This window comes from Streptomyces bullii, assembly GCF_042657145.1.
Taxonomy (GTDB): Bacteria; Actinomycetota; Actinomycetes; order Streptomycetales; family Streptomycetaceae; genus Streptomyces; species Streptomyces bullii.
This window is the reverse complement of record NZ_JBHSNY010000022.1, coordinates 1-45,087: the sequence shown is the minus strand read 5'-3', so window position 1 is coordinate 45,087 and position 45,087 is coordinate 1. Positions and strand designations below refer to the sequence as shown.

Genomic DNA, 45,087 nt, shown 5'->3' with positions numbered 1-45,087 from the left:
ACCGCTTGCTCGCCCTCGTCACGGCCCGGCCGTGCCCGTAACACCATCGTCCAGCACCCGCCCCCGAGCACCCGCAACCACCCCGCTACCAACAGCTATACCCACCGAAAGCGGAATCGAGCACTAGTAGTGCTTGGTCAGGTCGGCTGTGCTGAACACTGACCTGGCTTCGTCGCCACCTTCAGCCGTGGCGACGGTAGGCCAGTGAGCGGGCTACCAGACAATCCGCTCGGGGGCAGAGCTTTGAACGCTCCATCCAGCGGACGCTGGAATCCGGCCCGGGGCCCCGCGACCAAGGCCGACAGCATCTACGCCGTGCATTACCTTGGCCGTCACCCTCTCTACCGCCCGTTTTCCGGTTTCGTGGCCGGCCAGAGCTGATGGACAGGCAGCGCGTGCCGGTCCACGAACTTGACCATGCGGCATGAAAGGTCAGTCGAGCCAGTGCACCATGCGCGCCTTGTCGTGCACGGCCAGGGCTCGTGCCTCAAGGCCGAGTGCGTAGTGCTTCGCCGCCTCGCTGCCGCGGTCCAGCAGCAGGGAGGACAGAGCCAGGAGCCGGGCGCTTCCCAGGCAGGCCACATCGAGGGCCAGGGCCAGCATCTCGGGGGAGATGTCATGAGCCCTCAGCGTGCCGTCGACATAGCGAGCCATGTGCATCAGGCCGGTAGGGGTGCTGTGGGTGACCTGGCTCAGCAGCGAGTACGCCACCGGAAGCCAGCCAGGCTCCGGGAAGGGCGCGCCCATGGCCAGGAGCAGATCGTCGATCGGCGGCAAGGGCTGGCGCCCCTTGGAAATGTCCTGCGGACCCTCGATCACGTTGTCAGGCAGCTGCAGCAGCCGCATGGCGGCAGCGAGGGACACACCGTTGCTGGCGAACAGATCGACGGTCTTCTTCCTCCGGGCCCGGAACTCGTCGAAGTAGCGGGTGGAACGCTGAACATAGGCATCGTCGTCCGCCTGCTCCTGTGCCAGCCAGGTGAAGCGGGCCGCCTCTTCCAAGAGCATGCGTGCCGCGAACACGGTGGTGACGGCGGCGTGTTGGTCGTAGGTGGCCATGACCGTGGCGAACGTGGAATGGGCACCGGCATAGGCGAGCACACCGGCCAGCTTGGGGTTGCCGTGAGCCCAGGGGCTGATGTACCAGCTGTTGAGGAAGGCGTCGTATTCCTTCACCGCGGCGATGACCGGGCCGGCGTCGGCGATGTCCGGGAGCAGACTGCCAGGCGGCACGATAACCTCCGGGCGAAGCTGCGGCTGTCGCCCCCGGGTGCGGACCTTGGTCGACGCTGTCGGCGCGGGCTTGGGATCTCCCAGACCGTGTACCGCGCTTGCCGCGGAGACGACCTCCTGGGTCAGCCGCATCGTCGTGGTCAGGTATTCGGCCTGGTCGACTTCCTCAGGCCAGCACTCAGGCACCGCCGCACACACACCCAGCAGCGTCACGGTGACACCGACAGCCGCAACATGCATGAACAGCGCCTCATGATCGGCACGCAGGTCATGGCCCGGGACACCGTCGGCAGCCACGCTACTTTGCAGACCCAGCAAGTTGCCATGACCGGCGTGCCCCAGAATGGTCACCGCCCCACGCAGGCCGGATAGGGCCAGCATGCCGCGTGCAGCAGCCAGAAAATCTTCGGGGCGGCCGCCCGATACCGCCGATGGAGCCGCAGCTGGGGAGGAGGCCAGGAACAAATCCAACAGTTCCTGCTCATCCGGCAGGGACGGCGCCGAAAGCCATGACAGCGAGCCTCCCGTGAGGTCGGTAACGTCACTCAACGGCACGAACCACCGGGCAAGATTCGGACAGCTGGCCTCGTGCTCCTCCAAGTAGCCAAAGATTCGATTGCGTTCCTCCAGCATGGTGCCAAGCAATGCTGACCGTCGCTCGGCCGGCGCCTGCCCGATCCACTGCCAGCGTAGGCCGTCGTCGAACAGGCTTCGGGCCAGAGCACCCACCACCGTTCCTCCCATGCCCGAACCGAGGAGGGAATCCGCGCACGCGTACCGCCACCGGGCAAAGGGCAACGCCGATTCGGCGAGGAACTGATCGCCGGGCCCATCGAAGTGGAACACCGTCGGCAGCGCATCCAAGTGTTCCCGCAGAGTCCGAGTGGTAGCCCGCAGGTGAATGGTTGCCGCATCCGGCTCTCGGCCGTCTGGACGTTGGTCGTGCCCGTCCTCAATCAACTGCTCGCTCATCCGCCGCCTCCCCGACTCGACTTGTGCGTCTATTGTGAAGGCGAGCGGCATCTCCCCGCACTGCTCCAGCAGCAGGATCAGGACTCGGCCGCGTCCCTCACGCCGGAAAGAGGACTTGGAGGGAGGCCAACCACTACCACCGACAAACCACGAACCGACGCATGCCTTCACGGCCTACGACGGAGTACTAGCGGTCCGGGCCCGTCCACCAGTCCGGATAGGTCTCGGTCGGTTCGGTGCTCCAGTCGTCCTGGTCGAGGGCTCGCTGCCACTTGCTCATGATCATTGTTCCGTCGCTGAACCGGTTGGGGCCGGAAGCGGGAAGATGAGTATCGAGAATGCCGATGACGTCTTGATAGAGGTTGTCCAGACGACCTTGCCGGACCCGCCGGACCAGCGGAGCCAGGACCCCGACGTTGACGTTGAAGGGGCCGAAGGATGCGAGTGCATACCCGTCGAGGACCGGTTCCTCTTTGCCGGCATCCAGCGCGGCCAGGAAGGGCTCCTAGTAGGCCAGGATGAATCGGTCTGGGTCTGCCGGAAGGTCGACGGCCTCCGGCTCTTCCTCTACCGGATCCACCGCGTGCAGCTTGAGGTGGTCCGGGACGCCTTTGTACTGCGGAAAATGGGCAGCGCACCCGAATGCCAGGGCGGGGCGGGTCCCGCCGACAGACCTGACCGTCCGCTTCTGCGCCCGCATCGTGTCCTTGAGTTCATCATCGATGTTCCCGGAGCGGCCCTTGGCTTCGGCGACGACCCAACCGCCTGACTGTCTCTCGCCGAAGAGGTCGGCACGTCGTCCGGTTCCGGGAGCGAAGCGGATGCCGTAGCGGGCGGCGTACCGGTCCACATGCATCAGGAAGCGGACAGAGACCACTTGTCGGCTGAACACACCGGTCATGGCCTGTCCCAGGGCATAAGAAAGTGCCACCTTCTCCGACCGGTCCAGCGAGCGCGCGAGGTCCGACCGAGCAAGGCGGCCTGTGGGGGCACGGCGAACATAGGCCGGGATCAGCGCGACGCGGTGAAGCCACTCGTAGACGGAGGTCCAGCCGTAGGCCGCCTGGTCCTGCGGTGCCCTGCCGGTGACGAACAAGGCGTGCGCCAGAGCATCGGCGGTGAAGACCATCCGTCCGGTCTGGTAGAAAGTGTCCGGAAAGTCTTCCGCTGTATACCAGACTTCGAATTCGTCATGCTTCACCACTGCCCGATGCTCCCCGGTCTCCTTACGCAGTAGGCAGGTTAGCGTTGTGGATGGACAGGCTGGTATGACCTTGGACAGGGCAGTCGGGCCGCTCGGGATGCAGGGGCTGCGCCTCTTCACCCCCTCCTCGCTTTGATCAACGCGTCGAGAACTGGGAGGGTACGCGGCTACGGCAGCCAGGTCAGAAGCATTCACCTGGAGCGTTCCGCTCGATCATCTCCTGGCCTCTGCGCGCGAAGTCCTCCTCTGGGACATTTCGGCACATGGGAGCGAGGAGGCTTTGAGGAAGCTGGGGTCTGGTCCTGTTGAGCGGCAGACTCAAGCGTTCCTTCAAACCGTTCAGGGCGCGATCGCGGCGCCTTCCGGAGCGTGGCGCTAGATGCCGGCCGAAGTGGCACTTTGTCGGGGATTTCTACGAAGAGCCGGCGTGGGCCTGTCCCCACCGCCGTCCGACGGGCGACGGGCGAACCTTGCCACGGTCATGGATGAGCGCAAGGAGTCCGCAGCGCATCAGCGGACTGCCTGTTGCTCCACCTGAGTGCTCGGTGTGCCGCGACACGGCCCCGCGGCACACCGGCAACTTGGTCAGTCCAGCAGGTCGAACAGCGACTGTTGGCCGGCCGGTGCGGAGCGCGGCCGGGGTACCTGGCGTTCCGGGTCTTCGGCCGGCAGCGGCTTGCCCCGCGCGCCTTCGTTCAGAGCGTGACAGCACGCATCCCGCAGGGCCGGCAGCTCATGCCGTGCGCCGAGCAGGCCTAAAAACTCCTCGACGCTCCAGTCGATGAGCGCACCCTGGCGGGAGAGGTAGAGCGCAACGGTGGAGATGGAATGCGTGTCGCTGTAGTCGAGCAGCAGGTATCCGGCCAGCTGGTAGATCTCTGCGTGGCTGATGCGTTCCGGGCGGATGGTGGCCTTGCAGTCGATGAGTGCGCCATCGAGGATGAAGTCGGCGTCTGCTCCGCCGACCTGCAGGCTGCCGTCGAAGACTGGACCGCAGATTCGGGCACTGGCAGGCAGGAGCCGCATGTCCTCGAAGGGGCCGGGTGTGCGGCGAGTTGCATCTGCTGGCGGATGTCGTCGACGACGTAGTCCGGCACAGCATCGACCAGGTCTTCCAGGGTCGCGTTGGCGGTGCAGAGGCCGAGAGTGTTCCCGCGCAGCCAGCCGCAGTGGCGGAAGATTGCCTCGAAGCTGGAGGCGACGTGGCATAGCCGGATGAGCCTCTCCTCCTGTGCTGGCGCAAGACTCAAGGGCTGTCCTGCGTCGCTCTCGTAGCCGGCCAGCTCTTCGAGCATGGTGTCGCCTGCCTTCTGTACGGCACGGATCACCTCCCGGCTGGGCCAGCCGTTGTCGTCGATGACGGCCCGGACGACGCCTTCCTTGATGGGGGAGCCAGTCGGCGCTCCCAGGGAGATGCGCAGGCGGTGATCGATGGTGTGGCCGAGCATCCGGTACTCGGGCTTGAGCCCGGCTCCTACCTGCGGGTGTAGTGGGGCGGCGAAACGGGCCAAGCGCTTGCGGTGGTCGGTCAGGACTGCCCTGGTGTCAGGAAGTTGTTCTGCCAGAAAGCGCGAGATGGGGGAGCGGGGGTCTTTGAGGTGGGAGGTGAGGCTCATGCGGGCATCTTGGAGGACGGCTATGACAACGCCTCCTCGCCGAAACCTTCCTGCGATCTCCGCCAGAAAACTCATCAAGCCATGCCAGGCTTCCATAGTTCGCACGCCTGCTTCCCTGACCAGCAGGAACTAGAAAGCTGGACGCTGGGCGGCATCTAAAGCAAAAGGATCAAGCCAATTCTTCCTCTCCCGCCGCGAGTTACTGGGGGACATCGGCAATTCATTGTCAGACCCGAACGCTAGTGTTCCCGTTGTCCTGCATCGGCTCTCACCCCATTTCTGAGGTGCACATGCCTAAACCGGGGAGTGCTGCGATTAGTACTCAAGAGTAGGCAAGGGTGGGGGGTGTGGCCTGTTGGTTCTTCGTGGCCGAAAGCGGCTCCTGCGGGATAAGCGGCGGCCTGCGTGTTTGTTCCCTCGGCATCGACGGAACGGTTTTGTGATGGCTGAACATCTACGCTACTTCCCGGGCCGCGCCAGCTAACCAGATCACCAAACGACGCCTCGGCGTCGCTCGGTTCGACACCTGGCAAGCCGACGACCGGAGGCGGGCGAAGCGCCCGAAATGTACCGCCATCCCGGTATCGACCTGAACTAGTTCCGTCGGACACCCGCTCTCCTAGGGTGCCGTGCAACGGAGCCCACCCGGCTCAGGCCACCCAACTCACCCGTACAGCAGCGACGTTGGAGGGCCGACCGCGCGCAGAGCACAGCGATGTGGTGCTTCTCCAAACGAGATGGTGCCCCGTCACAGCCCGCAGCGCATCACCCCGTGATCACGTGAGCCCTCGGAGAAGACTCTAATGGGATTCGGACGGTTAGGCGCCCAGGGCGTACCCGGGGCCGTAGCCCTCAGCACCACACTTGATGAGATCGCGCAGGTCACCGACCCCTACATGACGCCGTCAGAACGGCTCAGACGTAACCTGCTCTACCTCACCCGCTCCCGCACCGGTTAACCTACATGCAGGACTGCGGCATCCGCATGGACCGGCGGATGATCACTGCCTGGCTCGCCGAGGAACGCTGCCCACGGCCCGAGCAGCAGCAGCGCCTGGAGAACGCCTTCCGTCTGCTGCGCCGCCGCAACATGGCACCCAGCATGACCCGCCGGCTCAACGCCGGGGGTGGGACCCGGGTGGAGATCTACCCCGTCGACCAGAGCGAAGTCGACGACAAGCACCGGCGCACCGCCCGCTGGCGTCACAAGAACATCTACCGCTGGGACCCCATCGTCACGGCCTGGTCGCGCAGCGACCTGCACGCGCTGACGTATCGGTGGCGCGACGTGATCACCGACTTCGATTCCGACTGACGCATGTATGAGCACGTCACCCACCTCGGCTTCTGGGCCTGACCCCGTCGCCCACCACGGCACGGGACCCCGAACCGTTGATCGACCTGCACCGAAGGAACGCCTCCATGGAGTGCCCGGACCTCGAGGTCCTCACCGACGATGACCTGGCCCGACGGCAGCGAGCACGCCGCGAACTCATGTGCCCGGCCGTACGTGCCCTGCTGGAGTTGTCGCAGCGCGGGGAGCTGACCACCGCCCACGTCGAACTGTCCGCCCACACTCTCGGCGTCCACGTCCGGACCGTGTGGCGCAACCTGGCCCGCGCCCGGCTCGGTGAACCCCTGCGACGCGGCCGGGGCCGCTTCGAGATCACCGACGACATCCGCACGCTGCTCGCCTACCACCGAGGCAACGTCAAGCCGTCCACAGAGAACTCGTCCAGGACGCCGAGAAGGCCGGCGCCACCCCGGTGAGCCTGTCCACACTGCACCGCGCCGTCAAACGCGACCTGACACCCGGTGACCGGGCCGGCTTCAAGAGTGGCATCCCTGCCTCCCGCGGCCACGACCCGCACCTGCGCCGCCCGCCCACCGCCCGCAACGAGGAATGGGAAGGCGACCACAAGCAGGCCCCCGTCTGGGTCTGGGCCGACGGACGGCTGGTCAAACCATGGGTGACCTGGTTCTGCGACTGCCACACCGGCATGATCATGGGCTGGGCCGTCACCCCGCACTTCCCGCACCGCGGGTCCATCCTGGCCGCCCTCAGATCCTGCATCCTCCATGGCGAGGGCTACGGCCCGGCAGGCGGCCTGCCCACCCGGATCCGCATCGACCGCGGCAAGGACTTTCTCTCCTGCGCCGTCCAGAACGCACTCGGCGCCTTCGCCGTCCAGGTCGACGTCCTGCCCCCATACACCCCCCACCTCAAAGGCAGCATCGAAAACCTCAACCGCGCTGCCACCAGCATGTTCTTCTCCACCCTGCCCCGCTACACCCACGCCCAGAAACTCGATTCGCGCCGCCGCTCGGGGGAGAAGGACCCAGCCCTGACCTTCGAAGGCTTCGTCGAGCTCCTCGCGCAGTGGGTTAAGACCCGCAACGCCGAACACCCGATGGCTGGCTACGGCGACCTCACCCCGTTGCAGTGGTGGAACAGCGACCCCAGCCCGCTGCGCGAGGTCAGCGCCGAAGACCTGCACGCCTTCCTCCTGGAAGGCGACCGCTCCACCCGCGTCATCAACGGCCATGGCATCCGCTTCAAGGGACGCGACTACATGGCCGGCTGGATGACCGGCCGCTCCGGCACCCGCGTCCACGTCCGCTTCCAGCCCCACCACCTCGACCAGATCGAAATCTTCGATGCCGACAACCGCCGGCACCTGGGCACCGCCTACCTGGCCGACCAGGCCAGCGACGAGCAGATCGAGCAGGTCTATCAGGCCCGCACCGAGCGTGTCCGCCGCGTGCGCCGCGACCTGCGCCGCGCCGAGACGCTGCGCCGCCGGCGCTTCAAAGCCCACACCAGCGCCGGACCGGCCCAGGCGGACACTGCGATGACCCGCAAAGAGGCCGCCGAGGAACTGCGCACCTGGCGTTCCAGCCGGGCCGACGACGACCTGCCCACCGACTACATGCCCCGCCGGATCACCCCACCCGGCCGCTGGGCCGTCCCCGGCCCATCCGCCCCCTCCGAGGAAGACACGTGACCACCGCGCTCACCGCCCCGACCCGCCACGCGGCCGCTCCACCCGCATCATCCGCGGCCAGGAGGTGCGCTGGCGAGGCCGCCCCTACACGGCCGCCTGGATGACCGGCTACGCCCAGCGCACCGTCCGCATCCACCCTCGCGACCCGGACAGCGTCGACGTCTACGACGCTGCCACCGGCCAGCCCTTGGGCACCGCCCACGCCCGGCCGCCCCACCTTGCACCCGACCACACCCACACCGCCCGGACGAGCTCGAAGGACACCGACGTGACCGACACCGACACCACCCAGACGACGCCCCGCCCCGACCAGGACGAGGTCGTCGGCGAACCCGACTTCTACCTCAACCTCGCCGACGCCCGCATCGTCGCCACCGAAGCCCTCCTCGAGGCCAGCGAGAACATCGCCGACACCATCGAAGCCCGGGCCATGTCCTGCATCTACGGTGACGCCGGCCTCGGCAAAACCTTCTCCGTCCTGGCCGCCCTGAAAGAAATCTCCGCCGAACGCGTCCTGCTCCTGCAGTTCCGCTCCCGCCCCACCCCCCGCGACATCCGCCAGGAACTGTTCACCGAACTGCGCCTCGAAGGCGAACCGCCGTCCCACCCCAGCGAGTTCGACCGGCTGCTGAAGCGGACCCTGGCCCGCAAGCCCTACGTCCTGGTCTGCGACGAAGCCCAGCAGTTCAGCCGCGAATGCTTCGAGTTCGTCCGCCACCTGTGGGACACCGGCAAGGGCAAGAACCGTCCCGCCGTCCTCTTTGTCGGCGGCGAAGAAGCCTACAAAACCCTCTACAGCGAACCCGCCCTCGCGTCCCGCATCTACATCTGGCAGGAATTCGCCCCCATGGAAGCCGACGAAGTCCAGCGCAACATCCCCCTGTTCCATCCCGTCTGGGCCAGCGCCTCACCCGAACTCATCGACTACGTCTACGAAGAAGGCGCCGGCGGCACCTTCCGCGTCTGGTCCAAGATCACCTACCACGTCCTGGAAGGCATGAAGCGCCGCGGCCTGGAACAGGTCGACGAATCCATCGCTCGCTGGGCTATCCGCCGCGCCCTGCCCCACCGACGCCGCTCCCGCCGCCCCCAGCAGGACGCCGGATGACCCCCACCGAGCACGCGCCCCACTACCTCAGCCTGCCCGACGCCCGCACCGTCACTACCCAGGCCGTGCGGGCCGCAGGTCACGCCCTCGACAACGCACTGCGCGAGCAGACCATGATGTGCCTGACCGCGGACCCCGGCGTCGGCAAGACCTTCACCCTGCACACCCTGTGCCAGCAGCGCCCCACCCTGTCCGCACTACGGCTGCTCCCGCGCCCCCAAGCACGCCCCGACGACCTGCGCCACAGCCTGCACCATGCCCTCGACCTGCCCGGCGACCCACCCCAGGACGCCGGCATCTGCGACGACTACCTACGCCACGCACTGGCACAGCCGCCCCGACTCCTCGCCGTCGACGAAGCCCACCAGCTCTCCGCCTCCTGCATCGAATACCTGCGCTATCTCCACGACGACCCCGTCCCACAGGTCACCATCCTGCTGCTCGCCAGCAGGCCCCGTCTCAAAGCCCTGCGCTCACAGCCCGCCCTGCTCAGCAGGGTCACTACCTGGCACCACATGGAACCCCTCGCCGCGGACGAAGTCTTCACCGTGCTGCCCCGCTTCCACCCGCTGTGGCAGAACACCCACCACAACACCCTCGCCCGCCTGGACGACATGTGGGCCCACGGCAACCTCCGCCGCTGGGCCGCCCTGACCCACCAGCTCCAGGCGCACCTGCGCCGCCGCCCCGACCAGTCGCCCGACCCGACCGCCCTCCTGCGCCGCCTGCACCCGACTCTGGCCCCCTCCGCATGACCTCAACGCCCACGTCCGCCGCAACGGCCGCCACCGTCACCAGGTGGACCCCCAGTTGGTCGCCGGACCACACCGACTCCAGCCTGCCGCCCATCACCTTGATCAACGACCCCCACGACCTGCCCGACTACACCATCACCGCACTCGCCTCCCACCACCCCGCGACCGGACGCGTCGCCGTCCACCCCACACCCCTGGCCACCGCACCCGCCTACCTCGCCCACGACCTCATCAGAGCCCTGGGCAAACACCTTCCACCCCCGCACCGTGAAGCGCCCTGGTGGACCCTCAACGCCGAATCCTCCTGGCGCGTGACGCTCGCATGGACCCAGGCCCTCCACATCGACCACTACGTCATCTGCCGTGCCCACCGCATCACCGAACGCCACCTCGAGTACCTCATGGCCCTGCGCGAACGCACCCGCACCCGCTTGACCCTTGTCATCAGTGGCCCACCACCGGCCGCACTGGCCATCATCCTCAGCGCCGTCCGCCACCATGAGATCGACTCCCTCAAAGCCGCCCGCCAGCACCTCAACACCGGCGCGCAGTCCCGCTCACACGCCTCCAACTACCCTGGCTTGCACCACGCCGCCCCCTTCCCCGCCCCAGACGACGAACCCTGGTACGCGCTGCCCCCACGCTCCCGGCGACCCGGCAGAAGACCCGCCACCACCACCCCCACCTCCCGCGGCACCGTCAACCTGCTGCCCGGCCGCGCCACGGTGCCGCCCCCCGTCGCGCTACCGGCGCTCACCGACCTTGCTGCCCCCAGCCCTCACCACGAGGCCGTGGCTCAGCGCATCCACACCCGCATCGCCCACCCCGTCCACGCTGCAGCCGTCGCCGCCCGCGCACTGACCGGCTACGGCATTGACCAGCTGGCCCACCTCACACGCCCCACACCGCAACGCCCACAGGCCGACCTTCCCGCCGATCTCCCCAGATGGGCCGAACTCCTTCTCGAAGCCGCCCACGTCCACACCGAGCTCGAGAACTACACCCGCCCAGGACTGCCCGCCCATCTCACGGACGCCAACAAGCCCTTCCGGCTCACGTGCGGGGAAGAAAAGGAGATCGCCCACGCCACGGAGACCTGCCGCCTCCTCGCCGCAAACCCCGCCCCCGAACGTCCCAGCACACGCAGAAGGAACCCATGACGAGCAGCTACCGAGCCATCGAGGTGCTCCTGGCCGAGCAAACCCCGCTGCCCCCACCCCGAACGCAGCTGGCTGCGCAACAGCCTCGGCCTCACACCGACCCGACTCGCCCGGGCCATCGGCGTTGACACCACCGCACTTCACGCATGGGAAGAAGGTCTCACCGAACCAGAAGCTCCCCTGCGCGCCGCCTCCGCCTACTTCCTCGCCCGGGCCCACACCCTCGGCACCTACTACGCCCAAGCCATCGCAGAGCCCCACCCCACCGCACCTGCTGAAGCAACCGACACCGCGCAAGAAACCCTGCCCCTCCTGAGCCCGTGCCACCCCCCCTGCAGCCCGGGTGAACCCCAACGCCGGCAAGAGCCTGCAGCCCAGCCCTTCCTGAACCCGCGCAGTCCCGCGCCCCGCTGAAACGAGCCCCCGGCCAGGAGGCACCACGGACCTTTCGCGTACTCACTGGAGAAAACGGGGCGTTGTCAGTGCCGGCCGCTAGAGTTCCCGCTTGTCCGGCGCGGACTGCTTTGTGAAGATCAGGAGCTGCCCATGAAGCGTGAGCGGGCGACCGCAACCCTCCACGAGATGCTCGACCGTCTTGAGCAGAACATCTGGCCACTGGACCTCATCACCGAAGTACACCTCTTCGGCTCCTACATCCGCGGCGCCCTGGAAGTCGGCGACATCGACGTCGTGATCCAGCACACCACCGACGAGCGCTGGACCCAGCACTCTCTCAGCGCGCTCTTCAGCGGCCGCGACGGCTACGCACCGATGCGACAGGCTCTGCGCGGCAACCGCCGCGGCGTCAGCTTCCAGTTCCAGGAACGCCAAGCCCTGGAGAAGGAAGGGATCGAACTGCTCCTGCTATGGCAGCAGGGCGAGTCGATCACTATCGCCCGGCAGCGGCTGGCCGCGATCACCCCCGATGCGGCCGCCGGCCGTGCGCCGCGCGATCATGTCCTGCCGACCTACGAGGCGATCGCCGATCAGCTCCCGCGTCCGGTCCGTATCGACCTGCACCGCTGGAGCACCGAAGGCACGGCCACCGTCGCCGCGTTTGCTCTGAGCGACGCCCAGCCGCGCTCTGCCGCAGCGCTGGAGCACATGGACGACCGGTGGACCTCGAACAGCCCTCTGCGCCGCGCAGCCGCCGCAGCGCTGGCTCACCTGGAGAACACCGGCCTCGAACTGGGCCGCGCCGAGGTGCACGGCCAGTACATGACGCCGGGCGCGAGCGATCACATGATCGACTGCTTCGTCGACCTGGGCTGGCGCTACTGGAGCAAGGCGCAGTGCTATCTGGACGACGGTCAGGCGTGGTTCGAGGTCCTGCCCGCAACTGCCCGGCAGCCTCTTCACGCCCTGCACATCACACCCGCTCCTCGCGCCTGAAAACTCGGCATCCCGAGCGCTGACGGGCCCGGTGAGTTCAGGGATGCCGCTGCGTGCCGGTCCCGCTGAACAGATCATCGATCGAGAACGCGAAGGAACCGGCGCTTGCGGCTGAGCTTCGGTGTCCCTGCGCCTCAGTGGCCAGCCGGGTGATGAGCGCCTCCCAGCATGACGGGCAGCCACACCTGCCGCCGTCACGGTGCTCGGCGCCACTGCGGCCCACCGCTGCCTGAACCTGGCCAGCCAAAGCCTCGAACGCAGCCTTCCACCGGTCAGCCGACGCCTGGTGGGCCACAGCCTGGCCGGCAGCCGAGCGCGCCGCTTCCTCGGCTCGGCGCCTAGCCTGGATCATCGGCCAGTCCGGCCCGCCGCCATATCCGTACGACATGCTTGTTCCTCTCGTGTCGAACCGCTGTCTCCAACCGCACACCGGCACGAAAGGACACGAGGGTGGCGTCAGTTCAGGTCGCGTGTCTGCCAGCCCGGCGGGAGCTTGGGCAGGCCGATCAGGGCGTCGATGCCGAGATGCTCCAGCAGCAGGGCTTTGAGATGCCGGCCGTCGATGAGTTCGACGCGGTTACGGGGAGCAAAGTCCCAGCTCGCCTTGCCGAACCACGCGGTGGTGACCACGATGCCCTTCGAAGCGTTCTTGTCGTTCACGATGCCCGCGACCGACCGCACCGTCTCGGCGGAGACCACGTTCTTCGAGCGTTTGGCCTGGATGATGCACAGCCCGCCGATGAGGGGTTCCTCGTTGACCGCGACAGCGTCGATGCCGTCGTCCCTGGACGCCTGGGTCACCCACGACTTGAGCCCGATCTTCTCGAACAGGCGCCGGATGAGATGCTCGAAATCGATCGGGTCCATCGTGACGAGGTCGGGCCGGCTGTCGAGGCTGGCGACGACGTCCCGCTCCGGGGCGATCTTGTACCGGGTCAGGTCGAACGTGACAACGGGCGGAACCGGTTCAAGGTCGTAAGGGTGCTGGGAGACGATCGCGTTGAGATGGTGCAGGCTCTGCACCGGGGCGAGTTCCGGCTCGTCCAGCACGAGTTCACCGAATGTCTCCCGGCTGACCCGCACACTGATCAGACACGGCTCGATCGACTTGCCGGTGGCACGGTCCTTGGCGTGCACCTTCCCGTTGAACGCAACTCCGTCCACGAGCGACGGCGGCGTCACAGCGAAGGCCTCGTCGATCGCCCGCAGCGCGAGTCTGGCCACCAGATCCCTGTACAACGCCTTGCACTCACTCTCCTTGCGTGGCTGCGGGACCACAGCCGGGGGAGCAGAGGCTTTGAACCGATACTGCGTGACCGAGGGAACCACCGCCTGGACAGGGAACTCGATCTCCAAAATCAGCTCCCGGGACTCAGGAGCGAACGCCGCCCGCCGAGCGCCACCAAGGCCTTCCGGATACCTGATGGAGCCCAGCGCCCTCTCCACTGCGACCGCGAACCCTTCGAAGTCTCCTTCACCGAGCGCCTGCTCCACCTCCAGGCGCAGCCCGGGCAGCCCACCGGGGCGGTCAATCAGGACAGCAGTCAGCTCCTCGAGCCGTTCTTCGACCTGGGCCGTCCGCCCTGCAGCCTCCCGGCGTAAATTCTCAAGGCTCTCCTTCTTCGCACGCCGCTCCGCCGCAGCCTTCTCGCGGGCCTCCGCGCGACGCTTCTGCTCGAGTTCCTTCGCCCGCGCAGCCTGACGCTTCTCAAGATCCCGCACGATCTGCTCGGCCTTACGCGACTCGGCAGTCCGCTGTGCCTGCTTCTCCTTCTGTGCGCGCATCCACGCCTGCGCCTGCTCGCGTTCTCGACGTGCTTCCTGCTTTGCCCGCTCGGCGGCCTCGCGCTCCGCGGCCCGCGCCTGACGCGCCTGCTCCGCCTCAGCCCGCCTGGCCGCTGCGGCCTTGGCCTTCTGGCTGTCCCGGTACGCCTGCAACAACTGCGCCGCCAACGACTTTCTACGCGCCATTCGCCGCCCCCCGACCACAGGTGAAAGGAAAAGAGCTGCCCCGTTCGCGGGCAGGGCAATCTCCAGCGTCCGCCCATGGCCTGACTCGCTCGGAGGATGACGGCTTTTCACACGCACCGCTTGGACCGCCCGCGGCAGCGTGGAGGGGGTGTTCCAGGCGTCGTCGCTGATCCATGGCTTGCAACACCGGTGCCCGCCGGGCAGCGCCAGCAACTCGGCGGCCAGACGCTGCCGCTCGAGCTGGCGCAGCGGCCGCCGGGACCGAGGGGACCGGCCGGCCCCTCGGTGCTCCTGGCCTGCTTCGCTCAGCCAGCGTGGACGGGGGCGTGATCGAAGAACCGGTGCTCGTCGTTGATGTGGATCTCCCGCACACCAGGGTAGGGACGGGGGAGCGGGTCGTTGGTTGCGGCGATGACCTGACAGGCGTAACCGTCGGCCGAGGGGTCATCGGCGATGGAGATCAGCGTGTCGATCAGACGCAGACTAGTGTCCTGGTCGAGACCTGTCGCGCCCAGGCCGGCCAGAGGCGAGTCGATGATCAGCAGAGGAGGGACCCGGACCAGGGGATCCACGCGGCCGAGGTCACGCAGGGCCAGTAGCAGCGCGACGTTCGTGGCAGCCCTCGGGCTGCCTCCAACCGAGCTGTCGGCGAACGTCTTGTCGACATCGCCGTGCTCCTTGGCCCGTGTGGTGAAGTCCAACGGATCGATGGAGGCGGCCTCGACAGCCGGGTTGATCTGACGCAGCCGCTCCAGGAAGAACTGCGACCAGCGACCGGTAACCTCCTTTCGGCGTACCTCCTGGGCGCTCTTCACGGCGTCGCGGGCGGCCTGCGCCTGCTCCATTGCTTCCTTCGCCGCCGCGACGGCCGTCTCCTGGGCGCTGATGTAGTCGGCGTCCTGAAGACGCCGCTTGAGCTGGGCCACGTCCCGGCTCAGACCATGGGCGTCCTTCTCCGTCGACTGAGCAAGCGTGCGGGCCGAAGCGACATGGTCCCGGTCGTAGGCATCACGCGCGGCAAGCGCATCCGCTGCGGCCGTTTCCGCCTCCTGCGCTGCCTGCGCCACGGTCGTCATATCCTCCTGTAGCGCCTTAACCTTCGAAGCCAGCCGCTCCGATCGCGCCCGCGCGGTGGCGATCTGCCGTTCACGCCGGTCCTGGCCGCCGGGGTGGACCAGGCCGCACTGCGGACACAGGCCGGGCGCCCGCTCGGGCAACACCTGCCCGCAGTGGGAGCAGTCCTGCGCCGCCGGGTTGAGCAGCGCGCCGAGCTCGCCCTCCGTCCGGGCCTGATCCGCCATGACCCGGCTCAGCTTGCCCTGGACCACCTCGGCCTGCCGCGCAGCCTTCCTGCGCTGCTGGTCCGCCGCCTTGTGCAGGGCAACCAAGCGCCCGTGTTCCCCCACCGCCGCGGTCAGCGCACCGGCTGCCTTCTGCCAGCGACCGGCGGCAGCCTGGTGCTCACGCTGCTTTTGCTCACACTCGGCGCGCACACTGTCCGGATCGGCCAGAGCGCCGGTGTCACGGAGCTTCTTGAACTGCCTCAGCGCAGATTGGGCAGCCCGAAAACGGCTTTCAGTCTCGGACGCGTTCTTCTCCAGACCCGCGAGCTCCTCGTTCCACAGCCCGAGCACCACTTCCAGCGCAAGCACGCGCGATGCGTCCTTGCCCCCGCCGAGGAACTCCGAGGCGATGGTGTTCTGCCGCAACGCCATCACAGTGGTGTAGAACTCATCCAGCCCAGCACGTGACGTGCCGCGGACCGCGGCCGACAAGCCGAGCAGGTCCTGCACGAACGCGCCCGCCGTCATCTCCGTGGCTTTCGACGACGTGACCGCAAGCGAACGCTCGATCGCGCGGGGATCGTCGAGATTTTTCAGTGACACCCGCGCCCGCGGATCCGATCCGCTGCGCGTTGCCTGCCAGCGCACCCCGGCGACGCGGAACACCAGGCGCAGATACTGACAGCTGCGCACCTCCGGCATGACCGTCGCCGTCGTCAGCCCCAGCGGATACAGCAGAGCCTCCACAGCGGTCGACTTCCCCGCTTTCGAATGCCCGACCAGGAAGGTCACCAGCCCCTTGAAGTAGCGGGCATACCAGACCCCGCCGCGCTGGAACTCAAACCGTTCGATCACCAACGACGGGCCCACCGGCGCTCCTTTGGCCACACGTATACGTCGGTAGAGGAAACGAACGCCTGCCGACTGGGTGACGCACGCACCCTGCTGCTTTCCACCAGCGACCAGCCAGTGCCCGGCAGCCCGCCGCACTACGTCAGAGCAGACCCCGGACCGCCAGTAGGGCAAATCCCCAACGATGCAGCCGGTAGCGGGCACCGCCCCGCAGGCCACGGTGCAGTTGCTGCCAGCCCCGGCCGGGCAGCCCTCACCTGCTGTCACCCGCAGACCCCCGGCTCCGCGATCACCATGCGACGGAGCTGCCCGCACAGGCGTGACGTCCCCCTGCCTCAGAGCAGTCGACCCAGCACGGCCCGCCATCTTTGACGCCCTTTCGGATCGATCGCTAAAGTGCATGCGCAATCAGATAACAGAGTTCGCATGTGATGGGGGTGGAGGATGGGCATGTTGCTAACAACCGGACAAGCAGCAGAGGAACTCGGCTTCGCCGTCACGACATTCCGGCGCCTCATCCATGCCGACCTGCTCCCCGGGCTTTCCCAGCGTGGAGTCCGGGTCATGACCCCCCTCAGCGTCGTGCAAGCTCTCAGCGCGCGCCGCCACGCTCCCGTGCACCAGCTTGACGCCCCAGAGATCGCTGTCCTGCGCGTTGACGCCGCCCAGCCCGCGCACGACGACGACCGGGACTGGATCGGCTTCGCCGCCACGCTCAGCCCCGACCACCTCGTGAAGGCGCTGCGCGGCTGGTGGCGGTGCGACGCGGCGAGTGTCGCGGCCGGAGGAGTGCTGCCGGTCACCCTGTCGGGCTACGTCGTGGCCGTGCTGACCGGCCTTCAACGGTGGGAGAAGAACTTCGCCGGCAAACACGCCTTTCCCGAAGCCCGCCTCGCGGGCTACGTGACCGATCTTGCCGCTCCGACGACAGTGATCACCTCCGATCTCGACGGCGACCGCAGGCTTGCCGAGTTGCTGCTGGGCACGCGGCTTGCCTCCCACTCGGGCGGGGCCATCGCCTACGTCACCACGAACACCGCTACTACTGGCTGAAGCCGCTTCGGACAAGGAAGCCCCGATGGACGCACAGAGCTACAACGCAGCGCTGGCCGATCTACGCGGCGTGCGGGACCAGATCAAGAAGACGCGGGCCGCGCTCGCGAAGCTGGAAGCGGACCGGGACAAGCAGATCGTCCAGCTGGCCTCCTACGAAAAGGCGAAGGCGGAGCGGATCGCCCCGGCGGCCGGCCTGGGTGTGGCCGATGTCGTCGCCCTCGCCCCCAGCCTGGCCCCCGACAGTCTCGCCGTACAGCAGGCCCCGCAGTCGCCGGCACCGAAGCCGTCCCCTGTGAAGGCTCCTTCCGCGGCCGTGGCGTCCCTGCCGACGCAGACACAGGCCGCTCCCGGTCCCACAACAACCCCCGCTTCCGCAGGCACTGCTGCCCCCGAGGCGCACACCGTGTCCTCGGAGCCGCCCGCAGCACCCTCGGAGGCGCGGCGGGAGCTGCCGTCGATCCCGGCCGGTTCCAGCGGTGACGCCTGGTTCACTCACACCACCGGTCTGGTCTCCACCAGGCCGAACTTCACCCAGCAGGCCCGCTCCACGGTCTTCCTGGACGCCACCACAGGGGTCCTGGTCCACCGCAGCCAGACCCACCATCTCGACCTCGCCGGCCGGTCGGCCGCCGACATCCTCACCGCCGTCTTCCACACTGTCCCCGAGGACGTGGAACGCATCTACATCACCGCAGGCGACCCCTGGCACCGGGACGCCGACCGCTACCCCTACCTCCGCGACGCGGTCGCCGCCTGGCTGAACGCCCCCATCGCCGGCTGGCGCACCGACACCGGCCGCGGCCGCGACCGCATGGCCGGACACTTCGTCCACGCCCGCAACCCCGTCGGCCGCTACCAGTCCGCAAGTGGCGACCACCACGTGGAGATCCGCTCTGTGGGGGAGTGGTTCGACACCGACGGCGACGACCCTCACACCGTTCGCGATGCTTTCGTGCTGCTGTGGCAGGCGCTGCGCCGCCACTGGGACGACGCGGTGATCATGGGCTCCCCCTCCCAGACTGGCCGCGACCTGTGGACGCGCACCATCCCCACCCGCGGCCAGCACGCCGACGGCTTCCCCGTCCTGTCGGAAGAACTGCGCGGCCTGCTCCACGCCACAGCTGGGCAGGGCCGCAACGAGCTGCTCACCCCGCCCCGCGTTCCCGAGCAGCTGCCCCAACTCGTCGAGTACGACCGCACCTTCGCCTACGCCAAGCACACGTGGAAATCCCCCGTCGGCGCGCCCCGCCGCATCACCGCCACCACCTTCGCCGCCTGGAGCGAGAAGGAACAGATGCGGGCCCTGTACGGGTGCGGGCACTGGCAGGTCCGCGTCACCGTCCCCGACACCTGGAACCATGTCGGCCTCCTGCCGGCACCCGCCCCCGGAGACCGCGCATGGCACTATCCGGCCACGCCCGGGACCACCTTCACCACCTGGGCCGGTGGCCCCGAGATCCACACCGCCCTGACCAACCCGATCCAGCCGTGGAAGGTCGAGATCCTCGATGGCATCCTGTGGGAGGACGGCAAACCGCTGGACGACTGGGCCAAGAAGCTGAAAGAGACCTGGACCAATCTCTCCGCCCAGGCCCACTTCCAGGGCGATCCCCAGCAGGCCCGCGCCGCCCACCTGGCCTCCCGCGCCGTGCGTTCCATCCTCCTGTACGGCATCGGCTCCTTCGCCCAGCGCCCTCGCATGGTCACCGGCACCACCCCCCGCACCCTGGAGCGCGACGTGCCCCCGGACGCCGAAATCATCGGCTTCGACGACGAACTGATCACCTGGCAAAAGCCCACCGGATTCGCCCGCGACCCCAACGCCCACCCCGAATGGGCCGCCGCCATCTGGTCCGCAGCACGCGCCGCCCTGCTCACCCAGCGCCACCGGGACGACGACACGTACGCCGGTGCCCTGCACACCCCGCCCGGCACGGTCGTCGCCTTCCGCACCGACGCCCTCTACCTCACTCAGCCCCACGACTGGCCGTATCACCATCAGCCCGGCGACTATCTCCTGCGTGGCCGCCTCACCGGCCCCGTCACCGCCCCCACAAGCGAAGAAGAACTCCTTACGCTGCGGGAGGCCGGACGCGCGGCCCTCACTGCTGAGCGGGAGGCCTGATGCCGCGCCGCCCCCGCCGCCAGCCTCAACCCCAGCCCGAGTTGAACGAAGCAGCACATCTCGCCGACCGGCTCCGAGTGGTCGGCTACACCAAACGCGACATCGCCCGCATCATCGACCGCGACCCCTCCCTGGTCTCGCAGTTCTACACCAAGAACAAGGGAGCGGCCTTCATCCCCGCCCTCCGGCAGGTTCTCGCCGCCGTCGAGACCGGCGGCATCACCGACCTGCCCGAACTCGCCGCCATCGCCGCCCGCCACACTCAGCGGCGTACCACCGCCTCCGGCGCCCGGGCTCGGGTGCGCACCAAGGCCGTCCTGATCACCCCCACCGGCTCCGGCACCGGCCGCGTCGGCGCCCAGGCCATCGCCTCCGGCTCCGCCCGCCTGCGCCCCTTGATCGCCGAAGCCGCCCGCCGGGGCCTGCGCCTGGCCTTCACCGTGCGCCTCGCTAAGACCGGCTACCTGCACCCTTCTGGCAGCCGTACCGACTCACCCGGCATCCGCCGCGACGTCATCCAGCGCGCCGACCACAGTGAGGAACGCTCCTACGGCTCCGCCCAGACCGGCGGCTTCGACGCCGCCGACTTCGCCCGCCGCGTGGACGCCGCGGGCGGCGACGTCACCGCGGCTGTGCACCAGTGGCTGGTGGAGACCGGCCGCATCCGCCCCGACGCTCAGATCATCCACCTCGAAATCCGCACCTGGCGCCCCCGCTGACAGGCGTCGGACAGCGCCCTCAGTCTTGCTGGCTGGCAGCCTCGTCGAACTGTGCCTCGGCCTCCGGCCCACCCGCCGGCTCCGGTGCGGGGGCGGTGTAGAAGACGGACCTGCCCTGCTTGCTGCGCTCGGCCTGGCTCTTGGCCACGAGTCCCTCGAGCGTGACCCGCACGACCTTGGTCGTGATCTGGCGCTCCGGATGGGCCTGGCCCAGGGCTGTGGAGATCTCCGCGGCGGAGCGCGGTTCCTTCGACTCGGCGAGGTGGCGGCGGATGAGCTCGACCAGGGTGGGCTGGGCCGCCGTCGTGGCACCCTCCGCCTTGGCCGCGGACTTCTTGGCGGCTGCCTTTTGCGGCGCGGCGGCGGACTTGGCCGCCCTCTGCTTCCCGCTGCGCGCGGCACTGGCCTTCTTCCTGGGTGAGGGCACCGTGGCACTCTCGGAAGTGGCCGCAGGCTCGGCCGGGGCTTCGGTGATGCCAAGGGCCTGTCGCATGTTCACCAGCACGGTGTGGTCGTGCTGCAGGGCAGCCAACTGCTGTTGCAGGGAGGCGATGTCCGCCGTGATGCGTTCCTGCTCCTTGACGTTGCGTTCGAGGTCACCGGTCACCTGAGCGGCGTACTGCGATGTCAGTTCAGTGGCGGGAGTGGTTGTCTCGGGCATGGGTACTGACCTTTCCTCGGTGAACCAGCGTGCTGCGGGGCTGCACCAGATGAAGTGACACCCCTTCTCGGGCGGGTGTTGGCGCTCAGCAGGGACGCCGCACGTGCCGCACGATGCCTTGGCGTACAGATGGTACGGACGAACAGCGCCAGTTGTTCCGCCACGCTATGTTGGCGTGCGTGCCTGCGGCTGGGGCAGTTGCCAGAACACCGCGTCGGTCTCCCGGTTGTGATGCCATGCCCTCAGGGTGCGCGTGGTCACCAGCCGGTCGAGCAGTTCTCCGGTCTGCTGCGGGGAGTGCCCGCACAGGCGGGTGAGGATGTCCATGTCGGTGCTGTGTTCGGGCCGGGCACCGGTGTGCGCGGCCAGCACGAGAGCGGTCAGCCGCAGTGCGGGCGCCGTGGCCGGCAGGACCAACGGCACCGGCCGCAGCGCCCAGTCGGCAGCACGGCAGCGGGTACGACGGCCGGGCGCCTGGTCCAGCACTGTGGCATCGAGGAGCCGCACCTGCCACGGCAGCGTACGCACGTCCGGCAGCTCCAGCCAGCCGGCGTGGGCCAGCTCCAGCCATACGTCGCGGTTCTGGCGCAGGCGCATGCCCCGCAACAGGCCCGCCGACAGCCGGACATGGGCGCGGGTGTCGGCACGCAGCGCGCACTGCACGGCCAGCAGCCGGGCGGCGGGGGAGGTGAAGCGGGGCAGCGCGGTGCCGAGGTACGTCAGCATTTCCCGCACCCGCTCCCGCTCCTGGACCCCGGCGTGGGACCGGCGCGCGGGCGGGGGCGGGCCAGGAGAGGCATGCGGCCGCAGGGAGCCGGAAAGGGTGTCGGGTACCACGGCCGTGTTGCTGGTCGCCGCGGCACAGGCCGCGCAGGTGTCGGCCAGCCGCCAGGCGCGGCCGCTGCGGTCGCGGGTGAGGGCCAGCAGCACCGGTCCCGCGCAGCCGCGATGACGCGGATGCCACCGGCAGCCCCGGGCCCGGCACTGGCAACTGCGCAGATAGGTGGGCAGCGCGTCGGCGCGGGCATGGCAGGCCAGATGAGCCAGGACGGCAGAACGTGCGGAGGCCCCCGTGAGCGCAGACGTGTGAGCGGCGCAGGCGGGGCAGACGAGAGCGGGGCCGCCCGCTCGCGGATGCAGTTCGACTGTCCAGATGCGCCGCACTGCTGCGTGCGCGCCAGCGAGCCTCATGGGCTGGTCGTCCTCCCGTCTGTCCGTGCCCGAGGTGGTGGGTGCCCCGGCGCATCACAGGGCCGGGAAGACGCACGGTAGTGCAGAGTCCTGCACCTTGAATGCCGCACTCACCACCCAGACAAATAGTGCAGAGGTCTGCACTGACAGGGCAGGGGTCTGCACCGTCGGATGGTGGAGTGACGATCTTGCCGCCCGATCCCGACCTCAACGCGCTGCGCATGACGCTGGTGCGCCTGCGGGGCGAGCGCGGCTGGACCTACGACGAACTCGCCGACCGCAGCGGCCTGGCCCGGCGCACCCTCATCGACCTGGAACACGGCCGCACCAGCGGCAGCGTCACCACCTGGCACACCCTGGCCCACACCTTCGACGTGCCCATCGAGCACCTCCTGGGCACCCTCTGCGGCGACCACATCCCACCCGGCACCCACGGCCCCTGACGCCCCGGCGCGCCGGCCTCGGGTCCTACCGCGAATCACCCGATCGGAGAGCAAGCATCGAACGTGAGGACGCTCGCAAGATCGTCTGTTCGGTGCCGCTAGGCTGGTCGAGGGACATGAGCCCCGCGGTGTTGCCTATCCTCGCGTGTCGCCTGGCACGGTCCGGGCCATGTGCCCCACGCCCGCCCCCGACGGCCGCCACTGGGACGGCAGCCCCCGCGCTCTCCGCCGCCCCCGAACGCTCCGGGTGACCACCATCAGCCCCAGCCGCCTGCTGCGCGCCGGACAAACCGGCCGCTGCCGCCACTGCGGCAGCCGCATCGACCTCTACCCGCGTTCCGACCAGCGGCCCATCGCCCTGCACCCCGCCGAACTGACCGTCACTGACGTCCCCGAATCCTGCCGCTGGCACCTCAGCGGCGGCATCGCCTACCCGCACGGCGACAACAGCGCCTGGTGCCGCATCCCGCATGCCGTGCTCTGCCCCCACCGCACCCCCACCTGCCAGCCAGGCCCCCGCCTCGAGGCGATCCGCCGCCAACTCGCCGTCCACACCCGCCGCCTGATCGACACCGGGGCCCTCACCCCCGCCCCACCCGCCACCCCGCAGCCCGACGCCCCCCAACCCAGCGGACCCGACCGCCCCGTCGTCCAACTGCTGCTGTGCCGCTACCTCGCCCAGCAGCGGCTCGAGGACCTGCGCTGCGTCGCCCAGACCCGCCACCGGCACCGCTGCCCCCACCCCGTCCTCGCCCCCGCCGGCCCGACCGGGATGTGGAAACTGCTGCCCACCACCGCCCGGCACGGCCAACTCGCCCTGCCCGATGCCCTGATGGCCGTCTACGACCTGGGCCACCTCTCCTACGGCGAACAGCTGCGTTGGCGCACCCAGCGCTGCCCGGCACACGCCACTGCACCCTGCGCCGCCGACCTCGCCTTGGTCTGCTGGGAACCCTTCGACCCCCTCCTGCACGCGGCACACATCCACACCCGCCTGCCCCATTCCTCGCCCCGCCCGCACCGAAGGGGATGACCGGTGCCGCACCACGCCCTGGAAATCACGCTGACCCGCCCCCTGCCCCCGCCCGTCCTGCAGCGCGCCGCCCGCCGGCTGCGCCGCCGCTTCGGCACCCGGCTGCCCATCGACGTGATCACCACCCACTACCCGGATGCCGACCACAGCGTGCTGCTCAACATCGCCTTCCCGCCCGCCGTGCACGCCGCCCTGACGGCCGGCGCCCGCCGCGCCCAGCAGACCCCCGAGCGCTTCCTGGAACTGGCCGTGCACCGGGCCCTGGCCGAGCACGCCGACCGGGAGACCGAGCGCCTCGACCACGCGGTACGCCACCTGCTGGCCCACACCACCCCCGCCTACCTGCTGGCCGCCGTCGGGCACGCACTCACCCGACTCCCCGAGAGGCCCACCCTGTGAACCCCACCGACGAACAGACCGCAGCAGCCGACGCCTTCCACGCCGGCCACCACCTCGCCCTGCAGGCCGGCGCCGGCACCGGCAAGACCACCACCCTCGCCATCCTCGCCCGCGCCACCACCCGCCGAGGCCGCTACCTGGCCTACAACCGGGCCATCGCCCAGGACGCACGCACCCGCTTCCCCGACACCGTCCAGTGCAAGACCGCCCACGCCCTCGCCTACGCCGCCGTCGGCCACCGCTACACCAGCCGCCTGAACGCACCCCGCCGCCCGGCCTGGCAGACCGGACAAGCCCTCGGACTGACCAAAGCCGTCCGCATCGGCGACCGCGAGATCTCCCAACGCGCCCTGTCCAACGCCGCCCTGCGCACCGTCGCCCGCTTCTGCCACACCGCGGACGAGGCCATCACCCGCCACCATGTTCCCCGCCTGCGCGGTCTGGACGACTGCGACCTGCATGCCCAACTCGCCGCCCACGTCCTGCCGTTCGCCCGCAAAGCCTGGGCCGACCTGCAGCACCCCGACGACGGCGCCGTCCGCTTCGACCACGACCACTACCTCAAGATCTGGGCCCTGACCCGGCCGCGCATCCAGGCCGACTTCCTGCTGCTGGACGAGGCCCAGGACACCAACCCCGTCGTCGAACAGATCTTCCTGGCCCAGCGCGGCCACGCCCAGCTCGTCCTGGTCGGCGACTCCGCCCAGGCCATCTACCACTGGCGCGGCGCCAAAGACGTCATGACCGGCTTCGACGGCACCCACCTGACCCTGTCCCAGTCCTTCCGCTTCGGCGCCGAACTCGCTCGGGAGGCCAACCGCTGGCTGCATTTCGCCGACGCCCCGATCCGCCTCACCGGCACCCCCGCCGTACCCACCGAACTCGGCCCCGTCACCCAGCCGGACGCCGTGCTGTGCCGCACCAACGTCGGCGCCATGGCCCAGGTCATGACCCTCATGGCGGCCGGCTACCGGGTCGCCCTGGCCGGGGGAGGAGACAGCCTGCAGGCCCTGACCCTCGCGGCCCGCGACCTGAAGCAAGGCCGCCGCACCCACCACCCCGAGCTCATCCTCTTCCCCTCATGGGGCGATCTGCAGGACTACGCCGCCCACGACCCGGCCGGCCGCGACCTGCAGCCTCTGGTCAACCTCGTCGACACCCACGGCACCGACGCCATCCTCACCGCCGTCGCCCGCCTTGTCCCCGAGTCGCACGCCCAGGTCACCGTCTCCACCGCCCACAAGGCGAAGGGACGCGAATGGCCCCGCGTGCTCATCGCGGACGACTTCGCCCGTCCCCAAAACGACACTCCTGACGAGCAGACAAGCACCGCGACGGCACCCGACCCCATCGACGACGCCGAAGCCCGCCTGGCCTACGTGGCTGTCACCCGTACCCGCCAACGCCTCGACCTGGGCGGACTGTCCTGGATCCACGACCACCCCGACAAGGCTCACAGTCCCTCACAAGTCGCATCCCCGGCGTGAGGTCATCGCATCCGGGAATCCCTACCAGATGAGGGCGAATCCGCCGGACAAGCACTCGGCGTTCAAGAGCGAAGCAGTGCCGTGGGGGAGCCGAGGCGACCTGGATTGAGCCGTCACCGTCGCAGGCAGGGCGGAGCCGGGCAGCAGGCGGCGCCGCTCACTCAGCCCTTTCCGGCGGCTCGGCATCGGCGGGCAGGGGCCGACGTCCAGATCTGTTCCGACGGCCTTGTGGCGAAGCTCGTTGACCAGGGGCTCGGTTGCGACCACGCGGTCGGGATGACGGGCGGCGATCCTCAGGGTGAGCGCCCGGGCGAGGATCATCGCGATAATCGCCGGGCTGGCCGGGCCGAAGCTCCCGCTGGGTGATGGACCGCTGCACACAGATGCGCGTGATCACGTCGTCTGACATGACGAGTCGCTGCTGGTGATGCAGCCCGGACACCCGGAAGCGGGATGGGCGTGCATGATCCCCAGGCCCGGCCGCGGCCGTTCTGCTCGACCGGTGCCGGACCGGCCGCGCGCGGTAGGCCCGGACCGACACCGTCTGCCGGTGCGGCTGCTCGAACATCTCCTCGTCCTTGAACCAGGCAGACGTTGTGCAGCAGACAGTGCGGCGCGCCCGGAATCCAGATCGCCGACCTCTTGGTCCCCGCGCCCCGGATACGCGCTCCCTATCTGCCGCGGTCGAGGCGCAATCCGCAACCACTGGTGAGTTCTGCTGAGTTCCAGTACGCCGCCGAGGGTCGGGGCGCCCGGGGCGCCCAGGAAGGCCGGAACCGGACGGTATGCGACAGCTATCACGCCCGGCGAACAGCAGGCTATGCAGTCACCGCTCCGCCCCGGCGGTGCTCAGCATGTTCTTGCCCTGGTGTTGTGGGGTGCTGGGCCGCTCCAGTGGGCTGCTGGGGTGGGTGAATTGGCGTAAACCGCCCGGCTGTTGCCTGTGGCACCTCTAGTATGACGGTTCGTTCCGGGCGCTCGCCTGTCTCGCCCGCACGCGCTTTACCCGCACGTCCCACCCCTCTCCGGCCGGCGAGGGGAGATTCGGAGCCGTTAGACCGTGTACCTCACCCGTTTCTCCGCGTGCGGTTTCCGCTCCCTGGCACGCGTGGAGGACATCCCGGTCAGCAGCCCGACAATCCTGGCCGGCCGTAACGACGGGGGGAAGAGCGCGGTGTTGACCGCGCTGGCCTTTCTGCTGGGCCATCACCGTCTGACGGAGGAGGACCGGACCTACGCACAGGGCGAGGGCGCCGCGAAGGGCCGCTGCGGAGAGACCTGGGTGGAGGGTGTCTTCACCCTGGACGCCGGTGAGCAGGCCGTCGCGGCCCTGCCGCCGAGCGTGCGGATCCGGCGTGTTGCCGAGGAAGGGCAGGCAGCCCAGTGGCAGTACTTCGGCTCCCAGCCGGCCGACAGCCGGCTGCACGATCTGGGACGGATGCTGAAGAACGACCTCGCTGCACTCGTCGCGGAGTTCGGACTGTCACCGGCCGGTTCCCTGAGAGGCGATCTCCTCGAGGCCGTCACGGCCTACGCTGCCACGGCACCGCAGGTAGAGCAGTGGATGCCCCTGCCCAGACAACTCCAGGAGCGGCTGCCTCGGCTGCTGCCGTTCGGAGGCAAGGACGAAAGCCCCGACGATGCCGTGCGTACCGCCCTGAACAGCTGTTACGAGACCCTGCTTGAAGACGACACGCTGCAGGGGCGAGTACGGGAGATCGAATCGGAGATCACTCAGCGGCTGGAGAAGGAGGCTGATTCGCTGTGCCAGCACATCCGTCAGCACTGCGGTGACTTCGTCGGTGTGCAGGTCAAGCCCGAGGTGTCTTTCAAGGGCGGTTTCAAGCGTGCCCCGCTGGAAGTCTCCAAGGCCGATGGCGAACCGGTCGACCTCACCCGCTCTGGCCAGGGCAGTAACCGGCGGATCGCACTGGCCGTGTGGGAGTGGACCAGCAATCTGCTGGAACACAGCGGACTGGCCGCCACCACGGGCGAGGCTGAGGAACAGCAGGAGCCGACACAGACCATCGTCGTCTACGACGAGCCTGACACTCACCTCGACTACCGCCACCAGCGCACCGTCATGGACATCATCCGTAAGCAGTGCGCCCTGCCCCACGTCAACGTCATGGTCGCCACCCACTCGATGAACCTCATCGACGGTGTCGACATCGCCGACGTGGTTCACCTCCGCCTCGACGACAGCGGCCGCACTGCCGTCGAGCGCCTCACCGACGATTCCCACGACGGCATCAACTTCCACCTGGGGCAGATCGCCGCCGCAGTGGGGCTGCGTAACTCCGTCCTGCTGCACGAGCGCTGCTTCCTCGCCGTGGAGGGACCCACCGAGCAGCAGTGCCTGCCCCTGCTCTTCCGCCTGTCCCAGGGCCTCTCCCTCCAGGCGGCCGGCATCGCTCTGTGGGCCTGTGGCAACAACGAAGGAGCCCTGCTCCTGGCCGGGTATCTGGTCAGGAACCGCCGCACCGTGATGCTGATGGTCGACGCCGACAGTCGCAGCAACAAGCAGTTCAGGCAGGAAAGGCTGATCAAAGCCGGCCTCGACCTCGCCACCCAGGTCACCTGGGTGGGCGAAGCGGAGGGCTACAACGAACTCGAAGAACTCTTCACTGACACACAGTGGGCCGCAGCCGCCAATACGCACTGGCCCCGCCCGCAGAGCAACGACTGGAAAGCTGAGGACTTCACCGCGCACCGGGGAGGCAAGTTCAGTTCCCGCATCCTGACCATGATCAAGGAACAGGCGCAGCACACGAGCCCGGATGGCAAGGGCGACATGCTCTACGCGCTCGTGTCCACGCTCACCACGGCCGACGACGTCCCCACCCAGCTGAGGAAAGCCTTCAACGACGTGCAGGCTTTGGCTTCCTGACCGCATCGTGTGCCCGCCGCCGCAGCATGCGTTCCTTGCGCTGCTGCGTCGTCGGAGCCGTCCAGGCATGCCAGCCGACCTCCGCCACATACTGCCGGCCATGTCCGCGTTCTTCGATTCCGCACCAGCGGCACCCGCTCGGCGCCATGGTGGAATCAGCCCCGGCAGGACGCGATATCGCCATCACATCCTCCTTCCCCCTCTGCTTATCTTGCCTCCTGCCACTGACAATCACCCGCTGGCGCCAGCCGGCCCCGCAAAGCCACCAAGGGGAGCCGCATCCCTGTCCGCAGCCTCCACCTGCCCAGCTTTCACCTCCGATATCGGGAAAACCCCCCGCCGCGCGCAGCTCAGTGGTTACGGTCTGTACTCATGCGGTTCTTGCACACCTCGGACTGGCACCTGGGGCGCCGGTTCCACGAGGCTGATCTGATCAACGCGCAGCGCGCCTTCCTTACCCACATCCACCACACGGCCCGCGAGAGGGACGTCGACGCCATCCTCGTGGCCGGAGACATCTACGACCGTGCCATTCCCAGCCTGGATGCCGTGCGCCTCTTCGATGGTGCGCTGAGCCAGTTCGCCGACCTGCGCATCCCCATCATCGTGATCAGCGGCAACCACGACTCGGCCCACCGGCTCGGCGTCGGCGCCAGCGTCCTTGCCCGGGCCGGCGTGCACCTGCGGACCGACCCGGCCACCGCCTGCACCCGCCCGGTCCTGCTGGACGACGAGCACGGCACCATCGCCGTCTACGGCATCCCCTATCTCGAGCCGTCCCTGACCCACGACGACCTCGAGGCCGACAAGAGCCACCAGGCGGTGACCACCGCAGCCCTGGACCGCATCCGCGCCGACCTCGCCACCTACCCTGACGGCACCCGCAGCGTCGTCGTGGCCCACGCCTTCGTCGCCGGCGGCGAACCCTCCACCAGCGAGCGCGACATCACCGTCGGCGGCCTCGACTACGTCTCCGCCAGCGCCTTCACCGGCATCGACTACGCCGCCCTCGGACACCTCCACGGCGCCCAGAACGTCAACGACCGCATCCACTACAGCGGTTCACCGCTGGCCTACTCCTTCTCCGAAACACACCACACCAAATCCCTGACCATCGTCGACATGGCCGGCGACGGCACCGTCACTCTCACCCTCGTGCCCACACCCGTCCCGCGGCCGCTGGCCTTGCTGAAGGGCACCCTCGAAGACCTGCTGACCAACCCCGCCCACGAGGCGATGACCGGCAGCTGGCTCCAGGCCACCCTCACCGACCCCGCCCTGCCGTACGAGCCGATGGCCCGGCTGCGCCGCCGCTTCCCCCACACCCTGCGCCTGCTGCACGAACGCCCCGACCATCTGCAGCAGGCCACCGACCGCCCCACCTACACCCAGCGCCTGCAAGGCCGAGGCGACCTCGACATCGCCTGCGACTTCATCAAGAAAGTCCGCGGCGACGACCCCACCCCCGCCGAACACGCCCTGCTGCGCCGCGCCGTCGAAGCCACCCTGCACACCACACACCAGGAGACCGTCTAAAGTGCGCCTGCACAGCCTCACCCTGCAGGCCTTCGGCCCCTTCGCAGGAACCCACACCATCGACTTCGACTCCCTGAGCAGCGACGGCCTCTTCCTGCTGCACGGTGCCACGGGAGCCGGAAAGAGCACCGTCTTCGACGCCATCTGCTACGCCCTGTACGGCAAGCCGCCCGGCGACCGCGACCAGCTGCTGCGCAGCGACCACGCCGCCGACCGCCTGCTCACCCAGATCGTCCTGGAGGCCACCATCTCGGGGCGCCGCCTGGAGATCACCCGCATACCCCAGCAGCCCCGGCCCAAGACCCGCGGCAGCGGCACAACCCAGCAGAACGCCAGGACACTGCTGCGCGAGTACAAGCATGACACCGCCTCCGGCCAGGGCAGTTGGGAGGCCTCCAGCAAGTCCCACCAGGAGATCGGCGACCACCTCCTGGCGCTGCTCGGCATGAGCCGGGACCAGTTCTGCCAGGTCGTCCTCCTGCCGCAGAACCAGTTCACCCAGTTCCTGCGCGCCAAGGCATCCACCCGCAAGGACCTCCTCGGCAAGCTGTTCCGCACCCAGCGCTTCACCGACATCGACCGCTGGCTGCAAGAACGCAGCCGCGAGGCGGAAAAGGACCTCAAGGCGGTCCGCGGCGACGTCATCAGCCTCATCGACCGCATCCACGGCGCCGCTACAGGCCTCGACCACGAGCAAGACGCCCCCACCGGCAACGACCCGCAGACCCTGACCGAATCCGCACAGGCATGGGCGACCTCCCTGGTGAACGCAGCGGCCGCGCAGCTCGAGACGGCCATCACCCAGGCCGAAACAGCTGCCGCCGAGCTGGATGCGCACCAGGCCAACGAACTCCTCGTGCGCACCCTGCACCAGCAGCAAAACGAGCACCGCGCCGCCGCCGAGCAACTGGAACAGCTGAAGCAGCAAGAACCCCGGCAGCACCTCATCACCGGCCAGCTCGAACAAGCCCGCCGCGCCAGCAAGTTGGCAGCCGTCCTCCATACGGCCCGCACCGCCGCGCAGGACCACGCCCGTGCCGCCGAGACCGAGGCGAAGGCACGCAGCATCCTTGCTCCTGCGCACGCCATCGCCGCGGCTGAAGAACTTGCCACCGCAGAGCAGCAGACACGGGCCGAGGCCACCCTCGCCAAGGCGCTGCTGCCGCAGGAAGCCGCCGTGCAGCAGATGACGCGGGACCTGACGCAGCTGGACGCCGAACGGCAGACGCACACCGCCGACCAACTCGAGGCCCAGGACTGGCTCGCCAAGGAGCCCGGCCTCCGCACGGCCCTGACCACACGCCTGGAAGCCGCACAGCGCGCCGAGACCCACAGCGCCCACCAGCAGTCCGCCCTCGCCGACATCCGCCGACGCCTGAAAGCCGCGCGGCAGCGCGACGCCCGCCTCGCCGACGTCGCTGCATGCAAAGAGCGTCTGCAGGCCGCCCACACCGCCACCACCGAGGCAGCCCAGGCCTACATCACCATCCGCCGACAGCGCACTGAGGGCATGGCCGCGGAACTGGCCGCCGGCCTCACCGACGGCTCGCCCTGCCCGGTGTGCGGATCGTGCACCCACCCCGCCCCGGCTGCCCCGCACCCAGGCCAGCCCACCCGCGAAGAAGAGCAGGCGGCCGAGGCTCGCCACCTCGAGGCCGAAACGGCCGAAGAAGCCGCAGCAACCGCACTCCAGCAGGCCCAAGACCAGGCCGCGCAAGCCCGCGCCCAAGCCGGCGACGATCCGCTGACCGACATCCAGAGCCTGTTGGCCACCACACAAGCGGACCTCGAACAGACCCTGAAGACGGCCTCCGACGCCGGTCCCGCGAACGAGCAACTCGCCGTCCTCGACCGCGAACACACCAGCATGACGCAGAAGGCCACCACCGCCGGTGAACGCCTAGCGGCGTGCAACGCCGAGTACGACCACCTCTCCACCCAGCTGACCGACCTCACCCAGCAGCTGGACCAAGCACGCCACGGCGCGCCCACCATCGCCGACCGCCTGGCCGACCTCACCCGCACCGCCGACCAGCTCAAGGCCGCCGCCGAAGCCGCCATCACCACGCAGCGCCGGGCACAGGAACGCACCCTGCAGACCACCGAGGCCGAGACTGCAGCCCGCCAGCAGGGCTTCGACACCCTTCAGGCCGCCGAAGAAGCCGCCCTCGACGACGACGCGCTACACGCCCTCGAAGACGAGATCCAGAAGTTCAGCCACCAACAGGCCGTGCACATCGCCACGCTCGAGCGGCCTGACCTCGTCCACGCCGCCGCGCAGCCGCCCGCCGACCTCGATGCCGCCATCCACCTGCACAAGACGGCAGCCCAACGCCACACGGAGGCAGCAGCCGCCACCACCGCAGCCCGCACCCGCCACGACAACCTCACCCGGCACACCACCGACCTCGCCGCCGGCATCCAGCGCATGCAACCCCTGCAGGAGGCCTACGACACTGTCCACCACCTCCAGGAGGTCATCCACGGCACCTCACCCAGCAACCGCGATCGCATGGAACTGGAGGCCTACGTCCTCGCCGCCCGCCTCGAACAAGTCGTCGACGCGGCCAACACCCGTCTACTGCGCATGTCCGATTCCCGCTACACCCTCTCCCACAGCGACGACCGCGCGTCGCACGGTGCCCGCTCCGGCCTCGGCCTGAAAATCACCGACGCGTGGACCGGACGTGACCGCAACACCGACACCCTCTCCGGCGGCGAGTCCTTCTTCGCCTCCCTCGCCCTCGCCCTAGGCCTCGCCGACGTCGTCACCTACGAGGCAGGCGGCCGCGTACTGGACACCCTCTTCATCGACGAAGGCTTCGGCTCACTCGACGACGACACCCTCCACCAGGTCCTCGACGTCCTGGACTCCCTGCGTGATCACGACCGCACCGTCGGACTCATCAGCCACGTCCCCGAACTCCGCCGCCGCATCACCAGCCAGCTCCACGTCCGCAAAGGCACCAGCGGATCCACCCTGCACCTGGTCTCCCAAGCCGCCGAATAACCCCTCCCGCGATGCCACAATGACCCCAGCTCGCAAGCTCACGTTCCGGAGCGGCGTCCCCTCATGGCCACAGCACCCCTCGAACTGCGCCCCCACCAAAAGGACGCTGTCACCGCAGCCACCCGCATCCTCAGCCAGCAGCCCCGCGCCAGCGTCATCGCCGCCTGCGGCACCGGCAAGACTCTGATCGCCGCACGCACCGCCGCCCGCATCGCCCTGCGGGGAAGGGTCCTGGTGCTGCTGCCGACGCTGGATCTGCTGTCCCAGACGATCCGTTCCTGGCGTGCGGCCGGGCGCAAGGGCACCACAGTCGCGGTGTGCTCGGCCCGTCAGGCCCTGGAGCATGAGCCGCTCGGCGCAGACGTCCCCATGACCACCGACCCCGCAGACCTCGCCGCCCTCACCACCACACCCCGGCCAGGCCCGGTCACCGCCTACGCCACCTACGCCTCCCTGCCCGCCATCATCGCCGCCCACCGCGACCACCGCCTTCCCCCCTGGGACCTGATCGTCGTCGACGAAGCCCACCGCACCGCCGGCCGCCTCGGAAAATCCTGGGCCGCCGTCCACCACGACGACCAGGTCCCCGCCGCCCGCCGCCTCTACCTGACCGCCACCCCCCGCATCTGGGACGCGGACGCCGACCAGGACGACGACACGGAGTCGGTCGCCTCCATGGACGACGAAACCCTCTTCGGCCCCGTCGCCTACCACCTCACCCTCTCCGACGCCATTGACCTCGGCCTGCTCGCCGACTACCAGATCCTCGTCCCCGTCGTCACCGACGCAGACCTGCGCGACTGGCTCGCCACCGGACCCGGCGCCGGCGTCGACGGACTGCGCCTGGCCGGCCGCCAGGTCGCCGCCCTGCGCGCCATCCACGACCACCAGCTGCGCCGCATCCTGACCTTCCACCACCGCGTCGCTGACGCCCGCGCCTTCGCCACCACCCTCACCGACACCGCCGCCACCCTCCCCGCCCAACTCCGCCCCAAGGACCTGTGGGCAGACTGGATCAGCGGCCACCACCCCCCGCAGGTCCGCCGCCGCCTCCTGCTCGAATTCGCCTCCCACACCACCCCCCACACCCCGGCCGTCCTGTCCAACGCCCGCGTCCTGGGAGAAGGCATCGACGTCCCCGCCATCGACGCCGTCGTCTTCGCCGACCCCAAAAACAGCCCCGTCGACACCGTCCAGGCCGTCGGCCGCGCCCTGCGCCAAAACCCTGGCGCCGGCAAGAAGGCCACCCTCGTCGTCCCCGTCTACCTCACCCCTGGCGAAGACCCCGACGACCTCCTTGGCGCCGACGCCTACACCCCCCTATGGCGCACCATCCAGGCCCTGCGCGCCCACGACAACCGCCTCGACGCACGCCTGGCCGACCCCCGCACCCACCGTCCCACCATGCCCCCCGAAGACCCCGACGCCTGGCTGCACTTCGACCGCCCCACCCAGGCCGACGAGGTCGCCCTCGCCCTCTCCCTGCGCGTCCTGGCCCCCAAGAGCGCCGAATGGCGCCGCGGCCTGTCCGCAGCCCGCCGCTACCACCGCACCCACCACCACCTCGACGTCCCACAGACCTACGAAGACACCACCGGCTACCCCCTGGGCCGCTGGCTCACCTGGCAGCGCCACCTGCACACCACCGGCGCCCTCGATGCGGCACGCACCCAGGCCCTCGAACGCCTCGGCATCATCTGGGACCCCCGCCAGCAGGCCTTCGAGCGAGGCCTCGCCCACGCCGCCGCCTACGCCGCCCGGCACGGCCACCTCGCCGCCCCCGTCGACGAATCCCACGACGGCTTCCCCCTCGGCCGCTGGCTGGCCACCCAGCGCACCCGCGCCAAGACCCTCACACATGAACGCGCAGCCGCGCTCGCCGCCCTGGACCGGTGGTGGAACCCGCCCTGGCCGATCACCTGGCAACGCGCCTACCACACAGCCCTACGGCAGACAGAAAAAGACCCAGCCGCCTCACCGGGGAAGTGGCTCACCGCCCAGCGCGAACGTGCCGGTGACCTTCACCCCGAGCAGCGCCGCCTCCTCAAGAGCGCAGGCCTCGACCTGCCGGCCGTGCCCGCCTCCCGCGACAACGACGCCCCGCTGCCGGCGCGTGAGCAGGCCTTCCAGCGCGCACTGGCCGCCGCTCGCGCCTTCCGCGCACGAGAGGGCCATCTCAATGTCCCCCAGCGACACATCGAGGAGATCGAAGGCGACCGGGTACGACTGGGACAGTGGCTGAGCAACCTCAGGCGCCGCCGCTTCCGACTCAGCCCGCAACGCCAGGCCGCCCTGGCTGAGCTCGGACTGTGACACTCCAGCCACGCCGCGGCATCTACCGACGTTTCGGGCCTCACTGCTTCGCGCCTCCGGCCGGGCGGTGGCACCAGCCCCGACGGTGGCCACACACGCAGTACGAGCGGGTGCCTGATCCTCTCCGCCTCGTAACACGTGGCCCGAGACCCTCCACGTCACGCGGCTGCCCGTCATGACGGATGCCTGCGCACGCAAGAAGCCTCGGTGTCCGCAAGCCGATCCGGTGTCAGTGTCCGTTGCTACACAGGGAGTTCGAGGCCAAGTCGACGTTCTTGGGGGTGCGGCGGTGTACAGGGATGGGACGATGATGCCCGGGGTGAAGGCCGTGGTCAGCCTCATCGTGGGGATCACGCTGGCACGCCTGTTATGGCAGTGGGTGACGGGTACCGCGCTGCCGTGGATCGGCGATCATCCGTGGTGGACGGGGTTTGCCTGCCTGAGCCTGGTGCTGCTGACCGCCGCGTTGCTCGACCGCCCGAGACGCGGCGGCTATCAGCTGATGTATGGCGAAGACGCCGCAGCTGATGATGCTGAGCCGGACCAGCTGACCTATCGCATGCGGGACCTTGTCGCGATGACCCCGACGGCCTTTGAGGAGGCCTGCGCCGAGCTTCTGGTCCGCGACGGATTCCTCCATGCGAGTCGGGTGGGCGGTGCCGGGGATCTGGGAGCCGACGTCGTGGCATGGGATGGCGAGAGCCGCAAACTGGTCCTGCAGTGCAAGCACTATGCGCGGCCGGTGGGTTCCAAGGAGGTGCAGACCTTCAACGGAACGGCGCGCCCAGAGCACAACGCACACCACCCCATCATGATCGGCTTGAGCGGATTCACCCAGCCCGCCACTGAATTCGCCGTCCGGCACGGGATCATCCTGCTGGGCCGGCCGGAACTGAAGCGCTGGGCCCACGGAAAGCATCTCTGCGACATCATCGAAGCGGAAGCTCTGGAATGACCCCTGCCGCGGCCACCCGATGGCGTTTGGATCCGAAGGCGCTGCTCGGCCGCGGGCCTCGAAACAGGACGTCCCGTCCACAGGGCCGATGGCGTGGTGATGGTGATCAACGGCAGGACCATCCAGCCCGGCCGCTGTGGGAACGGCTGCCCGCGTCGCCACCGGCCTGCAGACCGTCACAGCTTTCCTGATCCGCGTCGGCCGGCTCATCACCGGCCCGCGTCCGCGAAGGCAGCCATCCTGCATCGGCGGGCCTCCTCGGCCACGCCTGAGGAGGCCCGCGGGACCTGACGCCGGTTCGTCTGGTGGCGGTCCGGAGCTCTTGCCGCGCTGGTCCTGTTAGGTCTGCTGCGGCCGATGGCGTTGCTGTACCTCGGCGCCCTGCTTGGCGCCGCGGGAATCGGCTGGATGGTGTGGCGGCTGTGGTGTACCGACCGGCTGCTGCGAAGCAGGGACGCTGCCTGGAGGCAGCAGGAGAAGACCGCAGCGGGACAGCGGGCGCTGACTGCGATCGACGTGATGTCCGGCACCGAGTTCGAGGAAGCGGTCGCCGAGCTGTGCCGCCGTGACGGCTGCACGCAGGTACGCCGAGTGGGCGGGACCGGGGACAACGGAGCCGACGTGCTCGGCCGGCTGCCAGATGGCCGGAGCATGGTGATCCAGTGCAAGCGCTAGGCGCCCCACCGGACGGTCGCCAGTCGCGAAGTGCGTGATCTGCTGGGAGCGAAGTGCATTTCGCTGCGGATGTGGCCATCTTCGTCGCTACCACCCGCTTCAGCCCTCAGGCCGAGGCGTTCGCGGTCGAGCACCACATCCTCACCCTGCACCGTGACTTCTTCGGTCTGTGGAACAACGGGACACCATTGCTGTCGCTGGCCGAAGTCAACGGACGCGGACAGGGAGAAGCCCGCCACCGAGCACGCTGGAAACAGACGTACTCCAAGTAACTAGCCCCTAGTTGACCGGTCTTGCTCGGATCGCGGCAGGTGAGGGGAGCGGCACAGTACACGCCCCCGCCCACTCTGAGCCCGGGCGGGCACGGCAGAACCCAACAGCCCATCGGCTGCGCCAGCACCGAGTTCAGAAGCCGCCGTGCCCACCTACTCGCTCAGCCCTCCTGGTCGACGAACCCGGGATGCTTCTCGTCAGCGCTCTTCGCCAGGTGCAGCGGCGCGGGCAGGTTGGTGCGCCCGTCCCACATGGCGGCCTGCTCCGAGGTCCGTGCGGCCAGGCCTGCCAGCTGCTCCTCGCGCCAGCCGCCGCGGTGGGCGATGACGTATTCGGTGCGGGTTATGGCGTGGAACGGGGCGCCCATCTGGGCCAGTTGACCGCCGGGCAGGGTGCGGCGCGTGTACTGGGTGCCGGTGCGCTGGCCGCCGGCGTGCTGGCGGGACTGCCCGGAAAACAGCCAGGACACCACGTCCCCGTGGTCGTAACGGTAGAGGATCTTCTCCGGCATGACTGGCTGCAGCGGGTTGGCCGGCAGCTTGCCCCCACCGCCGGTGCGCCGTGACGGCTGGGGTGTGCCCGGCCCGTTGCCGACCCGGACGACCGCCACATCCCTCCCTTGGGCGATCAGACTCTGACCGGGCACATGGCTGTCCCCGAGCCGGTCGTTGCACAGCCCGGGCCAGATCCGCTCACGTTCCTCGGCGAACACGATGATCGGAAACCGGTCACCGAGCGCGGCCAGCGCCCGGTCCACATAGGTACGCACGTTCTCCGGGCCGCCATAGTCCTCCCGCAGGTGGTGCCCTCTTTTGCCGATGGGGCCGGCATGGTGCAGGGCCCGTGCCTGGGCCAGGGGGAGCCAGCCCTGGTCGCTGTACATGAGGGTGGGCCAGTAGGCGTCTTCGCCCAGCGGGATGCGCATGGCGACCAGCGTGATGGCAAGCACGGCCGGTTTGCGGGGGCGGCCGGGGCGTTCGGCGAAGCGGTGGTAACGGGTCCACAGCCCCACCGCCACTGCCTCCCGGTCCAGGGCGGTGTCCCGCGCGTTTCGGTGGAAGGCGGTGGCGGCCAACCGGTTGTCGATGATCCCGGAGTCGCAGTGCAGGCTGCCCAGCCCGATCTGCACCGCGTGGTCGTCCTTGTAGGAGACGTCCGGCTCCGGCAGACCCGCGCTGCGGGCCTTGGCCCGCGCGACCTTCTCGGGCGTGTTCAGCCGGTAGGGATCACCCGGATCGGAGTCCATGGTGATGAACTGCGAGGGGATGCCACGCTCGGCGAAGAGCCCTTTGAGCGCGTGCTTGGCATCCGTCACCCCCGCCTCCTTCTCCTGCTCGCTCGGGTAGCGCGTCTCGCACAGGGCGGTGACCAGCGACCGCCCGGCACCGGGCTTGAACCAGGGCAGGCTGTTCAGGATCAGGCCGCGGTCGTGGCTGCCGTGGCGCACCAGTTCGGGCAGCCGCACCGCCACGAGCTCGTAGCCGGGCGCCAGCACCACCGGCTGCTCGTCGGGCAGATCGGCCAGTTCGGGCCGCGCATAGTCCCGGGCCAGCTGCCCCATCACCCGCGTGCGCCACGCGGCCGACTCGTACAGCACGACGGTGCGCAGCGCATCGAGCTGGGCACTGGTCATGGCGGCGGCCATCTTGTCGGCCGGCACGTAGGGCGGCAGGTTCCCGCCCGGCTTGCTGATCTTGATGGGGGTCCCGGTGTAGACGACGGGCTCCTGGCCGAGGACTCGTGTGGCGTGTTCCTCGAGCCGGGCGTGGAACATCGCCCCGGCGCCCTTGTCGATCGGATGCTTGCCCGTGCGGTGCACCCCGCGCACCTCTCCGAGTTCGTCCAACCCCGTCAAGGGCGGCTGGGGCAGGCGCCCGACGCCGCAGGCCTCGACGATCTGTGCCGTCGCCCCGCGGTAGGAGACGGCCGCGGGCTGCATGAATCCGTCCGGGCCCTTCTCCCACCGGGTGGTGATCGGGGCCTTGAGGATGATGTCCGGGTTGACGGGATGGCGCAGCAGGACGTTGCGGATGCCCTTGTAGTGTGTGGCGACGCGCGAGATCCGTGCCGACAGATGCGCGATGAGCGTCTTTCCGCCCGGGGCGGGTTCGACCTCGATGTGGATGCGTTCCATGGCGTAGCCGGCGATGCGCCGGCGTTTGCCGCTTTCCTCGTCGATCCACGTCCGCTCGTGGACCAGCGGGGCCTGCCACGCCAGCAGGTCGCCCTCACTGTCGAGGTGGAACCGCAGTGCTGGCAGCGTCTCGGCGAGGGGGAGAGGCTGGTCGGCCAGCATGCTCGCCAGCCGCCACCCGGCCACCCGAAACGCCCAGCGGGGGCCGGTGATCCGCCCCATGGGGTCGTGGTGCAGCAGCGAACTGAGCGGCTGGGGCCCGTCGTCGGACAGCTGTAGCAGGGCGGCGAGGGTGTTACGGCCGTCATGCCCCTCCAGCCGCGTCTCCCACTCGCGCATCAGGGTGCGCACCACGGCCTCGTCCAGCGGTCCGGGCGTGACGATCACGCTCCGCCCGGCCCATGGACCGGTCCTGGCGGGCCGGTCGGGGTTGGTGAACACCAGCCGCTCACCGGTCACGGCGCGCGCCGCCGTCTGCAGGGACGCGATCGGCTGCACGGCGTCCTTGCCCCGCGGCTTGGGCAGCCGCCGCCAGGCCGGCGCGAACGCCTCGTCCTGCGGGTAGACGTGCACGGTGCCCAGCAGCCGGTCATCCAGCGGGAAGGACAGGGTGAACAGGCGGCCGCGGTCGTCACTCACCATTCGCCCAACTCCTCGTCCTCAGCCTCGTTGTCTTCGTTCTCGTGTCCGGTGGGGGAGTGCTCTGCCAGGCCCAGCAGGGCGTCGGTCATGGTGGTGCGGTAGACGGCGTCGATCAGCGGCATGTGGTCCTCGTCCTGCCATTTCCCGCGCAGCTGCCCCAGGAGGGTGGGCAGGGTGGAGTGGGCGGTGGTGTGAGTGAAGGCGGCGTCCAGCAGCCGCAGCCGCCCGTGGTCGCCGCCGCGGCGGGTGCGGCCGCCCAGCTGGATCAGTCGGGTCAGGATCTCCGCGACGACGGCGAGTTTGATGTCCTCGCCCAAGGTCTTGAAGTAGCCCTGGCCGCTGCGGATGTCGTCGAAGATTTGGCCCGCTGCGATCCGCAGCCGCTCCAGCTCTGCCGCAGGATTCGGGCCGGGCCGCCGCTGGCGGTAGGCGAGGGAGTTGACCAGGGACAGCAGCACCGGGGGGTCTTCCATCACCGGGAGGGGCCGGTTGACCAGGCAGGCGACATGAAGCAGGGAGCGCCCGTCGCGGTCGACGATGTTCAGGCCGCGCTCGACCCGTGCCATGGGGGCGATCAGGTACCGGCACCGGCCGCGGCCCACGGCGTGGGGGAACTGCTCGAGCCGGTTGCTGGGGATGGGCACCCAGCCGGGCGGCATCCGCTCCAGCGCAGCCATGTCCTGAGGCCGCACCGCCACGCAGATCTCGGATGCCGCGACCCCCGCGTCGATCATGCCGCGGGCGAGCGCCGGACCGGCGTTGTAGGCGGTCGGCGCGAGCAGCGCATACGCCCGGTGTGCGGTGGCCGGATCGGCTGCCACCGCGTCGAGCTGCGCGGGAAGGTCCTGGCCGACGCTGCGTCCCATGGCCGTGTAGGCGCGCTCCCGGCTCGCGCCCTCGGTGCCCGATACCACGATGCCCGCTCCGTCGTCCTGGCCGGCCTGCAGCTCGACGGTGAGGCTTCCGTTGACGTCGTCCGGCACGTACCAGGTCGGCTCCGGCAGGAGGTGATGCCGCGGCGCGTACGGCATGAACGCTGTTGCTGACATCCCGATCACCGCCCGGCGGGTGCCGGTATGGGCGAGCGCGGTCACCTCGCCCAGGTAGGCGAGGTGGGCGTGCGGATCCCCGACATAGGACTTCAGCCGCAGCGCCGTCTGATGCCGGTCGGCCGGGTCGAATGTCTCGGAGAACGCGAACAGCGCACGCCCCAGCGGGCCGTAGGGGGCAGCCCGCCACGGCACGTGTGAGGCCAGCGCGTCCACCAGGCCGTTGCCGGCGGAGATTCCCGCCCCCTGCAGCGGCGCCGCGACCCCGGCGATGCGGTGCAGAATGCTGCGCATCTCCTCCAGGTACGCCCGCCGGGCCGCCAGCAGCGCCAGGGAGGACAGCCGCTTGCCGTCCGTCTCCCCGGTGATCGCCGAGAACGCCTGGCCGATGCGCTTCAAAGTGGCGTGGGTGAGCCGGTCCGACCCACCGGCCAGGTCCGTGACCGAGGACAGCAATTCCCTCAGATGGGCCAGCCCCTTGACCTCATCGGCCAACTCCAGCGGCCCCTCCCGCTTGTAGAGCTGATTGACCGCCTGCATCTGCTGCTCAGTGGGCCGCTTGCCCTCCTCCAGCTTGAAGATCCGGGAGGCGAACAGCCCATCCCAGCGGCGCGGTACCACCATGCTGCGCCGCTCCCGGTCGGGATGGATGACCCCGCCGACGAGGTGGGACACATAGTTCTCGGCCAGCCACACCAGGTGGTTGATCAGCGGTCGCAGATACTGCTCGAGACTCATCGGCAGCCGGTGGCAATGCCGCCGGAACTGGCTGTCGAGATCCCGTACCGGGGTGTGCTCCGCACCATCCTGGGCCAGCAGCACCTGACGGGCCGCCTGCTCGAAGGCCTGCGCCTGCAGCGCATCGGCCTCGTCGATGATGACCAGATGACTGCGGTGCAGCAGGAGCTGCTCGGTGGTCATACGCCGTCCCGGGGTCGGCCGGCCCGCCACCGGCGCGTGGATGTGCCCGGTGAGGAAGTTCGCATGGTTGGTGACGAGGATGTCCGCCGTCGCCGCGGCCCGGTGGTGACGGAACTTCCCACACCTGCCGCGCCACGGGCAGGCCATCGTCTTGTCCGATTTGGGCCCGTTGGGCTTGAGCTGGTCGCACGGCTCCTGACCCGGCTTCCAGGCATCCACCGCTTCGGAGGAGGTAGTGGCGTGCCCGGTCAGGGGGCAGCTGTAGGACATCTCCCGGTACACCCAGGTGCGGAAGTCCGCATCGTCATGCGGGTTGCCAGCCGTCTGCTCGGCCAGCTCCATCATGGAGGCGGGGGAGATGACCGGCGTGACCTGCGCGGAGATCTCCAGGTCGGCCAAGTCTTGCCGCAGCCGGTACACGCTGGCCAAAACCTGCGCGTTCTGCGGAACGACCAGCGAGATCACCCGGCCCTGCCGGGTGCACCACACCGCGACGAGTTCACTCAGGACGTTCTTGCCCATACCGGTAGGGGCATGGAAGACCCGCAGCTGCCCGGCCTCAACGCGCAGGAGCTCGCCCACATCCAGGCCGTCGCGGCCGCGGGCATGCCGCCGGATGTCCGCGACCGCCTTGCGCCGGTAGTCCTGCCCGCGCAGCGCATCGAGCCGGCCCGCGATCTCGTCCAGGTCGGCGAAGGGGATCACCACCTCGTCCACGACCGGGGCCTCACCCAGCTCCTGCACCACGCTGGGAGTGGGAGGCCCTTGGTAGTCGAGGTCGTAATAGACGTCCACCACCCGGCCCGACGGGCTGAGCGGATCCCGAATCCGCAGGTCGCTGATGTAGGAGCCGGGCGGCGCGGGCTTGGGCTGGGACTGCCCCTTGGCCGCGTTGTCCTCGAGCTCGTCCAGCAAGGCATCGATGAGGGCTTCCTCGTCGCCCGCGGGCAGGAGCAGTACCTGTTCCTCCCCGTCGGCCGGGGCGAACTCGACTGCCTCACCGCTCTCCAGGATTGCTGCCGTCTCCGTGACAAACACCGCGCGGGAGGCAAGGACCGCAGGCCGCTGCCGCAGCATCTGGGTGATCCGCACCTGATCGGGCAGAGCCAGATCGGGCCAGCCGTCCCACAGATGCATTTGCCCCGTGGCCAGGAAGTGCGCATCAGCAAGATCCACCACACGCCGCCACGCCGCCTGCTCCTGCGGCGCTCGGTTGGGGAACACCCGCGCGGCCAGCAAGACCGCCGCCCGCACCGTCAGCGGCACGCTCACGGAGTACCTCGCGCTCTTCGGCGACGTCATGCCCCCACCCCCTTCACCCGCTTCGTCACGGCCGCCTTGAAACGGCTGACCGTAAATACGCTGTAGCGCTGCCCGTCATCAGTCCGCAGCGCATCGAGCCCGGCCTGCAGCTGATGTACCTGGCTGCGCCGGTAGTTGGGGACAACCACCGTCTCTCCGGCAGGCGGCCGATCGATGATCGTCTGCGCGTCCTGGTGGTCCTTGACGTCCACCCGCCAGCGGTGCCCGTCCGCCAGGTAGACGCCGATATCCCACTCGTCCAGGTTCTCCCAGCGCTCGACCCGCACCCCCTCCTGCTTCTCCAGCCACTGCATCAGGCCCACCTCACTGAGCCCAGCACAGGTGATGTACCGCCACACCCCCCAGTCCAGGCACAACACGCCCTCCGCCGGCACCGCAGCCGTCGCCAACCGGCCCCGCCCACCCGTCAACTCGGGCGGCCCGCCCCGCTTGCCACTGCCCGCGACCAGACCGAACCGGCTCTGATGCGGCGGATACTCACACCGCAACTGCCCACCCCGCAGCACCATCGGGTACCGGCACTGTGGACATGGCCACAACCACGACGACGCCCCCACCCACACCCGGTCCGAGGGAAGGGGCCGATACACGTCCATCCGGGCCGCGCCCCGCCGCGAGTACTCCTCGACTAACGCCCGCTCCGTGCCGTACGGCACCTCGGTCAGCATGGTCCGTGCCGCCACATAGTCGGCCTGCCCACCGGAGCGGATGTGCCGAAAGGCAGCCCGCTCCGTCTGCTCAGCCGTCTGCCGAACCCACGCCGGAAGCCACGTCCCACCGAGATCGAACTTTCCGTCGTCCCCGTACAGGGCCTCCAGATAGTTCATCCCCGCCTCGAAGGCCTCCTCGGTCAGCTCTCCGTTGTCCGTCAGGACAACCAAATCCCCCATGGCCGAAGGCAGTTCGTCCCAGGCAAAAGGCACCCACTCGCGCAGGCGAACCGGCAGCAAATCGATCATCTCGGCAGGCGTCGAAGGCCCGGCCCCCACCGGCAGACTCGACAACAACACCCCATGCATACGCGACAGCTCCCGCCACGCACGAGGTTCCTCAACCCGGTTGATCCACGCCGCACCAGCCCGCAGAGCAGCGGTAATAATCCTCCGAGCAGCAACATGTTGACTAACAGGCACAGCTCATCACCCCTCCATGCCCCACCAGTGGTATTCGGGGCCATTCCAGACGGGCCAACAACTCCCGGAACCTACACGCCGGGTCTGACAACGCCCCCGAAAACCAACGAAGATGGGCCCCGCGACAGCGGGCACCGCAAGAAACCGGACATGCCGTCAGGCGTGCCGCAGGCCACCAAGCCCCGCCCCACTCGTTTCCGTTCGCCCGTCAGGGCCAAAGCCAAGCCGGCCCCAGGCACGCCAAGGGGGAGGGGAGAACTGGATAACTGTCTAACAAACCCTTACGACATCACGGCGCCGCAGGCGCCGATCACTCATCACCCTGCCCGCCAGGGCAGGGAACCTCAGTTCATTCCAGTACCCCACTGTCATGCCGCCAGGCATGACACCTTCAGACACATGACAGCGGGGCCGCCAGGCCCCGCGTCGTCTGTTCCTGTTGGCCCGTCAGGGCCAACCCACCCAACACACAGTCATGCCGCAGGCATGACGACGCGTCACCTTACGGGCCGTCAGGCCCGAGTTGGCCGCCAGGCCAACTTAAGAGCCGACAGGCTCTCCGCCCCCC

Annotated in this window: 33 protein-coding genes; 22 read left to right on the top strand and 11 right to left on the bottom strand. The window is 69.1% G+C overall.

All coding sequences use genetic code 11. The features are described 5' to 3' along the window. Positions 1-432: 432 nt before the first annotated feature. The 3 genes from ACFPZJ_RS38195 to ACFPZJ_RS38185 form a co-directional block, all read right to left on the bottom strand. Positions 433-2,205, bottom strand: coding sequence for a hypothetical protein (locus ACFPZJ_RS38195; protein ID WP_381031473.1), 1,773 nt, complete (start codon positions 2,203-2,205; stop codon positions 433-435). A gap of 505 nt (positions 2,206-2,710) precedes the next feature. Further along, positions 2,711-3,409: a hypothetical protein gene (locus ACFPZJ_RS38190; RefSeq protein ID WP_381031471.1), complete on the bottom strand. Its 699-nt coding sequence runs from the start codon at positions 3,407-3,409 to the stop codon at positions 2,711-2,713. 585 nt (positions 3,410-3,994) lie between these two features. After that, the gene (locus tag ACFPZJ_RS38185) at positions 3,995-4,435 is read right to left on the bottom strand and encodes a hypothetical protein (RefSeq protein WP_381031469.1); all 441 of its coding nucleotides are present in this window, start codon (positions 4,433-4,435) and stop codon (positions 3,995-3,997) included. 1,587 nt (positions 4,436-6,022) lie between these two features. Here ACFPZJ_RS38185 and ACFPZJ_RS38180 point away from each other — a divergent pair. From ACFPZJ_RS38180 to ACFPZJ_RS38145, 8 genes are all read left to right on the top strand, one after another. Continuing rightward, positions 6,023-6,340, top strand: a complete 318-nt coding sequence (locus ACFPZJ_RS38180) for a hypothetical protein (RefSeq protein WP_381031467.1) — start codon at positions 6,023-6,025, stop codon at positions 6,338-6,340. A gap of 107 nt (positions 6,341-6,447) precedes the next feature. Beyond that, positions 6,448-6,795 (top strand): hypothetical protein, encoded by a 348-nt coding sequence (locus ACFPZJ_RS38175; protein ID WP_381031465.1) that lies wholly within the window; start codon positions 6,448-6,450, stop codon positions 6,793-6,795. Beyond that, on the top strand, positions 6,792-8,030 hold the full coding sequence (locus ACFPZJ_RS38170; protein ID WP_381031463.1) for a Mu transposase C-terminal domain-containing protein: 1,239 nt from the start codon (positions 6,792-6,794) through the stop codon (positions 8,028-8,030). Before ACFPZJ_RS38175 ends, ACFPZJ_RS38170 begins: the two co-directional genes overlap by 4 nt. 46 nt (positions 8,031-8,076) lie before the next feature. Beyond that, positions 8,077-9,138 carry an AAA family ATPase gene (locus ACFPZJ_RS38165; protein WP_381031479.1) on the top strand — a complete coding sequence of 354 codons (1,062 nt, stop codon included), beginning with the start codon at positions 8,077-8,079 and terminating at the stop codon, positions 9,136-9,138. Next, positions 9,135-9,893, top strand: coding sequence for an AAA family ATPase (locus ACFPZJ_RS38160; RefSeq protein WP_381031462.1), 759 nt, complete (start codon positions 9,135-9,137; stop codon positions 9,891-9,893). The genes ACFPZJ_RS38165 and ACFPZJ_RS38160 overlap by 4 nt, the downstream gene beginning before the upstream one ends. Further along, the gene (locus ACFPZJ_RS38155; RefSeq protein WP_381031461.1) at positions 9,890-11,053 is read left to right on the top strand and encodes a hypothetical protein; all 1,164 of its coding nucleotides are present in this window, start codon (positions 9,890-9,892) and stop codon (positions 11,051-11,053) included. Before ACFPZJ_RS38160 ends, ACFPZJ_RS38155 begins: the two co-directional genes overlap by 4 nt. 72 nt (positions 11,054-11,125) lie before the next feature. Then, the gene (locus ACFPZJ_RS38150) at positions 11,126-11,467 is read left to right on the top strand and encodes a helix-turn-helix domain-containing protein (RefSeq protein ID WP_381031477.1); all 342 of its coding nucleotides are present in this window, start codon (positions 11,126-11,128) and stop codon (positions 11,465-11,467) included. Positions 11,468-11,599: 132 nt separating this feature from the next. Then, positions 11,600-12,445 carry a hypothetical protein gene (locus ACFPZJ_RS38145; RefSeq protein ID WP_381031459.1) on the top strand — a complete coding sequence of 282 codons (846 nt, stop codon included), beginning with the start codon at positions 11,600-11,602 and terminating at the stop codon, positions 12,443-12,445. A gap of 37 nt (positions 12,446-12,482) precedes the next feature. Here the strand turns inward: ACFPZJ_RS38145 and ACFPZJ_RS38140 are convergent, their stop codons facing one another. The 3 genes from ACFPZJ_RS38140 to ACFPZJ_RS38130 all read right to left on the bottom strand — a co-directional run bounded on the left by ACFPZJ_RS38140 (position 12,483) and on the right by ACFPZJ_RS38130 (position 16,569). Beyond that, on the bottom strand, positions 12,483-12,833 hold the full coding sequence (locus tag ACFPZJ_RS38140) for a hypothetical protein (RefSeq protein WP_381031457.1): 351 nt from the start codon (positions 12,831-12,833) through the stop codon (positions 12,483-12,485). A gap of 68 nt (positions 12,834-12,901) precedes the next feature. Then, the gene (locus ACFPZJ_RS38135; RefSeq protein WP_381031455.1) at positions 12,902-14,416 is read right to left on the bottom strand and encodes a restriction endonuclease; all 1,515 of its coding nucleotides are present in this window, start codon (positions 14,414-14,416) and stop codon (positions 12,902-12,904) included. A 305-nt stretch (positions 14,417-14,721) separates the two neighbouring features. Beyond that, complete coding sequence (locus ACFPZJ_RS38130; protein WP_381031453.1) at positions 14,722-16,569, bottom strand: sbcc family protein; 1,848 nt, start codon at positions 16,567-16,569, stop codon at positions 14,722-14,724. 426 nt (positions 16,570-16,995) lie between these two features. On the opposite strand from ACFPZJ_RS38130, the gene ACFPZJ_RS38125 reads away from it, so the two are divergent. From ACFPZJ_RS38125 to ACFPZJ_RS38115, 3 genes are read left to right on the top strand one after another with little or no spacing between them, the layout of a single operon-like run. Continuing rightward, positions 16,996-17,604, top strand: coding sequence for a DNA-binding protein (locus ACFPZJ_RS38125; RefSeq protein ID WP_381031452.1), 609 nt, complete (start codon positions 16,996-16,998; stop codon positions 17,602-17,604). A gap of 25 nt (positions 17,605-17,629) precedes the next feature. Further along, positions 17,630-19,732, top strand: coding sequence for a hypothetical protein (locus ACFPZJ_RS38120; RefSeq protein WP_381031450.1), 2,103 nt, complete (start codon positions 17,630-17,632; stop codon positions 19,730-19,732). Then, on the top strand, positions 19,732-20,451 hold the full coding sequence (locus tag ACFPZJ_RS38115) for a helix-turn-helix domain containing protein (RefSeq protein WP_381031448.1): 720 nt from the start codon (positions 19,732-19,734) through the stop codon (positions 20,449-20,451). Before ACFPZJ_RS38120 ends, ACFPZJ_RS38115 begins: the two co-directional genes overlap by 1 nt. Positions 20,452-20,470: 19 nt before the next feature. Here ACFPZJ_RS38115 and ACFPZJ_RS38110 read toward each other — a convergent pair whose 3' ends face one another. Together ACFPZJ_RS38110 and ACFPZJ_RS38105 are read right to left on the bottom strand one after the other, a co-directional pair. Next, a complete protein-coding gene (locus ACFPZJ_RS38110) occupies positions 20,471-21,112 on the bottom strand; it encodes a hypothetical protein (protein WP_032769649.1) in 642 nt (213 codons plus the stop codon). 165 nt (positions 21,113-21,277) lie between these two features. Further along, positions 21,278-22,042, bottom strand: coding sequence for a hypothetical protein (locus ACFPZJ_RS38105; protein WP_381031446.1), 765 nt, complete (start codon positions 22,040-22,042; stop codon positions 21,278-21,280). 440 nt (positions 22,043-22,482) lie between these two features. Here ACFPZJ_RS38105 and ACFPZJ_RS38100 point away from each other — a divergent pair, with 440 nt between their 5' ends. The 11 genes from ACFPZJ_RS38100 (at position 22,483) to ACFPZJ_RS38050 (ending at position 37,316) form a co-directional block, all read left to right on the top strand. Beyond that, a complete protein-coding gene (locus ACFPZJ_RS38100) occupies positions 22,483-22,746 on the top strand; it encodes a helix-turn-helix transcriptional regulator (RefSeq protein ID WP_381031445.1) in 264 nt (87 codons plus the stop codon). Positions 22,747-22,915: 169 nt separating this feature from the next. Continuing rightward, the gene (locus ACFPZJ_RS38095) at positions 22,916-23,779 is read left to right on the top strand and encodes a DUF6083 domain-containing protein (protein ID WP_381031443.1); all 864 of its coding nucleotides are present in this window, start codon (positions 22,916-22,918) and stop codon (positions 23,777-23,779) included. Between the two features lie 3 nt (positions 23,780-23,782). Next, on the top strand, positions 23,783-24,178 hold the full coding sequence (locus ACFPZJ_RS38090; protein WP_381031441.1) for a hypothetical protein: 396 nt from the start codon (positions 23,783-23,785) through the stop codon (positions 24,176-24,178). After that, a complete protein-coding gene (locus ACFPZJ_RS38085; RefSeq protein ID WP_381031439.1) occupies positions 24,175-25,665 on the top strand; it encodes a UvrD-helicase domain-containing protein in 1,491 nt (496 codons plus the stop codon). Before ACFPZJ_RS38090 ends, ACFPZJ_RS38085 begins: the two co-directional genes overlap by 4 nt. 1,108 nt (positions 25,666-26,773) lie before the next feature. Next, on the top strand, positions 26,774-28,555 hold the full coding sequence (locus ACFPZJ_RS38080) for an ATP-dependent nuclease (protein ID WP_381031437.1): 1,782 nt from the start codon (positions 26,774-26,776) through the stop codon (positions 28,553-28,555). A gap of 372 nt (positions 28,556-28,927) precedes the next feature. Continuing rightward, the gene (locus ACFPZJ_RS38075; protein ID WP_381031436.1) at positions 28,928-30,091 is read left to right on the top strand and encodes an exonuclease SbcCD subunit D; all 1,164 of its coding nucleotides are present in this window, start codon (positions 28,928-28,930) and stop codon (positions 30,089-30,091) included. Position 30,092: 1 nt separating this feature from the next. Continuing rightward, complete coding sequence (locus ACFPZJ_RS38070; RefSeq protein ID WP_381031434.1) at positions 30,093-33,101, top strand: AAA family ATPase; 3,009 nt, start codon at positions 30,093-30,095, stop codon at positions 33,099-33,101. Between the two features lie 63 nt (positions 33,102-33,164). Continuing rightward, the gene (locus ACFPZJ_RS38065) at positions 33,165-35,414 is read left to right on the top strand and encodes a DEAD/DEAH box helicase (protein ID WP_381031432.1); all 2,250 of its coding nucleotides are present in this window, start codon (positions 33,165-33,167) and stop codon (positions 35,412-35,414) included. Between the two features lie 310 nt (positions 35,415-35,724). Beyond that, a complete protein-coding gene (locus tag ACFPZJ_RS38060; RefSeq protein WP_381031475.1) occupies positions 35,725-36,369 on the top strand; it encodes a restriction endonuclease in 645 nt (214 codons plus the stop codon). Positions 36,370-36,726: 357 nt separating this feature from the next. Continuing rightward, positions 36,727-37,044: a restriction endonuclease gene (locus ACFPZJ_RS38055; RefSeq protein ID WP_381031430.1), complete on the top strand. Its 318-nt coding sequence runs from the start codon at positions 36,727-36,729 to the stop codon at positions 37,042-37,044. Between the two features lie 71 nt (positions 37,045-37,115). Further along, complete coding sequence (locus ACFPZJ_RS38050) at positions 37,116-37,316, top strand: hypothetical protein (RefSeq protein WP_381031428.1); 201 nt, start codon at positions 37,116-37,118, stop codon at positions 37,314-37,316. A 161-nt stretch (positions 37,317-37,477) separates the two neighbouring features. Here the strand turns inward: ACFPZJ_RS38050 and ACFPZJ_RS38045 are convergent, their stop codons facing one another. The 3 genes from ACFPZJ_RS38045 to ACFPZJ_RS38035 are packed head-to-tail and all read right to left on the bottom strand — an operon-like array spanning position 37,478 to position 44,519. After that, positions 37,478-40,093: an RNaseH domain-containing protein gene (locus ACFPZJ_RS38045; RefSeq protein WP_381031426.1), complete on the bottom strand. Its 2,616-nt coding sequence runs from the start codon at positions 40,091-40,093 to the stop codon at positions 37,478-37,480. Then, positions 40,087-43,365 carry a hypothetical protein gene (locus ACFPZJ_RS38040; RefSeq protein WP_381031424.1) on the bottom strand — a complete coding sequence of 1,093 codons (3,279 nt, stop codon included), beginning with the start codon at positions 43,363-43,365 and terminating at the stop codon, positions 40,087-40,089. The genes ACFPZJ_RS38045 and ACFPZJ_RS38040 overlap by 7 nt, the downstream gene beginning before the upstream one ends. Further along, a complete protein-coding gene (locus ACFPZJ_RS38035) occupies positions 43,362-44,519 on the bottom strand; it encodes a restriction endonuclease-related protein (protein ID WP_381031422.1) in 1,158 nt (385 codons plus the stop codon). The genes ACFPZJ_RS38040 and ACFPZJ_RS38035 overlap by 4 nt, the downstream gene beginning before the upstream one ends. Positions 44,520-45,087: the final 568 nt, after the last annotated feature.

Coding starts and splice junctions, on each gene's coding strand:
- ACFPZJ_RS38145 (WP_381031459.1), top strand. CDS start 11,600: ATGAAGCGTGAGCGGGCGACCGCAACCCTCCACGAGATGCTCGACCGT.
- ACFPZJ_RS38060 (WP_381031475.1), top strand. CDS start 35,725: ATGCCCGGGGTGAAGGCCGTGGTCAGCCTCATCGTGGGGATCACGCTG.
- ACFPZJ_RS38195 (WP_381031473.1), bottom strand. CDS start 2,205: ATGAGCGAGCAGTTGATTGAGGACGGGCACGACCAACGTCCAGACGGC.
- ACFPZJ_RS38040 (WP_381031424.1), bottom strand. CDS start 43,365: ATGACGTCGCCGAAGAGCGCGAGGTACTCCGTGAGCGTGCCGCTGACG.
- ACFPZJ_RS38175 (WP_381031465.1), top strand. CDS start 6,448: ATGGAGTGCCCGGACCTCGAGGTCCTCACCGACGATGACCTGGCCCGA.
- ACFPZJ_RS38055 (WP_381031430.1), top strand. CDS start 36,727: ATGGCGTTGCTGTACCTCGGCGCCCTGCTTGGCGCCGCGGGAATCGGC.
- ACFPZJ_RS38120 (WP_381031450.1), top strand. CDS start 17,630: ATGGACGCACAGAGCTACAACGCAGCGCTGGCCGATCTACGCGGCGTG.
- ACFPZJ_RS38135 (WP_381031455.1), bottom strand. CDS start 14,416: ATGGCGCGTAGAAAGTCGTTGGCGGCGCAGTTGTTGCAGGCGTACCGG.
- ACFPZJ_RS38110 (WP_032769649.1), bottom strand. CDS start 21,112: ATGCCCGAGACAACCACTCCCGCCACTGAACTGACATCGCAGTACGCC.
- ACFPZJ_RS38180 (WP_381031467.1), top strand. CDS start 6,023: ATGATCACTGCCTGGCTCGCCGAGGAACGCTGCCCACGGCCCGAGCAG.
- ACFPZJ_RS38115 (WP_381031448.1), top strand. CDS start 19,732: ATGCCGCGCCGCCCCCGCCGCCAGCCTCAACCCCAGCCCGAGTTGAAC.
- ACFPZJ_RS38075 (WP_381031436.1), top strand. CDS start 28,928: ATGCGGTTCTTGCACACCTCGGACTGGCACCTGGGGCGCCGGTTCCAC.
- ACFPZJ_RS38140 (WP_381031457.1), bottom strand. CDS start 12,833: ATGTCGTACGGATATGGCGGCGGGCCGGACTGGCCGATGATCCAGGCT.
- ACFPZJ_RS38160 (WP_381031462.1), top strand. CDS start 9,135: ATGACCCCCACCGAGCACGCGCCCCACTACCTCAGCCTGCCCGACGCC.
- ACFPZJ_RS38125 (WP_381031452.1), top strand. CDS start 16,996: ATGGGCATGTTGCTAACAACCGGACAAGCAGCAGAGGAACTCGGCTTC.
- ACFPZJ_RS38095 (WP_381031443.1), top strand. CDS start 22,916: ATGTGCCCCACGCCCGCCCCCGACGGCCGCCACTGGGACGGCAGCCCC.
- ACFPZJ_RS38065 (WP_381031432.1), top strand. CDS start 33,165: ATGGCCACAGCACCCCTCGAACTGCGCCCCCACCAAAAGGACGCTGTC.
- ACFPZJ_RS38045 (WP_381031426.1), bottom strand. CDS start 40,093: ATGGTGAGTGACGACCGCGGCCGCCTGTTCACCCTGTCCTTCCCGCTG.
- ACFPZJ_RS38185 (WP_381031469.1), bottom strand. CDS start 4,435: ATGCGGCTCCTGCCTGCCAGTGCCCGAATCTGCGGTCCAGTCTTCGAC.
- ACFPZJ_RS38155 (WP_381031461.1), top strand. CDS start 9,890: ATGACCTCAACGCCCACGTCCGCCGCAACGGCCGCCACCGTCACCAGG.